A 57,671-nucleotide genomic window follows, 5' to 3' on the forward strand; every position below is an offset into this window, starting at 1 on the left:
TAAACCGCCGCCGATCAGCAGCAACGAGAGCATGCGCAGCGCACGCCACACCTGGACCTTGTTCAACTGCAGTTGCACGGGCTTCGTCGAACGCCGCCGTTGCACGGTCGCGAGGTTGGCCTTCGAGTCCGCGTCGGACGGGTCGAGCTTGATCGCCGACCGGTACGCGTGCTCGGCGGTGCCCCAGTCGCGCATCCGCAGGGCCGCGTCGCCCAGCACCTGGAACGCCCGTGCCTCGGTCGGCGCGAGCTGCGAGGCGTGCAGGGCCGAGTCGAACGCCTCGACGGCGCCGTCGGGAGAGTCGGCCAGGACCTCGGCGAGCACGACGTAACAACGCCAGTCGCCGGGCTTGCGCCGCACGGACTCCCGCGCCGCGACCGCCGCCTCCTGGTGCCGGCCGAGGTCGCTCAGGGCCAGCGCCGCGAGTCGCTGAGGCCACGCGGGCTCGCCGTCGAGCACCATCGCGCGCTTGGCCGAGTCGAGCGCCTGGTCCGCCTCACCGAGGTCGAGGTGGGCGGCGGCGAGCCGGCACCACGCCTCGGCGTGCCGGGGGTTCGCCGCCACGAGGGGCCGCAACAGGTCGATCGCCTGCCGCGGCTTCCCCGAGGCGGTGAGGTCGGCGGCACGCAGGAGCACCGCTGTCATCGGCTCGGACACGCCGCACAGTGTGACAAAGCGCCTCCGGCCCCCGAACGGGTGACCTCAGCGGGCGTCCCCGGTGCTCAGCCGGTGGGCTCCCCGAACCAGCGCCTCAGCTCCCCCTCCAGCCCTTCCTGGTCCTCGCCGGCCCACGCCACGTGCCCGTCGGGCCGGATCAGCACGGCGGGCGCGTCCAGGTCCTCGCTGACGTCGACGACGTGGTCCACCCGGTCCGCCCAGCCACCGGCGGACAGCGTCCCCGCCTGGTCGAGCAGGATGCCCCGACCGGCGTGCATCTGCGAGTACAGCCCGCCGCGCTTGAGCGCGAGGTCCCCGATCCGACGCCCGACCAGGTCGTTCTCCGACCCGAGGTCGTACCGGACCGAGACCGCGATGATCTTCTCGATCAGGTACCGGTTGACCTCCTCGAACTGCACGAGCTCGGTGAACACCCGCCGCACCGCCTGCGGACCGGGCTCGACCTTCATCAGCTCGATCTGCGCGCGGGTGTTGTTCAGCACCTCCTCGGCCACGGGGTGCCGTTCGGCCTCGTAGGTGTCCAGCAACCCGTCGGGAGCCCGGCCGCGCACCGCCGCCGCGAGCTTCCACCCGAGGTTGAACGCGTCCTGCACGCCGAGGTTGAGCCCCTGCCCACCGGTCGGCGGGTGGATGTGCGCCGCGTCGCCCGCGAGGAACACGCGGCCGGAGCGGTAGCGCTCGGCCTGCCGGGTGGCGTCGCCGAACCGGGACATCCACCGCGGCGAGTGCACGCCGAAGTCCGTCCCGGCGACCGCGACCAGCTGCCTCTTGAAGTCGTCGAACGACGGCATCACGGCGCGGTCCTCGTTCACCCCCTCCGCCGGCACGATGACGCGGTACGTCGCCGTGCCGCCCATCGGGCCGATGCCGAACCGCTTCTGGGTCTTGCGGACCTCCAGCATCAACGGCATCGCCTCCTCCCACGGGATCCCGATCTCCATCTCGCCGAGCAGCGTCTCCACCCGCGACGGCTCGCCGGGGAAGTCGATGCCGACCAGTTTGCGCACGGTGCTGCGGCCGCCGTCGCAGCCGACCAGGTACCGGGCCCGCAACGACGTGCCGTCCGCCAGTTCGACGGTCACGCCCTCGCCGTCCTGCGACAACGCCGAGACCGTGCTGCCGCGCCGGATCTCGGCACCGGCCTCGGCGGCGTGCTCGGTGAGCAGGCGGTCGATGTTCGGCTGCGGCAGGCCGAGGACGACCGGGTACTTCGTGCCGAGCTTCTCCGGCGCGGGCCTGTCGATGCCCGCGAAGAACCCGGCGAGCGGATGGGTCGTGCCCGCCTCCAGGAACCGGTCGGCGATGCCGCGCTGGTCCAGGATCTCGATGCTGCGCGCGTGCATGCCGAGCGCCCGGACGACCTTGGTCGGCTCGGGGTCCCGTTCCAGCACCACCACGCTCACGCCGTGCAGCCGCAACTCGCCAGCCAGCATCATGCCGGTCGGTCCACCGCCGGCGATGATGACGTCGATCATGGAGTCTTCCCCATTTCCCCAGGTAGATCACGTTGGCTGGGAAATGATGAAGTACACCCGGGGTCTTGTGGCAAGACCCCGGGTGCGCTATATGTTGAAGTGGGAGGAGAGCGCTGCTCTCCTTTTCCTCTTTTCGGGGGTCAGCGAAGCAGCCCCTGCGAGTTCAGGTGGGCGAAGATGATCCGGTCGACCGGGGAGATACGGTCCGCGTCGGCGGTGGTCAGCCAGGCGAGCTCCTCGATCTCGGCCGACGCCACCGGTTCCCTGTCGAACGACGCGGTGTAGCAGGTCATCCGCACGGTCACCCCCGACGAATGGCCGTGTGCCTGCGCCTCGAACGTCCCCAGGTGCTTCGCCGACGCCCCGTCGATTTCGACGGACAGCTCCTCGCGGATCTCACGCACGAGCGTCTCGACGTCGGACTCCCCCGGCTCGCGCTTGCCGCCGGGCAGGTAGTACGTGTCCTTGCCCCTCGACCGGGTGCCGAGCACCTGGCCGTCTATCAGATAGATCCAAGCCACCTTGTCGATCACACGATCGAGCCTAGGCGGAGGCGAGTTCCTTGACCACGCGGTGCGCGTCGGCGAGCGACTCGACCGCGAGCTCGCGGAACTGGTGCATCTGCGGCACCACGTCGGCCAGCGTCAGCTCGGCGTGCACGAACTCCAGGTTCTGGTCGAGGCCGACCATCGACAGCACCGCGCGCAGGTACGGCTCCTGGAAGTCGAAGCCCTCGCGGGGCGTGCCCGGCTTGTACGAGCCGCCACGGGCCGTCACGACGACGACGCGCTTGCCGCCCCACGCGAACGTGCCGTCCTCACGGGCGAAGTTGGCGGACGTCGCCACCTGGTCGATCCACGCCTTGAGCGTCGACGGGATCGAGAAGTTGTACATCGGGGCGCCGATGAGGATCACGTCGGCGGCGTCGACCTCGGCGATCAGACCTGCGGAGATGCCCTGGTCGGTGCCGTCCTTGTGCGGGATCGGCGACGCGTGCAGGTCGCGGTAGGTGTAGCCGGAGCCGGGGTTCGCGGCACGCCAGCTCTCGGCGAACGCCCCGGAGACCTCGCGGGTCACCGAACCCTCGTACCGGATGCTCGTGTCGAGGTGCAGCAGATTGGTCATACTCGGAACATACGAGTGAAGAACTTCCGAGTCAAGATGTTCCGAGGCAAGAACATCTCCTACGGGATGTAGGATGGAACACATGGAGGAGCAGCCACAACTGATCGAAGCCTGCTTGCAGAAGTGGGACATCAACTGGCTGCTGCACCGCGCCGCCCAGCGCGTCGGCTCCGCGTTCGCCGACGAGATCGTGAAGTTCGGCATCTCGTTGCGCGGTCAGCTCGTGCTGCAGGCGCTCGCGACCGAAGAGGCCCAGCGCACCCAGCTCAAGCTCGGCGCGATGCTCGGCCTCGACAAGACCACGCTGACGAGCGAGCTCGACAAGCTCGAGCGGGCCGAGCTGGTCATGCGCGTGCCCGACCCGAACGACCGGCGCGTGCGTACGCCGGTGATCACCGACAAGGGCCGTGCGCTGCAGAAGGAGGCGGGTGACGCGCTCGCCGAGGTCGAACGCGCCTTCCACTCCCGCTTCTCCCCCGAGGAGATGACGATCATCCGCAAGGCCCTGCAGGACCTCTCGCGCGGCGAGGGCCCGATGCACGGCTCCTGCATCTAGACGAGCGCGCCCAGGTCGGATTCCTTCAGCTGTTCCGGCGTCACCGTCGCCTGCGCATCCACCAGCGCCTTCAGCGCCGTGCCGTGGTCCCAGACGTTGACGTTCATCGCCGCGCGCAGCCGTCCGCCGCGCAGCCAGAACGCGATGAACTCTCGCGCCGCCACGTCGCCACGCACGACCAGTTCGTCGTCCGGGCCGGCGAGCCCGCGGTACTCCATGCCCAGGTCGTACTGGTCGGTGAAGAAGTACGGCGACTTCACGTAGGGCTCGTCCATCCCGAGCAACGACCCCGCGACGTGCGTGCCCTGGTCCTTCGCGTTCGCCCAGTGCTCGACGCGGATCCGGTCGCCGTGGCGGGGGTGGTCCTGCGCCGCCGCGATGTCACCGGCCGCGAAGACGTCGGGCGCGGACGTGCGCAGCAGCGCGTCGACCGCCACCCCACCGGAGGCCAGCTCCAGCCCGGCGGCCTCGGCCAGTTCGAGTCGTGGTGTCGCTCCCACGGCCAGCACCGTCACGTCCGGCAGCAGTTCGGTGCCGTTGTCCAGCCGCACGCCGGACGGTGAGAAGCTCGCGACGCCGGTGCCCAGCTCGAACTCCACGCCGTGCTCCTCGTGCAGGCCGCGGAACATCGCGCCCATCTCGGCGCCGAGCACGCGCACGAGCGGTTCGGCCAGCGGGTCGACGACCGTCACGCGGCAGCCGTGCGAGCGCGCGGCGGACGCGACCTCGCAGCCGATCCAGCCCGCACCGACGATCACGACGTGCCGGCCCTCGCACAACGCGGACCTCAGCGCCAGCGAGTCGTCGAGGGTGCGCAGCACATGTCCCTGTGCGCCAGGCAGAACGCGCGGGCGGGAGCCGGTCGCGAGCAGGAGCCGGTCGTAGGAACGCACTGCTCCATCCGAGTCCACGATCGTGTGATCACCGGGGCGCAGGTCCAGGACGGACACTCCGAGCAGGAGCTCGATCTCGTTGTCGGAGTAGAAGCCCGGCTCGTGCACCCACGCCGGTTCGGCGGCCTTGCCGAGCAGCACGTCCTTGGACAGCGCGGGAAGTTCGTACGGGCGGTGGCGCTCGGTGCCGAACATGGTGATCTTGCCGTCGTAGCCGCGGTCACGCAGAGCGCTCGCCGCGGAGGCACCGGCGAGACCCGTGCCGACGATCACGATGCGTTGCGGTTCCGCCATTTTCACCCCTCCAGGTGACCTACTCTCATCCCACGTGCGACGCTAACCGCAGCTCGGCGCGGTCGCCGAACGGAGAAGTCGAAACCTCCGTCATGACCAACGGTGACGCACGTCTCTACTGACGTGAGCGCCGGTGGCACCGAGCCGGCGCGCCGAGTGAGCTGGAGGAAGAAACCCGTGGGAGCCAAAGAGGAGTGGCAGGTGAGCTGCCGCGACATCGCTTCGCGCCGACGGGACATGACGGTGTTCGTCAGCCAGGGGCACATCGTGATCACCGTGCCGCCGGGAGAGGCCGCCGTGCTGACACCACTGGAGGTCGGCCGTCTCCGGGCGGCGTTGCGCGATGCCGTCGTGAGCGCGTCCAACACTGACGTGTGACCGCCGTCACACCGTTACCTACTCGCTAGTAGGTAGATGGCAGAGTGGGTCGCATGGTGACCCGCGTGCTGCTGACCCTGGTCAAAGCCGGAGTGATCCGGCCGTTGGGCCCCCGAGGGCTCTCCGGCACCGTGCGCGGGTATCTGCAGTGGGACATCACGCTGGCGTGGGGGTATCAGACGGGCGCGGGACGGCACCCGGACCGCGCGGCGATCATCGACGACGACGGCGTGCTCACGTACGCGGAGGTGGACGAGCGCACCAGCAGGCTCGCCCATGCCTTTCGCGCCAAGGAACGCGTGGGATTGCTGTGCCGCAACGGCCGGGCGTTCATCGAGACGATGACGGCGTGCACGAAGATCGGCGCGGACGCCGTGCTGCTCAACACCAGCCTGAGCAAAGGACAACTGGCCCAGGTCGCACACGACCAGAAGATCGACAGGATCGTCGCGGACCGCGAGTTCGCCGACGTGGTGCCAGACCTGCCCACGTTCTTCACCGACGAACTCGAGTCGCTGATCACCAACGGGGCCACGTCGCCACTCCCCCGCAGGCCCCCGCGCGGCCGGCTGATCATCCTCACCTCCGGCACCACCGGCACGCCGAAGGGCGCCCGCCGACCGGAACCAGCGAGCCTCGCCCCCGCCGCCGCACTGCTCTCCCGGATCCCGCTCAAGCACGGCGACGTCATCTCCATCACCTCCCCGCTCTTCCACGCCTGGGGCCTCGCCGCGTTCCAGCTCGGCCTCGTGCTCGGCGCGACCCTCGTGCTGCGCCGCAAGTTCGACCCGGCGCAGGCCCTGAAGGACGCCGACCGGTGCACCGCGATGTTCGTGGTTCCCGTGATGCTGCAACGGATGCTGGAGACCGAGCACCGGCCGAAGCTGCGGATCATCGCGTCCAGCGGCTCGGCACTCCCGCCGAAGGTCGCCGCCCGCACCCTGCGCGAGTTCGGCCCGGTGCTCTACAACCTCTACGGCTCGACGGAGGTGAGCTGGGCGAGCATCGCCACACCCGAGGAGATGCTGCGCGAACCCGGCACGGCGGGCCAGCCGCCGCTCGGCACCCGACTGGCCATTGTGGACGACCAGGGCAAGCCCGTGGCACCGGGTGAGACCGGGCGGATCTTCGTCGGCAACGAAATGCTGTTCGACGGCTACACCAACGGCACCAGCAAGGAATCTTTGAACGGCCTGATGTCGACCGGTGATCTCGGTTATCTCAAGGACGGCTTGCTGTTCGTGGCCGGCCGCGACGACGAAATGATCGTCTCAGGTGGCGAGAACGTTTACCCGCACGACGTCGAGGACCTCCTCTCGATGCTGGACGGCGTCACGGAGGTCGCGGTCCTCGGTGTTCCCGACGAGGAATGGGGCCAGCGCCTCGCCGCTTTCGTTGTCGGCGCAAAAACCCTGACGGCCGAACACATACGTGAACATGTGAAGGCGAACCTGGCGCGCTACTCCGTTCCCCGCGATGTTTTCTTCGTCAACGAGTTGCCGCGCAACGCGGCCGGCAAAGTGTTGAAACGTCAATTGCGGGAGCACTACTAGAGTCACCCTCGAAGTGAGGGGGCTTCACCATGACGGTTCCCGGCAGGACCGCGGATCCGCGGTCCAACGCCGTGCACAACCTGCGCGAGGCACGCATCGCCCTGGACGAGGGCAGGCCGGGCGAGGCGCTGGAGTACGCGGAGAAGGCCGTGGCCGCGTTCTCGTGGCTGGACGACGCCGAGGGTGTGGCCGAAGGCGTTCTGGCCCAATCGGTCGCGCTGGGCAAGCGGGGACTGTGGCCCAGCGCGCTCGACACGATCGACAAGGTGCAGGCGATCGCGGCGGCGAACCGCCACATCGGACTCCAGGCGCGGTGCAGCTTTTCCCGTGCCGTGGTGGAACTGCGCCTCGATTCGCGGGAGCGGAGCTTCAACTCGTTCGCCCGCGCGCTGGGTCTCGCGGAGCTCACCGGTGACAACGAGCTGATCGGCTCGGTGCTGTTCGAACAGGCACGGGTGATGCGGATGCAGTACCACGAGCACTGCATGATGCGCACCGAGGAGAACCGGTGCAGCCTCGACGGGGAGCCGTGCGTGCGCAAGCTCCGCCGTGCGGAAGCGTTGTGCGCTCAGGTGCGCGACCGCTGGAAGACGCTCGGCGACCCGGTGCGGATGGCGATGGTCAACGTGCTGCTGACACACGTGCGCATCGATCTGGGTGAACTTGACCGCGCGCACCGCAGCTGGCAGCGCGCTGACCAGTTGCTTGCCGGAAGGAACCGCCCGGTGGCACGGGCGGAGGCGCTGATGGCCCGGGCACGGCTCAGCGGAGCGCGGGGGCGTCACCCCGAGCAGATAGCCCAGCTCTCCCAGGCCGCCGAACTCGCGATGAGCTGTCTGGCACGGGAAGTGGCGGTGCACGCGCACCAGCACCTGAGTGAGGCGCACGAACGCACCGGCGAGTTCGAACGCGCGCTGCGTCACGCACGGATGCAGTTGGAGCAGTACCGGTTGTGGGAGCTGCAGGAGGGCCGCGACCTGTTGCGGATGCGCGAGCACGATCTCTCGTCACGACTCGTGGAACAGTTGGCGCACAGGCGTTTCGAGCCCAAGCGGGAGGACGCGGTGGTGCGCGTTCCCCGCACCGGCGAGCTGCACGAGACCGGTACCGCGGAACACACGAACACCCGGATCGCCCGCGCCTTGCGTGCGGGACTCACCAAACGCGGCATCGAGGTGCTGCGGCTCGTGGCCGCCGGGGCGAGCACGGCGATGATCGCGGAGTCGCTCGGCCTGTCCCCCAAGACCGTGCAGAACCACCTCCAGCGCATCTACACGACCCTTGACGTCAACGGCCGCGCCGGCGCCATCGTGTGGTGGATGAACCTGACCACGAGCTAGACATGCATTGGCAAACTATTGACAGGTAGTCCGAGCGGACCGGTCGGCCATCGCCCGTTCGGCCGCTTGCCGCCCACGGGGAACTGCCGGTTCCCGGGTCTTTTGCCCATGTCCACGAGGTGGAATTGGGTGATGTGATGGGTAACTGGTCTGTGTCATGCTCCGTTAACAAGGTGGCCAGTTTATGAGCGAGGGACGGTCATGGGGAGGCAACGCCGCCTGGCGCTCGGAGCACTAGTGCTTCCGCAGCGCGATGCGTGCCACGTCTCGCCACAGCAGCGGGTCGACGCCCTCGGGGTTGATGTTCTCCAGCAGTGCCGCCAGCGCCGCCCGCGCTCCGGCACCGTCCTCCGGCTCACCCTCGTCCGCCGCCCGCACGAGCAAGAGGTGGCACCGCAGCTGCTGTTCGGCGTCGAGCCGTCCGGTCGCGAGCGCGACCTCCGCGAGTGCACGCGCCCGGTCGACCTCTCCGTCCCGCAACGCCAGTTCCGCTCGCAACGCACGGGCGTGCGCGAGCAGGCCGTCCTGTCCGCGCAGGGCCGCGGCCGTCGTCTCCACCTCGTCCAGCAACGCGACCACGTCGTCGAGGTTCGCGCTCGGCGTGCGCAGCGCGATGGACGCCCCGGCCAGCCGGACGCGGCAGCCGTACTCGGGATCGCCGCCGTGCTCGCCGAGCATCCCGATGGCCTCGCGGATGCAGTGCGCGGCCTCCATCCGGTCCCCCAGGCGATCCGCGACCTTGGCGCGCACCCACCACGTGGAGATCGCGAGCCGTCCGCGGCCGAGTTCGGGCAGCCGCACGGAAAGCTGGTCCACGACCTGTTCGGCGTCGGCCAGGCGCCCGGCCGCGGTGAGCTCCGCGCACAACGCGATGAGAGCGCGCGTGTGGATGCGACGCACCCGTTCGCCGTCGCCGTTCGCCAGTTCGACGGCCTCGGTCGCCGCCTTCACGGATTCGGCCGTCCGGGCGAGGCGCCGCAACGAGGATGCGCGCAGGATCTCCACGAGCGCGTCCACCGCCGGACCGGGAGACCACGACTTGCGCAGCTTCGACGCCGCCAGCAGCAGACCCTCGTGGTCGCGCTGCCGGGTGAGCACGACCAGGCGCGTCCAGCGCACGCACCAGCCGAACATCTCCTCGTCGGTGCGCTTTCCCAGCGTTTCCAGCAGATCGACGGCCAGCACCAGGTCACCGTCGTGGTAGGCCATCAGGGCCTCGCACCACGCCAGCGCCTCGTCCTGCATGGCGGTGCGGTCCTCGTCGACGACGAGCTCGGACGGGTCGACGCCGAGCACCTCGGCGAGCCTGCGGACGACGGTGGGCGACGGCACCCGTTCGCCGGACTCGAGCCGCGACACGTAGCTCATGGAGACACCGGGGCACGCGAGGTCCTTTTGCGACAAACCGCGCTGCAGCCGGACCGCGCGCAACCGCGCACCGAACCTGGTCAACGACTTCCTGCCCTCATCCACGGCCGCCACCTAACGAAGGAGCCCCCTCAATGAAGTCGAACACTATCGCTCGAACCGTCGCGGCCGTGATCCTCAGTTTGGGGGCGCTGCTCGCGATGTCCGGTGCGGCATCGGCGGACGAGCCCGACAAGTTCACGCCGCCGTACTGCGCCCAGCCCTGACCCGCCGGCCCGGACCGGGGTGGTCCTGCCTCCCTCGCAAGCAGGACCACCCCGGTCACCGACACACCAATTGGCACACCTGACCACACCGCCAGGTGCGGGTGAGGCACCCTTGTGGGGTGACTCCGCAACTGCGCACGCCTCGTCACCAGGTGAGCCCGAAGTCCGTCCTGCTGTGGACGATGCAGGCCGCCGTCTTCTGGCTCGTGCTGTTCGTGCCCCAGCTGATCGTGTTCCTGCTGGTGAGCAACCCGCCGACGTGGGAGCTCGTGCTCATGGTCGCCACGGGTGTCGTCGGCGTCGTGCACACCGCGGTCGAACCGAGCTGGCGCTACCGCGTGCACCGCTGGGAGACCACGCCGGACGCCGTCTACACCCTCTCCGGCTGGCTGAACCAGGAGTGGCGCGTCGCGCCGGTGTCGCGCATCCAGACGATCGACACGAAACGCGGGCCGTTCCAGCAGATGCTCGGTCTCTCGACCGTCACGGTGACGACGGCGTCCGCGGCCGGCCCGGTGGAGATCGAGGGCCTGGAGCACGAGGTCGCGCAGAGGCTCGTGGTGGAACTGACGAACACCACCCAGGCCACGCCCGGTGATGCCACGTGACCACCCCGGCGGAGGTTCCGGCCGGGCTGCCCGCCGCGCCGGAGTTCACCGAGCCGCTGCAGGAGTGGCACCGCCTGCACGTGCGGATGCTGGTCGTGCGCCCGCTCAACGAGGGCGTCGCGATGCTGGTGCCGATCCTCGTGCTGCTGTTCACCGGCAACGGCGAGAAGTGGCGGCTCATCGCGTCCGGCGCGACGGTCGCGATGATCCTCGCGTTCAGCTACCTCATCTGGCGCACCACGAGGTACCGAATCACCGAAGAGAAGGTCGAGCTGCACACGGGCCTGTTGACCCGCAAGCAGCTCGCGGTGCCGCGTGATCGCATCAGGACGGTCGACCTCACCTCCAAGCCGGGCCACCGGATCTTCGGGCTCTCGGCGGTGCGGATCGGCACGGGCCAGCAGGACGTGCCGGGCACGGACGGGCTCACGCTCGACGCGGTGACGCAGCAGGAGGCCGAACGGCTGCGGTTGGTGTTGCTGCAGAAGGGAACCGCGCCCCGGGCCGTCGCTTCGGAGGGCGAGAGCGCGGAACCGGTCCCGCTGCCGGAGTCCGAGGTGATCTCGCAGCTCGACCTGAAGTGGCTGAAGTACGCGCCGCTGTCGTTGTCGGGCCTCGTCGCGATCGGTGCCGTGTTCGGCGTGCTGTCGAACTACGCCGACGACCTCGGCCTGCACCCGGTGCAGGACCTGTGGGAGTGGCTGTTCGAGAACCCGAGCCTCGCGCTCATCGCCGCGTTCCTGGTCGGGCTGGCCGTGGTCGGGCTGATCCTGTCGGTCCCGCTCTACATCCTGCAGTTCTGGAACTACCGGCTGACCCGCGAGCCGGACGGAACCCTGCGCGTGCAACGAGGTCTGCTCACCACCCGCTCGGTCTCGGTGGAGGAGCAACGGCTTCGCGGCGTCGACATCCAGGAACCGCTGCTGGTGCGCGCCGGCAAGGGCGCGAAGCTCGCCGCCGTGACGACGGGCCTGGGTTCGAAGGGTGAGAGCAACCTGCTGCTGCCTCCCGCGCCGTTGTCCGTGGCGCACCAGGTCTCGCGGGACGTGCTGAAGGTCGGCAGCGACCCGACGACGCTGAGGCTGCGCAAGCACCCGTTCGCCGCGTTGCGCCGCAGCATGTTCCGGCACACCGTCCCGTGGGTCGTGATCGCGGTGGGTCTGGCGATCTGGGCTCCGTCGTGGGCGTGGCCGATCCCGGTGGCGATCCTCCCGTTCGCCGCACTGGTCGGCTGGGACAACTACCGATCGCTGGGCAACGCGCTGGACGAGCGTTATCTGGTGACGCGCAACAACTCCCTGGTCCGCAGCACGGTCGCGTTGCAGCGCACCGGCATCATCGGGTGGCGCATCCGGCGTTCGTTCTTCCAGCGCCGAAGCGGGTTGATGACGATCGGTGCGACCACCGCGGCGGGCGCGGGCGTCTACCACGTCACGGACGTCGGCGAGTCCCACGGCCTGGCGCTCGCGGACGAGGCGGTGCCGGACCTGTTGCGCCCGTTCCTCGTGGACTCCACTGTGGACGATCAAGCCGAGCGGAACGCCTGACGGTAGGCGCTCGGCGAGACCCCGATCGAGGCGGCCAGCTGCTGCCGCAGAGCCGCGCCGGTGCCGAAGCCGGCGTGGTTCGCGACCTGGTCGATCGGCAGGTCGGTCGACTCCAGGAGGTGCCGGGCCCGGTCGACGCGCTGCTGGGTCAGCCACTGGCCCGGTGACATGCCGGTCTCCGCGCGGAACCGGCGGGTGAACGTCCGCACGCTCATCCGCACCTGCCCGGCCATCGCGGCGAGGTCGAGCGGTTCTTGGAGCCGCTCCAAGGCCCACTCGCGAGCGAGCGCGGTCGAGGTGTCCGGGTAGCTCGGCACCGGCCGGTCGACGAACTGGGACTGGCCGCCCTGCCGCCACGCCGGGACGACGCAGTAGCGGGCGACCCAGTTCGCCACCTCGCTGCCGTGGTCGGACCTGATGACGTGCAGGCACAGGTCGATGCCCGCCGCGACGCCCGCCGAGGTGAGCACGTCGCCGTCGTCGATGAACAGCACGTCCGGGTTGAGCCGCACCTCGGGGTACAGCGCGCGGAACTGGTCCGTGGTGCGCCAGTGCGTGGTGGCCGGCCTGCCGTCGAGCAGCCCGGCGGCGGCGAGCACGAACGCCCCGGTGCAGATCGACATGATCCGCCGCGCGTTCGTCGTCGTGAGCGCCTCCAGCACGGCCGGTTCGAGCCGGCCCTCGCGCGCGGGCTGGTAGTGGGTGCCCGGCACGAGCACCGTGTCGGCGTCTTGGAGCACCTCCAAGCCGTGCTCGGGCGCGATGGTGAAGCCGCCGGTCGTGGGGATCGGACGGCGGTCCGGCGAGCAGACGACGACCTCGTACCGGTCCTCCAACCGGCCGAACATGTGCGTCGAGCTGCCGATGTCGAACGCGACTGACTTCTCGAGCGCGAGAACGGCGATCCGGTGCATGGCCTGATTCTTTCACATGTTGGCCATCGGGCCACTGGTTGCAGCGTCGGCCATCACCGAACCTTGTCGGCGTGAGACTCCATTGGGCCTGGGTTGTCGCAGGCGTGTCCTTCATCGCCCTGGTGGGCGCGGCGTCGTTCCGTGCGGCGCCGGGTGCGTTGATCGAGCCGTTGCGGGCGGAGTTCGGCTGGAGCACGGCCACGATCTCGCTCGCCATCTCGATCAACCTGTTGCTGTACGGGCTGACCGCGCCGTTCGCGGCCGCGCTGATGGACAAGTTCGGCGTGCGGGTCGTGGTGACCTGGGCGTTGACGATGGTCGCGATCGGCAGCGGGCTCACGGTGTTCATGACCGCGTCCTGGCAGCTGGTCCTGCTGTGGGGTGTGGTCGTCGGACTCGGCACCGGCTCGATGGCGCTGGCGTTCGTCGCGACGATCACCGGTCGCTGGTTCGTGAAGCACCGCGGCCTGGTCACGGGTGTGCTGACGGCCGGTGGCGCGGCCGGGCAGCTGGTGTTCCTGCCGACGATCGCGTGGCTCTCCGAGAGCTACGGCTGGCGGTACGCGTCCCTGGTGATCTGCGTCGCCGCACTGGCCGTCGTGCCGCTGGCCGCGTTCTTCCTGCGCGAGTACCCGCGGGACGTGGGACTGCTGCCGCTCGGCGCCTCCGAGGACACTCCCCCGCCGCCGACCGGTGGTGCGGCTCGTCGTGCCCTGGGCGCGTTGACCGCCGCCGCGAGGACCCGGCCGTTCTGGCTGCTGGCCGGAGGGTTCGCGATCTGCGGCGCCTCGACGAACGGACTGGTGGGCACGCACTTCATCCCCGCCGCGCACGACCACGGCATGCCGACGACGACCGCGGCCGGACTGCTCGCGCTGGTCGGCGTGTTCGACATCGTGGGCACGATCGCGTCCGGCTGGCTGACCGACCGCGTGGACTCGCGGCTGCTGCTGGCGGGCTACTACGCGTTGCGCGGCCTCTCGCTGATGCTGCTGCCGCAGCTGTTCGGCGAGTCGGCGCACCCGTCGATGCTGGTGTTCATCATCTTCTACGGCCTCGACTGGGTCGCGACGGTGCCGCCCACCGTGGCGTTGTGCCGCCAGTACTTCGGCATGTCCGGCCCGGTCGTGTTCGGCTGGGTGTTCGCGTCGCACCAGCTCGGCGCGGCGATCGCGGCCTCGGCGGCCGGGCTCACCCGCGACCACCTGGGCAGCTACGACCTGGCCTGGTACGTCGCGGGCGCTCTCTGCATCGGCGCGGCCGTGCTGTCAGCGTCGCTTGCGCGAAGTCCCGAAGAGACCCCGCGTGATCTCACGCGCCAGGGCGCTGCCGGCTGACCGCAGGAACGACTTGACGGCGCTGTTGCCCAGCACCTTCTCGACCATCCCCGGTTCCTCCTTCTCCTGCCGGCGAGGAGGTTCCGGGGCCTGCTGTTCCTCCTGCGGTGGCGCGACCTTCGCCATCAGCCGCTCGTAGGCCGACTCGCGGTCGACGGTCTCCGCGTACTTGCCGTGGAGGTCGCTCTGGGAGGCCGCCTGCCTGATCGCGTCGTTGCCGATGGTGTCCATCAACGAGCGCGGCGCGCGCAGCCGGGTCCACGCGACCGGGGTCGGTGCGCCCTTCTCGCTCAGCACGGTGATGACCGCCTCGCCGATGCCGAGCGACGTGAGGGCCTTCTCCAGGTCGTAGTGCGGTGTCGTCGGGTACGTCTTCACCGTGCGCGCCAACGCCTTCTGGTCGTCGGGCGTGAACGCGCGCAGGGCGTGCTGGACGCGTGCGCCGAGCTGCGACAGCACGTCGTTCGGGATGTCGGTCGGCAGCTGCGTGCAGAAGAAGACCCCGATCCCCTTCGACCGGATGAGCTTCACGGTCTGGGTGATCTGGTCGAGGAACGCCTTGGAGGCGTTGGAGAACAGCAGATGCGCCTCGTCGAAGAAGAAGACGAGCTTGGGCTTCTCGACGTCGCCCTCCTCGGGCAACGTCTCGAACAGCTCGGCCAGCAACCACATCAGGAACGTGGAGAACAGCGCCGGGTTGCCCTGCAGCTCAGCGAGTTCGAGCAGGCTCACGACGCCCTTGCCGTCGCGCTGGCGCATCAGGTCGGCCGGGTCGAGCTCGGGTTCGCCGAAGAACCGGTCGCCGCCCTGCGCCTCCAGGTTGACCAGCGCCCGCAGGATCACGCCCGCCGTGGAGCCGGAGACACCGCCGATGCCCTTGAGGTCGGCCTTGCCCTCGTCGCTGGTGAGGTGCTGGATGACGCTGCGCAGGTCCTTGGTGTCGAGCAGCGGCAGACCTCGGCTGTCCGCCCAGTGGAAGATCAGGCCGAGCGTCGACTCCTGCGTGTCGTTCAGGCCCAGCACCTTCGACAGCAGGATCGGCCCGAAGCTCGTGACCGTTGCCCGCAAGGGCACGCCGATGCCGCCCGTGCCGATCGACAGGAACTGCACGGGGAACGCCGTGGCGGCCCAGTCGTCACCGGTGTCCTGCGCGCGGGTTTTCGTCCGATCGCTCTCGGCACCCTGTTGCGACAGGCCGGACAGGTCGCCCTTCACGTCCGCCATCAGCACCGGCACGCCGTTGTCCGACAGCTGTTCGGCGAGCAGCTGGAGGGTCTTGGTCTTGCCGGTTCCCGTTGCGCCGGCGACAAGTCCGTGGCGGTTGACCATGGACAACGGGATGCGGACGTGCGCGGACGGCTCGACGGCCCCGTCCACCAGCACGGCTCCGAGTTCGATGGCCGCACCCTCGGACGCGTACCCGGCAGCGATCTCATCTTGAGCCGTCATGCACGGGGAGCGTAACCAGGTTGCTGCACGCCGCCACTCGAAGTTGACGCTCCGCGCAGTAATGTTCGGGGCGTGATGGATCGTCTGGTGTGGATCGACTGCGAGATGACCGGACTCGACCTGGGCAAGGACGCTCTGATCGAGATCGCGGCACTGGTCACGGACGCCGAGCTCAACGTGCTCGGCGAGGGTGTGGACATCGTGATCCACGCTTCCGACGAAGTGCTCGCCTCGATGCCGGAAGTCGTCGTGCAGATGCATGCCAAGTCGGGCCTGACCGAGGAGGTGCGCGCGTCGGCGGTGTCCCTGGAGGAGGCCGAGGCCGCCGTGCTGGCCTACATCAAGGAGTGGGTGCCGGATCCCCGGACCGCTCCCCTGGCCGGCAACTCCATCGCCACCGACCGCGGCTTCATCGCGCGCGACATGCCGGCGCTCGACGCCCACCTGCACTACCGCATGGTCGACGTGTCGTCGATCAAGGAGCTGTGTCGGCGCTGGTACCCGCGCATCTACTACGCGCAGCCGGGCAAGGGCCTCGCACACCGGGCGCTCGCGGACATCGTCGAGTCGATCCGGGAGCTCGCGTACTACCGGCGCACGGCGTTCGTGCCGCAGCCCGGCCCGTCGACCGAGCAGGCCCAGGCTGTGGCCGCTGACCTGCTGAAGAACGTCGAGTAGCCCCCCGATTTCAATATCGCTGGCTACCGTTGCTATGCTTTCCAGGCCGGTCAACGACTGGCAATGGTGGGTGTAGCTCAGTCGGTAGAGCACTGGGTTGTGATCCCAGGTGTCGCGGGTTCAAGTCCCGTCACTCACCCTTTGTCGAAAGGCCCTCGCTTCAGCGGGGGCCTTTCTTCACGTTCAGGGAGTCTTCATGACCACGCTCGTCGCCAAGGATCTCGCCGCGGGTCACGGTGACCGCGTCCTGTTCTCCGACCTGAACCTCGTCGTCGCTCCCGGCGACGTCATCGGGCTCGTCGGCGTGAACGGCGCGGGCAAGTCGACGTTGCTCAAGACGCTGGCCGGGCTGATCCCCGCCGAGTCGGGCCGCGTGACGCTGAGCCCGCCGTCGGCCAACGTCGGGCACCTGGCCCAGGAGCCCGAACGTCTCGAAGGCGAGACCGTGCGCGACTTCCTGGCCCGCCGCACCGGTGTCGCGGAGGCCCAGAGGGTTCTGGACGAGGCCACCGAGGCGTTGACCGCCGGCAACGACGAGGGCTACTCGGAAGCGCTCGACCAGTGGCTCGCGCTGGGCGGTGCCGACCTCGAAGAGCGCTCACTGGAGGTCGTCGCCGACCTGGGGCTCACAGTGGGCCTCGACGCGGTGATGACCTCGCTGTCCGGTGGCCAGGCGGCACGGGCGGGCATGGCGTCGTTGCTGCTGAGCCGCTACGACATCTTCCTGCTCGACGAACCGACCAACGACCTGGACCTCGAAGGCCTGGAGCGGCTGGAGAAGTTCGTCACGGGCCTGCGCGCCGGCACCGTGCTGGTCTCGCACGACCGCGAGTTCCTGGCCCGCACGGTCACGAGCGTGCTGGAGCTCGACCTGCACCAGAACTCCGTGCGCCTGTTCGGCGGCGGCTACGAGTCGTACCTCGAAGAGCGTGCGCGGGCCCGTCAGCACGCCCGTGACGACTACGAGGAGTTCGCGGACACCAAGGCCTCGCTGGAAGCCCGTGCGCGCATGCAGCGCTCGTGGATGGAGAAGGGCGTGAAGAACGCCCGGCGCAAGGCGGGCGACAACGACAAGAACGCCCGCAAGTTCCGTGCCGACGCGACGGAGAAGCAGGCCTCGAAGGCGCGGCAGACCGACCGCATGATCGAACGGCTGGACGTCGTCGAGGAGCCCCGCAAGGAGTGGGAGCTGCGGATGGAGATCGCCGCGGCCCCGCGGTCCGGTGCCGTGGTGGCGTCGTTGCGGGGGGCCGTGGTCGAGCGCGGCGGGTTCCGGCTGGGACCGGTGGACCTGCAGATCGACTGGGCGGACCGGGTCGCGATCACCGGGGCGAACGGCGCGGGCAAGTCGACGCTGCTGGCCGCGTTGCTGGGGCGGGTCGAGCCGACGTCCGGCTACGCGACGCTGGGGTCCGGCGTCGTGGTGGGCGAGGTCGACCAGGCACGCGGGCTGTTCCTGGGTGATCTGCCGCTGGTGGACGCGTTCGAGGAGGCGGTGCCGGAGATGAACCCGGCCGACGTGCGGACGTTGCTCGCGAAGTTCGGCCTGAAGGCGGCCCACGTGATGCGGCCGGCGGCGTCGCTGTCACCGGGTGAGCGGACGCGGGCGGCGCTGGCGTTGCTGCAGGGCCGCGGGGTGAACCTGCTGGTGCTGGACGAGCCGACGAACCACCTCGACCTGGCCGCGATCGAGCAGCTGGAGTCGGCGCTCGAGAACTACCCCGGCACGTTGCTGCTGGTGACGCACGACCGGCGGATGCTGGAGGCGGTGCAGGTGAACCGTCACCTGGCCGTGTCGGGCGGCCAGGTGACGGTCTCCTAGAGCTCTATCGGTTGCCCTGGACCCACGTGGCCCACGGGACCTGCCAGTCGCCGAAGCCGTCCCACGCCTCGAGCGCCGGGCCGCCGGAGTTGGTGACGATCACGACGTCGCCCTGCTTGCTGTTGTCGAACACCCACTTGGCGTTCTCCGGCGAGAGGTTCAGGCAGCCGTGGCTCACGTTGCGCTTGCCCTGGTCGCCGATGGACCACGGTGCGCCGTGGAAGAAGATGCCGCTGTTGGACATCCGGTAGGCCCAGTCGACCGGCGTCTTGTAGCCGCCGTTCTCCAGCGCGAGGCCGTACGTCGTCGAGTCCATGATCATGTGGCTGTGCTTCTCCATCAGCACGTACGTGCCGGTGGGGGTGGCGTCGGCCGGCTTGCCCATCGAGGTCGGCATGGTGCGGACGACCTGGCCGTTGACCTTGGTGATCACCTGGTGCGTCTGGCCGTCGGCCTCGTGGATGACCTCGTCACCGACCGTCGTGGTGATCGTGCGGTCTTCCTGGCCGTAGATGCCGTTGCCGACGTGCTTGCCGTAGACCTTCACGTGCATGGTGATCTTGGTGCCCGGCTTCCAGAACTTCTCCGGACGCCAGTGCACCTCCTTCTCGTTGAACCAGTAGAAGGCGCCCTCGACCTTGGGCTCGGTGGTGATCTCCAGCATCTTCTCGGCCGCGACCTTGTCGGCCACCTTCTCGTCGAAGTAGAAGGCGAGCGGCTGGCCGACGCCGATCGTGGTGCCGTCCTGGGGGTTCGTCGACACGTAGGTGAGCGTCCGCGGCTTCACCGTGGTGAAGTTCGACTCCTTGGTCTCCGCCTTGCCGTCCGCACCGGTGGCCGTGGCGACCAGCTTGTAGGCCTTCGCGTACCCGAGCGGCTCCGTGTTGGTCCACTGCGTCGCCTCGGCGTTCAGCTTGCCCTCAACGACCTTGCCCTCGGGGTTGGTCAGCTTGACGTCGGTCAGCTTCCCGTCCGCCGCCGTCGCGATGACGGGCAGTCCCGGCATCACGTCGGCCGCACCGTTGTTCAACGCCAGCGTCAGCGTGACGGGCTTCGGCGGGGGCGGAGGAGCACTGCTCGACTCGCCACCGGCACCGGTCGCCGCGTCACCGCCGCCTGAACAGCCTGCGATCAGCATCACAGCGATTCCCGCCGTGACCACCCCTCGACCGCGCCTGCTCCACATCCCCATGGACGTACTTCCGATCTGTTTGTGTCCGCTCCCGAGACTGCCTGCACGAAGGTGTGGTGGCGTCCCCCGACTAGGTGACGACAGGGGGTGGCCCGAAGTTGCGCAAGTGGCCGGATCGTTACGTGGCCGATGCGCCCCCAAACCCGTGCTGACCAGCCGATTGGGAGCGCGCGGAGGCGCTGTGCTAACGTTCTTCACGTCGGAACGAGCAAGGCTCCGGCACACAAACAAGCGCCGCTAGCTCAGTTGGTTAGAGCAGCTGACTCTTAATCAGCGGGTCCGGGGTTCGAGTCCCTGGCGGCGTACTCCAGAGAAGCAGGTAGAGATTCGTCTCTACCTGCTTCTCTGCATTTGTCGGGCTCCTCGAGAGGCGCCAGCAGCGCGGTTACCGCAGCGGTGAGCCGGCGCTCCCCCGACTGGCTTCCTCGCAGGCCGCGGACACCACAACGAAATCCGAGAATTCAGAGTCTTTCTCCGACAAAGCGGATTCCGGTGTCGCGACCTACTCGTCCGGATTTCCGGTTCTGGCAGCGCCGCGTCCCTGTGCGTCCGGGTTCGAGCCATCGGACGCACAGGGACGTGCGTGGCGCCGTCCCGAGCCGGCTGAACCGCATCTGGCGGATCCGCGCGCTGTACATCCGTGTCCCGCGCCCGGGTCGGATCGGTGCGGGGACGGGATGCACCTGATGGTGTGACTACCTCGTGGAGGTCAGGTCGATGTCTTCCAGCGCGCGTTCCAGTTCGCGGCGGTTCTTCGCGCCGAGCTTGTTCCTGATGCGGGTGACGTGGTGTTCGACGGTCTTCGCCGAGATGAACAGGGCGTCGCCGACCTCGCGGTAGGTGAGGCCGTCGCGGACCAGCGCGGCCACCTCCTGCTCGCGGTCGCTCAGCACCTCCGCGCCGCCGTTGGCCTGACCGCTGTGACTGCCGTGGAACTGGCGGGCGATGTCGAGCAGCTGGGTCATCGCCTTGCGGTCCGTGGTGTGCATGGCCGCGTGCCCCGCCAGTCGTGCCGCGTCCGCGCGCATGCCGTGGGCGTGCAGTTCCTGGGCCGCCGACTCGACTCGTGCGTGGTTCACGTCGCCGCGGCCGGCCTGGTTCCAGCAGTGCGCGGCGGTGGCCAGTGCCCTGGCGAACGGGAGTGCGTCGGCGGCGTCGTCCAGTGCCGCCAGGTGTTGCCGGGTTGCCGGGTGGTCGCCGAGCAGGAGTGCGGCGTGGAAGGCGTTCCAGCGCGGGAGCACCGACCACAGTGGAGGGTCGCCCAGGTTGTGCAGCAGCGTCCACGCTTCGGCCAGGTGCGTCTCCACCCGGTGGAACTGGCCGATTCTCGCCGCGGCGACGGCGATCTCGGTCAACGGGATCAGCGTGTAGAGGTCGACCGGGTGCACGACGAGCGCCTGCTGGGCCGGTTCCCACGCCGACCGCAGGGCGCGGAGGTCGCCGGCGCGGCGGGTGATGCCCAGCTCCAGTGCCGCGGCGAACAAGGCTTCCCGGGGTTCTCTGGGGCGGGCTGGGCGTTGTGCCGCTTCGACGTCGCCGCCGAAGAGTTCGACGCAGGCGAGCAACAGCCGGTGCCTGTCCGCGTGCAGCCCTCTGCCGTCGTCGACCTGCACGGCCTTGGTGAGCAACGACTTCGCCACCGTCAGCTCACCGGCGTGGACGCAGATCAGCGCGGCGAGCGCGGTGGGGCTGTCCGGCTGTACCGACGCCCTGGAGCCGGCCTGGTTCACCCCGGCCGTGGCCACCGCGGCGGCCACGGCGGCCATCGGGGGTCCGGTGACGGTCTCGAGCACCACGTCCGCCAGCCGGTGCCCGAGCGTGTCGGTCAGGGACCTGGCGGGCTGTGACCGCGTGCCGAACTGCAGGGTGCGGGCCTCCTGCAGCCGTCCGGCACCGAGCAGGCCCGTCACGGCGTAGCCCAGCGCCAGGCCGTTGTCCGAGCGCTGGAGCAGCTCACCGCCGCGGCCCACCTGTCCGCGCAGGGTCAGCACGGTGGCGGCGAGCAGCAACGCGTCCGCGTCGGCGTGTTCGAGGTCCACCACCTCCACCGCGCCGTCGAGGTCACCGCTGAGAGCACGGGCGCGTGCCAGGAGTGCGGGTGCACCGGCGGCGGTGAAGAGCCTGGCCGCCAGGGCGGGATCGTCGTCGATCACCTCGTGGCCCGCCGCGGTGAACACGTCCGCGAGTCCGGGGTCCACCACGCCGAGGTCCAGCAACGGCCGTGCGTAGCCGTGCACCGGTTGTGCGCGTGCGGCCTGGGTGAGAGCGAGTTTGCGCAGCAGGTCGGCGCGTTGTTCCGCCGGTGCGAGCACCTTGATCGCGTCGGCGGCGACGGGCAGTGGTGCTCCGTCGATCTGGAGCAGTCCCGCCGACCTGAGAGCCTCGATGGACTCCGACACCGCGGGGAGGTCCAGGGTGAGCACCGTCGCGAGCAGTCCCACGTCGAAGGGGGCGCCGAGGGCACGGGCCAGCAGCAGGTCGCTCGCGGCGACGGACAGGCCGTCGAAGTGACGGGCGAACGCGCTGCGCGGCTCCGGCGACAGTTCGTCCAGCACGAACCCAGGGGTGCCACCGGTTCGCTCGTGCAGGCGTTCCGCGAAATCCTCGCTCACCTCGGCGTCCAGCAGGTGCGCGGCGAGGGAACGGACGTGGCCGCGCGTCAGCGGCCGGAGGTGCACCCGGACCACGGCACCGGGCAGTTCGCTGACCAACCGGCCCAGTGCGCGGTTGTCCGGCCACGGCCGGTGGGCGAGGACGAGTCGCCCACCGGCACCTACGTCGGCCAGCAGGCGATCGACCTCGTCGTCCCCGAGCGCGTGCCCGTCGTCGACGACGATCGGCTGGCCGAACGTGCGCAGCAACGTGGTCTTGCCGCACCCGGCCGGGCCGACCAGCACGACGTGGTCCGCGCCGCGCGCGCGTTCGAGCGTCCGGGCGGTCCCGCTGTCGAGCAACAAGGGCGTGTCCGACATCGGGGACATGAGCGCGTGAACCTCCTGGTGGCCGACCTCTACCGCAGTACTTCGGTGCGTCACCCGTTCAGGTTTGGTCACGGCCCCGAGATCGGGAGACACCCCTATTCCCCTACGCGCAGTGGTGCCGATCCCCGATCGGTCCCCGGTGGACAGAACCAGGCATGTCACCCGATGTGGTGATAGGCCTGCTCTTCGTAGCTTTGAGTGGCACAAGCACAACGACGCACCCTGGAGTTCGACGTGACCCTGCCGCAGACGCTGCACGACTTCACCCTCAACCTGCTCAGCGACCCCGACGCCCGGTCGGCCTTCCAGATCGACCCGCAGGGCTCGCTCGACGCGGCCGGCCTCGGTGACGTGCACCCGGCGGACATCCAGGAGCTGCTGCCGCTCGTGCTCGACTTCGCGCCGGTCACCTCGCTCGGCGACTTCGGCTCGACGATCTCCGGCCTGGACCTCGACCAGCAGCTCGACCTGATGAGCACGCTGCAGAACACCGCCGGCCAGCAGATCGACGACAACACGGTCCTCGGCGCCGTCTCGGGCCTCACCGCCGCCGTGCACGGCGTCACCACCGGCTTCGACGTGCTCAGCGACCCGTCCAGCGCGCTGGACGTCGTCGGCGGGACCGAGATCACCGACGTCACCAAGACCGTCACCGACCTCGACGTGACCGAGACCGTCGGCGACATCAGCAACGGCACCGACGTGCTCGGCAGCACGCACGTCACGGACGTCATCGGCGACGTCACCAGCACCCTGCACACCGGTGACCTGGGCGTGCACGACGTGCTCAGCGGCGACGTCACCTCGGCCATCGGCAACGTGACGGGCAACGACCTGTCGCTGCACGAGGTCGGCAACGTCGGTGACGTCGTGTCCCACGTGGGCAACGTCGGCGACCTGACCGGTGTCGGCCACGTCGGCGACATCGGCAAGATCGGCGACATCTCCGGCGAGCTGGGTGACGTCAACGTCGGCGGCGTGCTGAACGACCTCGACCTGAGCCTCTGACCTGACGCTCGCGAAAGGCCACCCCGACCGCGCTCCGGGGTGGCCTTTCGGCGTTCCTCGGGTGAGACGCGATCACCTGGGGCAATCCGTTCATCCGACGGCTTCGAAGTCACCACGTGAAACCGGGACCGATGCGTGCGATCAACCCGCACCTGCTGACCGGTGCACACGCACTCGGCGCGCTGTCCAACGCCGAGCGGGACTCGTTCGAGGCGCACCTGGACAGGTGCCGCAACTGCGCGGACGAGCTCATCGGCCTGCGGGAGACCGCGGCCAGGCTCGGTGCTGCCGTCGACCGCGTGTTCCCGCTCGCGTTGCGGCCACGGGTCCTGGACGCGGCCCGGCACGTGCGGCAGGCGCCGCCGAACTCGGAGATCACGACGGATCTCTCCCGACGCCAGGGCTTCCGGCGTGCGGCGGCCCTCGTCGCGGCCGCCTGCGTGACCGCCGCGGTGGTGGCCGGAGTCCACGGCGCGCTGACGACGCCGGCGATCACCCCCGTGGCCGTCTCCCCGCACACCCGGATCGGTGATCTGCTGGCGGCGCCGGACCTGCGGCTCGTCACGGGAACGGATCCGGCGGGCACCGCGGCGATGTCCCCGGGCCGCGACGAGATGCTGCTGCTGGCCGGCGGCCTGCGGACGCTGCCGCGCGACCAGGTCTACCAGCTGTGGCTGGTGGACGACGACGGCCCGCGACCGGCGGGAACCGGGCGTCCGGCGAACGAGGTGACGTCGTTGCTCGTGCACGGGATCGAGGGAGTCCGCGAAGCCATCCTCACCGTCGAGCCCGCGGGTGGATCACCGAGCCCGACGAGTGCGCCGGTCCTCACCATCGCCCTTCGCTGAGATGGACGCAATCCGGTTCGTGCCGCACGCCGAATCCAGGGCGTGACCGATCACATCCTCGTCGTCGGATATGGCGATGCCGGGCGCTGCGCCGTGAACTCGGTGCTGGCGACGCAGCCGGACGCACGACTGACCGTGCTCGACACCGACTACCTCGCCGTCGCCGAGGCGGCGGCCAACGGCGCCGCCGCGGTCGTCGGCGACGGGAGGGACAGGTGCGCGCTCGACGCGGCCGCCGCCGACGCCGCCGATCGGGTCATCATCGCGGTCTCGGACGACCTGAACGCGTTCCTGATCACGAGAGCGGTGCGCCCGCTCAACCCCGACACGGTGATCGTGGTCATCATCCGCGAAGCCGGGAATCACGCGATCTTCGAGAGCGACGGGACCATGACGGTCCACTTGCGGTGCACAGACGGCCGAGAGACGTGAAAACTCCGGGAACCGCCTGCACAAGCGCGGTTCCCGGAGTCGCGGTACTGCTGACCTGGAGATGTCAGGCGGGCAGCAGGACCGAGTCGATGAGGTAGACGGTGGCGTTGGCGGTCTTCACGCCACCACAGATCACGTTGGCGTCGTTGACCTTGATCGCGTTGCCCGAGCCGGTCACCTTCACGACACCGGTCTGCACGGTCTTCTGGTCACCGGCGATCTTGTCCGGCGTGATCTGGCCGGGAACGACGTGGTACGTCAGGATCTTCGTCAGCAGCGCGTCGTCGGTCTTGAGCTTCTCGATCGTCGCCGCGTCGATCTTCGCGAACGCGGAGTCCACCGGCGCGAAGACCGTGAACTCGGCACCGTTCAGCGTCGAGACCAGGTTCACCTTCGGGTTCAGCTTGCCCGACACCGCGCTGACGAGCGTCGTGAGCAGCGGGTTGTTGCTCGCGGCAACAGCCACCGGGTCAGCGGCCATGCCCGACACCGAACCCGAGCCGGACGGAACCTGCTTGGCGTAGTCGGCACAACCGGGGCCGACGAGGTTCGCGGCCGGGTCGGCCATCGCGGCGGACGAGGTCGTGGTCGTGGTCGGGGCGGCGGCACTGGAGGAGGTGCCGCTGCTGGCCATGTCGCCCGAACCGCACGCCGCGCCGAACAGGGCGAGCGAGGCGGCGCCGAGGGCCAGGACGGTGTTGCGGACGGTCTGGTTCATGACGAGACATCTCCAAGAGGTGTTCGGGGCAGTTGCTACTGGTGATTCGCCGCCCCTCGGGAAGCGGATGGGTGCGGTTATCGGTTTGTTACCAACGGATTCGCGCGTCACGCGTGACCAGCGAAAACACTCCCAAATCGCGCGAAAGTCCACAATGGATGGTCAGCGGGTGCGCAATCCGAGTCGCCCACGGGCCCGAACACCTGTCATGGAACAAGGAGACATCGCCCCCGACTTCACCCTGCCCGACGACAACGGCGAAGCCCGCACGTTGTCCGGCTTCCTGGCCTCCGGCCCGGTCGTGCTGTTCTTCTACCCGGCCGCGATGACAGGCGGCTGCACCGCCGAGAGCTGCTACTTCCGCGACCTGGCAGCGGAGTTCGACGAGGTCGGCGCGCACCGGGTCGGGATCAGCCCCGACGGCGTGAGCAAGCAACGCACGTTCTCGGCCACCCACGGCTTCGACTACCCGCTGCTGTCCGATGTGGACGGAACCGTGGCGAAGCAGTTCGGTGTCTGGCGGCGCTTCAGCCCCCTGCACGCGAAGCGGCGCACCTTCGTCATCGACACGAACCGCGAGGTCCTCGCCGTGGTCAAGAGCGAGCTGAAGTTCACCGTCCACGCCGACCAGGCGCTCGAGGTGCTGCGAGCGCGCGTCTAGACGGCGATGCCGGCCCCGCGAGGTGCGGGGCCGGCGTCGATCAGCCGGCGACCGAGGTGAAGACCATCGAGTGCCAGCCGGTGGCACCGTCCGGGATGGGAGCGGCGCGCTCGTTGGTCTGCGTGTACCCCTTGCGGTCGGTGGCACGGCACTCCACGGTGTGGTTGCCCTCCTTCAGGTCCAGCTCGATGCGCCACATCCGCCAGGTGTCGACGTTGACCTCGGCGGTCAGCATCGTCTCCTGCCACGGCCCGCCGTCGACGCGGACCTCGACGCGGTCGATGCCCGTGTGCTGAGCCCACGCGATGCCCGCCGCCACGAACTTCCCCGCCGGTACCCGTTCGAACGACTTCGGCCTGTCCACCCGGGACATCACCTTGACCGGGGCCTTCTTGCCCCAGCCGCGCTGCGCCCAGTACGGGTCGAACGCGTCGAACGTCGTGAGCTCCATGTCCACCAGCCACTTCGTGGCGGAGACGTAGCCGTAGAGCCCGGGAACGACCATGCGGACCGGGAAACCGCGCTCCAGCGGCAACGGCTCGCCGTTCATCCCGATGGCCAGCATGGCGTTCGAGCCGGGAGCCATGATCGACTCGACCGGCGTGCCGCACGTCCAGCCGTCCACGCTGCGCGTCGCGAGCTGGTCGGCGCCGGGACGCACCCCCGCGTCCCGCAACAGGTCCGCCAGGTCGACGCCGATGAAGTTCGACGTGGAGATGTACGGGCCGCCGACCTCGTTGGACACGCACACCAGCGTGATGGTCTTCTCCAGCAACGGACGCCGCAGCAGGTCGTCGTAGGTCAGCACCATCTCGTTGTCCACCATGCCGTGCACGCGCATCCGCCAGTCCTCCGCCCGCAACCGCGGGACGGAGAGCGCGGTGTCGACCCGGTAGAACTTCTCGTTCGGCGTCAGGAACGTCGGCGTGCCCTCGCGGGCGAAGTCGGCGTTGAACGGGATCTCCGGCGCCTTCTTCCCGGGCCGCAACGTGATCCCCCGCCGCGAGGCCTCGACGTCCACCCGGCCGGCCAGGAACTGACCGCCCACGGCCGCAACTCCCGCGCCGGCCGCGATCGCCGCGGTCGACAGCAGGAACCTGCGCCGTCCTGGCACCTCGGCGGGCGCCTGGGACCACAGCCAGCGGAACGCCAGGACACCGACCGCGAGACTGACCAGCGGGGCGATCACGGCCCACCCCGTCGTGGTGGGTCTGGCCAGCACCGCGGCCACCCCGAGCAGGCCGAGCACACCGGCGAGCGCCATGCCGGGCCACGGGCTGCGGCGCGACAGCAGACCCGCCACCACGCCGAGCACCGCGAGCGCGACCGCCATGCCGCCGAGCAGCACCAGCTTGTCGTTCTCGCCGAACGTGCGGATCGCGAAGTCCTTGACCGGATGGGGCGTCAGGTCGATCGCGGTGTTGCCGACCGCGAGGAACGGCGACGCCAGCGGACTCACGAGACCCGCGACGAGGTGTCCTGCCGCCAACGCCGCAGCGACCGACACCAGGCCGATGAGGACGGATCGTGTTGCCTTCACACGTGTGGTTCGAAACGAACCCCACATCGGATTGGCACCAGACCCATTCGGGGTTTTCCACACGACCAGAGCAGTGCTCCAGATCACATCTGTTCACCCCAAGCGTCGTAACTGGCCGAATCAGCCCGCGACGCACAGTGACTGGCGCTACGGTGGCCCGATGCTCACGGCGTGGGGGCTGACCAAGGCCTACGAGGGTCGGACGGTCGTTGATCAGGTGGGCTTCGAGCTCCAACCGGGCACCGTGACGGCCTTCCTCGGGCCCAACGGGGCCGGCAAGTCGACGACCCTGCGGATGATCACCGGACTCACCAGACCCGACCGCGGTCAGGCGACGGTGGCGGGCCGGCCGTTCACCGCGTGGCCCAACCCGGCCCATGTGGCCGGGGTGCTGCTCGACGCCGCGGCCGTCCACCCGGGCCGCAGCGGGCGCGGGCACCTGCGCATGGCCGCGACGCTGGCCGGGGTGCCCGCTCGCAGGGCGGACGAGGTGCTCGAGGTGCTGGGGCTCGCCGACGCGGCCACCCGCAAGATCGGCAAGTACAGCCTCGGCATGCGCCAGCGCCTGGGCATCGCCCACGCCCTGCTCACCAACCCGCCGCTGCTCGTGCTGGACGAGCCCATCAACGGGCTCGACCCCGAGGGCATCCGTGCGGTGCGCACCCTGTTGCGGGGCCACGCCTCCCGCGGCGGCACCGTGCTGCTGTCCAGCCACGTGCTGTCCGAAGTGGACCAGACCGCCGACCGCGTGCTGGTGATCGGCAACGGCCGCATCGTCGCGGACGGCCCGCTGGCGAGCCTGACCACGTCGTCACGTTCGCTGGTGCGCGCCAAGGACATGAACCGCCTGGCCGGCGCGCTGCAGCGGGGCGGCGTCGCGATCCAGCCAGCGCCGGACGGGTACATCGCCGCCCACGCGCCGGTCGAGCGGGTCTCGGACGTCACGTTCGCCGCGGGCATCCCGTTGCTGGGTCTGCGCGAGGAGCAGATGAGCCTCGAGGACCTGTTCTTCCGTCTCACGAGTGGAGGCAGGGCATGATCCCCGGCCACGTCGCCCCGCCGGTGGTCGCGCCCGCCGGTGGTCCCTGGGCGGCGCGTGCCGCCGAGCGCTCACCGTTCTGGCGGCTGGTCGCGGTCGAGCTGCGCAAGCTCGTCGGTACCCGCTCGGACAAGCTCGTCCTGGTCTTCGCCCCGGTCTTCCTGATCGGCCTGATGGTGCTGTTCACGCTCCCGCAGACGAACCTCGCGAGCGCGGGCAAGCAGATCGGGCCGCTGCTGATCGTGGTCCAGCTCGGTCTGCTGCTCGTGTTCGCGACCGTGATCAAGCTGGTCGCGGGAGAGTGGCAGTACAAGAGCGTGCAGCCGACGTTGCTGGTGCAGCCCTCCCGCGTGCGCTACTTCCTGGCGCAGGGCACGGTTCTCGCGATCGTGTGGCTCGCGTGCTCGCTGTTCACGTTCGTCCTGTACCCGTTGCTCATCAGGACCGCCGCGAACGGGAACAGCCACAACTACCTGCTCGGCATGCGCCTGGGCTGGGTGCTCGGCGTTGCCATGCTGGCCACCGCCCTGGTCCTGCTCACCGCGTTGATCGTCTCGCTGCTCGTGCCGAACACGGGTGGCGCGCTGACGGTGTTCTTCATCGTGGTGCCGATCCTGATGCTCGCGAGGATGGCGTTGCCGGAGGTGTTCGGCCTGATCTACCCGCTGGAAGCCGCCTGGCACCTGGCGGGGCTCGGCACGGGCTGGGTGCAGACCGCGTGCTCGCTGGCACTCTGGCTGGCGCTGCTCGCTTTCTCGCTCTTCCGCTTGCAGCGCCGCGACGCGGGCTAACGCGCCCGGCTGCCGCCGTTCTCGTCGATCAGCGGCAGCAGCTTCTCCGCCGCGGCCTTCGCCGGAGGGCAGAACTCCCGCATCGCCCGATCGATCGGCTGGTCGACGTCCTGGCTCGTCAACGCGATGCTTTCCTCGAGGTCCATCGAGGCGTCCACCTCGAAGGGCAGCTCGGACCCGGTGTCCACGGTGACCGTGCAGTTCTGGTTCACCTCGCCACTGATCACCGTGGTCGCGTAGTAGCGGCCGAGCAGGACGGACCGCTGGAAGTGGTGCCCGGCGCCACGATCGCCGTTCCACACGTCCACGAAGTGCTTCGCGTTCGACTTCCGCCCGGCACCCGGCCCCAGCAGCGCGATCGTCATCCTGCCCCACTCGAAGTCCGCGAGGCAGCCGCCGCCGTTGCCCGAGATCGGCTTCTTCGCCGAGCCGATCAGCTCCCGCAGGTTCGGCGGCAACGTCTCGCACGTGTTGTCGAAGACCGGCGGACGGTTCAGGTTGAAGTCGAGGTTGTCGTAGGCGATCGCCTGCGGGTCCAGCGCCGGTCCCGGCGAGCCCAGCGGCGGCTCCGGCGGTGAGGTGCAGGCCGTGAGGGCCGAGACGGCGGCCAGGACGGCGGTGAAGCGGATCGCGCGCGTGCCCATGTGGCCAAGTTCAGCACATCCGCGATCTTCTGACGGCCGTTTGGACGATTCGCCCGCCCGCACGACCGGGTGACATCGGTACCGTCGGGGAAGCCGGACATCTGGGGGCGGGCATGACCGAGCTGTACGACGAGATCGGCACCGGGTACTCGCTGGGACGACGGACGGATCCGCGCTGGATGGCCGAGATCCTCGCCGCGCTCGGCACTGCGGGATCCATCGCCGACGTGGGCGCGGGCACCGGTTCGTACGAGCCGCCGGGCCGGACGGTGCTGGCACTCGAACCGTCCAGCGAGATGATCCGGCAGCGACCGCCCGGCGCGAGTCCCGCCGTGCGCGCCGTCGCCGAAGCCCTGCCGTTGCGCGACAACGCCGTCGAGGCCGCGCTGGCCGTGCTCACCGTCCACCACTGGACGGACTGGCGGGCGGGGCTCGCCGAACTCCGCCGGATCGCGCCGCGCCGGGTCGTGCTGGCCTACGACACGCGCCGGCACAGCGAGTTCTGGTTCGTCCGCGAGTACGTGCCCGAGATCGCGGAGCTGGAACGCACCCGGCCGTCCGCGGACGACATCGCGCACGAGCTCGGCGCGGACCGCGTCACCGTCCTGCCGCTGCCGTGGGACTTCACCGACGGGGTGTTCCCGGCCCACTGGCGGCGCCCGGCCGCCTACCTCGACCCCGGTGTCCGCCGCGCGTGCTCCGCGCTCGCCCAGACCGCTCCGGCCTCCGTCGAGCGGGGCATCGGGCGGCTGCGGGAGGACCTGCGCAGCGGCCGGTGGCACGACACCCACCGCGACCTGCTCGAACTCGACGAGTGGGACGCCGGGTTCCGGCTCGTCGTGTCGGGCTAGGACCAGTCGGGCGACCGTCCCAGCGTCGCCAGGATCCGGCGCAGCGGGTCGGAGTCGTGCTCTTCCAGAGCGGGTTTGAACGGCGCACCGGGCTGCAGCCTGCCGTCGCCGTCCGGGACCGCCAGCGCGATCCGCAACGCTGGTCCGGCGACCTCGGCGGCCAGGTGGTAGCCGAGGCCGAGCGAACGCGCGACGTCCCAGCCGTGCACCACGTAGTCGATCAGGTGGAACCCGACCGCCTGGACCGCGGGGAAGCTCGCGCGGAACTCCGGCAGCTCGAACTCCCGTTGCGACACCTCGGGTTCCGCGAACGCGGCCAGGACGTCCTCCGCCGCCTCGGCGTACTCGACCGGTCCGGCCGGCCGGACCTCCCAGGCCGCGAGTTCTCCTCCCCTGCCCCGTGCCGCGGCGGCGAAGCCGTGGTGCTGGGCGGTCATGTGGGCGAGCAGGCCGGCGAGCGTCCACTCGGCACAGGGCGTGCGCCTGCCCAGGTCGTCGCCGGACACCCGGGACACGATCTCGACGCTGGTCAGCACCACTTCCCGGTGGAGAGCCAGCAGGTGATTGATATGCACGTGCTTACGATAAGCAGGCACATATGATTGCCGCAAGGTCGGTATCATCCAGTTCGTGGATGGCCGGCGACGTGACCTCGCGGCGATGATCGCGCCGTTGCAACGAGCGCTGGTCGCCGCCGAGCAGCCGGTGCTGCGCGCCCACGGCCTGAGCATGTGGGGTTACGTCGTGCTGGACGCGCTCGAAGGCCAGCCGGTGCGCACCCAGGCCGCGCTCGCGGAGTTCATCGGCGCGGACAAGAGCCGCATCATCGGCGTGCTGGACGAACTGGAGAGCGACGGGCTGCTGGAGCGCACCCGCGACCCGGCGGACCGGCGCGCGCGGCTCGTCGCCATCACCGAGGAGGGCCGCCGCCGCCACGGCGCGGTCCAGGCCGAGATCCAGCGCGGCGAGGAACGCCTGCTCTCCCGGCTGACCCCGGCCGACCGCGAGGCGTTGCTGCGCTCGCTGACCCTGCTCGTCGACGAGTTGCCGAAGCCCGGCTGAGGGAGACACAGTGCCCGACCTGCACGCGCTCTACCGTGATCTGCACCAGCACCCCGAGCTGTCGCTGCAGGAGTTCCGCACGGCCGGTGTGCTCGCGGACGCGTTGCGGCCGTTGGGATACGAGGTCACGACCGAGGTCGGTGGCACGGGCGTGGTGGGTGTGCTGCGCAACGGCGACGGGCCGGTCGTGATGCTGCGGGCGGACATCGACGCGTTGCCCGTGGAGGAGACGACGGGGCTGCCGTACGCGTCCACTGCCCGTGCGACCAATTCGGACGGTGAGGACGTGCCGGTGTCGCACGCGTGCGGGCACGACATGCACGCCACGTGCCTGATCGGCGCGGCCGAACGTTTGTCGGAAACGCGCGAGGAGTGGTCCGGCACGCTGCTCGTGGTGTTCCAGCCCGCCGAGGAACTGGGTCTCGGCGCCCGGAACATGGTCGCCGACGGGTTGTTCGAACGGTTCGGCAAGCCGGAAGTCGTGCTGGCGCAACACGTCAGCCCGTTGCCCGCCGGGATGATCGCGTACGGCAGCGGCCCGCTGATGGCGGCCTCGGACTCGGTCCACATCACGCTGTTCGGGCGCGGCGGCCACGGTTCGGCGCCGGAGATCGCGGTCGACCCGGTACTGATGGCCGCGCATACCGTCGTGCGGCTGCAAGGCATCGTCGCGCGCGAGATCGCGCCGTCCGAACGTGCCGTCGTCACGGTCGGACGCTTGCAGGCGGGTACGAAGGAGAACGTCATCCCGGAGACGGCCGAGATCGGCGTCAACATCCGGACGTTCAGCGATCACATCCGCGGCATCGTCCGTGCCGCCGTCGAACGGATCGCGCGCGCCGAGGCCACCGCGTCCGGGGCGCCGCGCGAGCCCGAGTTCGACTGGTACGACGGCACGCCGGTGCTCGTGTCCGACCCGGACGCGACCACGAGGACGGTGGCCGCGTTCGCCGAGCACTTCGGCACCGGCAACCTGATCCCCGGCGCGGTCGTGAACGCCAGCGAGGACGTCGGCGTGTTCGGCACGTCCGCGGGCGTGCCGACCGTGTTCTGGTTCCTGGGCGGCACCGACTTCAGCACCCGCGACCCCGGCAGGCCCGTCGCGATGAACCACTCCCCCGAGTTCGCGCCGGACGTCGAGCCGACGCTGTCCACCGGGGTCGACGCGCTGGTCGTGGCCGCGCGGGCGTGGCTCGGGTAGCCGCGATCCTGTTGTGCACAACGGCAGACGGCTCAGGTGGCCGCGATCCCGTCGTACATGACGCGGCGCAGCGCCTCGCTCTGCGCCGCCTGGGCTTCCGGCATGCGCAGCGATGAGATGGCGGTGCCGAGGATCATGCCGTTGATCGCCCTGGCCGTGTTGTCGACGTCGAGGTCGGCGCGCAGGTAGCCCAGTTCGACGCCGTGCGAGAGGTACGCGGACGTGAGGCCGGCGGCCAGGTCGAACAGGTCGAGGATCCGCTCCGCCATGGCGCGGTCGATGCCGGGCGCCTCGAACAGCAGCAGGCGGGGCACTCGGGGGTCCTCGCCGAAGATGCGGCCGAGCGACTCGCCGATGCGCGCGGACTGCTCGCGGTACTCGGCGAGCGTCGAGACCGCGTCCGGGGCGTTCTCCGCCGTGAGCGCGCCGGTGATGCGGCCGACCAGGTCGTCGACGACGTGGTCGACGATGTCCCGCTTGTTCTGGAAGTAGCGGTAGAACGTGCCGTGCCCGATGCCGAGCCGCGCGGCCACGTCGGCGATCCCGGTGGCGTGGTAACCGCGTTCGGCGAAGCAGTCGAAGGCCGCGTCGATGATCTCGCGGCGCAGTTCCTGCTTCCTGCGCTCGGCGCGGCTGACGGGTTCGGCGCTGGACGTCATGCGCCCGAGTCTATGACCTGCGGAGTCTTGCGATCACCAGCGGAACTGACATACGGTTCCGAAACTGACACGCGATTCCGTTCGAGTGCGGAGGCCTGGATGCGGTACGACGCGGTGATCGTCGGAGCGGGGTTCGGGGGCATGGGCGCGGCGATCGAGCTCAAGCGGCTCGGGTTGCGAAACCTGCTGGTGCTGGAGCGGGAGGACGACCTCGGCGGCACCTGGCACGTCAACCGCTATCCGGGGCTCGCCGTCGACATCCCGTCCTCGACCTACTCGTACTCGTTCGAGCCGAACCCGCACTGGTCACGGCTGTTCGCGCCGGGTGCGGAGCTCAAGCGGTACGCCGAGCACGTGGCCGTGAAGTACGGGCTGCGGCCGTTGATGCGCTTCGGCGTGACGGTCGACGGCGCTCGCTGGCGGGGTGACCACTGGGAGGTCTCCGCCGGCGAGGAGACCTTCACCGCGCGGTACCTCGTGACCGCCACGGGGTTCCTGTCGATGCCGAGGACGCCGGACGTCGAGGGCATCGAGTCGTTCCGGGGCAGGGTGGTGCACACCGCCGCCTGGGGACCCGTCGACCTCGCCGGTCAGCGGGTGGCGATCATCGGCACCGGCGCGACCGCGGTGCAGCTGATCCCCGAGCTGGCACGGGACGCCGCCGCGCTGACCGTCTTCCAGCGCACGCCGATCTGGGTCAGCCCGAAACCCGACCACCCGGTTCCGGTGGCGGTGCGGAAGCTGTTCGCGCGGCTGCCTTTCGTGCAACGGGCCGTGCGGTGGATCGGCAGCTCGATCCTGGAGCTGATGATGATCTCCGGAGTGGTGCGCTACAAGCAGTTGCGGGTGGTGAACCGGCTGGCCGAGTGGTGGTGCCGGCTGCACCTGCGCCGGCAGGTCCGCGACCCCGGGCTGCGGCGCGCGCTCACCCCGGACTACTCGTTCGGCTGCAAGCGCCCGACCTTCTCCAACGACTACTTCCGCACGTTCACGCGGCCCCACGTGCGGTTGGAGACCTCCACGATCGACCGGATCGACGAGAGCGGGATCGTCACGGCCTCCGGTCGCACCGAGATCGACGTCCTGGTGCTGGCGACGGGGTTCGACCTGTGGGACACCAACTTCCCGGCGTTCGAGGTGATCGGGCGGGACGGCAAGGACCTGGGCGCGTGGTGGCGGCAGAACCGGTTCCAGGCCTACGAGGGCGTGACGGTGCCGGGGTTCCCGAACTACCTGTCGCTCAACAGTCCCTACTCCTACAGCGGGTTGTCGTACTTCACGACGATCGAGTGCCAGATGACGCACATGCGGCGGTTGTTCACGGCGATGCGCTCACGTGGGTCGTCGGTCTTCGAGGTGACGCAGCGGGCCAACGACGAGTTCCTGCACCGGATGCGTTCCAAGGTCGTGCGGAACTCCGTGTTCTCCCTTGGCCAGTGCGGCACCTCGCACAGCTACTACTTCAACCAGCACGGCGAGGCCACGTTGCTACGGCCGACCTCGACGGTGAGCGCACGCCGTGCCGCGCGCAGCTTTCCGTTGTCGGACTACGACTTCTCGCCGGCCTCGCCGCAGACGTCGTTCGTGACCGACGACACGACGGCGACCGGGAGCTGACCGGCTTACCCTGAGCGCCTCGACGAAGAGGTGCTCATGAACAAGCAGGCATACGCGGCCGCCGCCGTCGTGGACTCGATCGCAGCGACCGTGCGCGGCTCCAGGTCCGTGCGCCCAGTCACGAAAACCGCGCTGATGCCGGTGCTCGCCGCAGCCAGCCCACCGCAGGCCGCCGGCATGGCGATCGGCCTGGCCGGCTCGTGGGCAGGCGACGTAGCCCTGCTCGGCGACTCGGACACAGCATTCCGAACAGGACTCTTCAGCTTCCTGGTGGCCCACCTCGGCTACACCACGGCCCTGGCCCGCCGCTCCACACCGGGCTCCCGAAAAGCCGTGATCCCCATCGTCGCCGCCTCGGCCGCGGGCGCCGCCGTGTTCGCCAAGGCAGCGGGCCCGCTGGGCAAGCCGGTGGGCCTCTACGCCCTCACCCTGGGCACGATGGTCGCCGCCGCCTCGACCACCCGCGGCCCCGGCGCACGCCGGGTTCTCGGTGGCGCGGCCCTGTTCGCGGTCTCGGACGCCCTCCTCGGCGCCAGCCGTTTCGTCCTTCGAGGACGCGCGGCGCGGGTCGCCTCGGCAGGCGTCATGCCGACCTACGCGGCGGCCCAGTGGCTCCTGCACACGGGGTTCAAGACGTCGAACGGGTGACCCCCGGGAAAACCCGTTGGTACCCCCGTGCTAACGTTCTTCACGTCGGAACGAGCAAGGCTCCGACACGGGTCAAGCGCCGCTAGCTCAGTTGGTTAGAGCAGCTGACTCTTAATCAGCGGGTCCGGGGTTCGAGTCCCTGGCGGCGTACTCCAGAGAAGCAGGTAGAGATTCGTCTCTACCTGCTTCTCTGCTTTTCGGGCGCTCATCCGAGATCTCCCTTTCGTGGTTCTGGATCATGGTTTACGAGCCCGAGACATCCCTTAGCGGTCGCTCATCCCCAACCACCAGCGAGCGCACGCGTCTCGGGAAGGACTCACAAACCCGCTCCAACCCAGTGCTCACCCACCGGTGGCTGCTGCCCGCAATCGTGGCGCATCTGACCAGCGACCAGGCATCGGCCTCGCGTAGATCAACACCGCACCTATAGCCACCAAGGCGGCAACGCCTGCTGGTGATCCGCCACACCAACCGAGCACATCGATCAAGACGGTACCCCGCTGCCCGCCGCCCTTCGGGACGAAGGATGTCCCTGGTGTCCGGTTCATCGCGGTTTCCCGAGTCGGTGAATCATCAAGCATAGGCGTAGCAGGGGACCGACTAGGCCCGCACAGCCGCGACCGTTTGACTGCCGTCCGCGGGCATGATCGATCATCTAATCGATGTAGGCGTCGTTCGCCGGGCCTTCGATCAGGTTCGCGATACGAACGTCGGCGCGCCCTGCCAAGGCATGTCCCTGCCGAGCGCGTACCCGGATCCTTCGGCTGCCGCGTACTTGAGCAACAACGAGCTCATGGACAGTTCGGTGTGGAGCTGGTGCCCGAGCACCTCAGGATCGGCCATGACCGTCCCCCAGGCGTCCGGGTTTTCCGGGTCGAGCGGCATCCAGCCGCACGTCCAGCCGTCGGCCGTCTCACCCCAGGCGAGCATGCCGCTCGGCTCGGGAAACACCGGGACGCAGATTTGCGGTAGACGCATCGGGTTGCTCGTGGCCTTCCGGAACGTCCGCTCGACCAGACTCGGCAGCTCCTCCGGGGGCAGGATCGTGATATCGCAGAACGTTCCGGGTCCGTAGATCTCCATGAACGCTCGGTAGTCCGCGGGCAGCGGCAGGCCGAGCAACTCCTGGACCGCCGCCCAGTCGATGGACCGACGCAGAGCCGGCGGCGGCACGAGTTCCGCCAGCTCGGCGGTCGCGTCGTAGGGCCGCTCGTCGGTCAGCCCCGGGGTGAGCCAGGCCGGAGTGGGCGCGGAGAGCGCCGGGTCCGGCCCTTCGGGTGTCGGCTGGAAAAATGGATCGCCACCGAGATCGATGTCGTACGGATCGCCGTCGAAGCGATCGGATACCACGTCGTCGAGAAACGCGCTTACCGGGCCGTCATGTGCCGCCCAGTGTTCGAACTCCGGGTGCGCCACCACGATCGGCCACTTGCTCGGGTCGTCTCCGTCGGTGAGCCAGAACAACAGACCTGCACGATGCGAAACACCCCACGGCAGCAAGCCACCGGGCTCGGGAAATATCGGGTACGGGAACCGATCCGGCTCATCGTCGCGCCATTCGCGCATGTCCTGCAGACGCTGGACGTAGTAGCCGAGGTACTCGGCCGTTGGTGAGCCCACCGCGCCAGGCCGGATGAGCCGGATGAAGCCTTGAAAACGGCCGTCGGGGAAGATCTCCACCAGCGCCTTGTAGTCGTCGGGCAACGTCAACCCCAGCGACGACTCGACAGCCGACCAGTCGACGTGGTTGACGGCCATACCATCGATACCGAGACGCGCGGCCAGGTCCCCGACGCTGCCCATGAGACGCACTCCTTCTCACGTGGTTCCCCAGCCAACCTACGGGAGGCCGGGACAAGCAGCCAGGTGTGNNNNCACCTGGCTCCAGCTATCTGTTGATGACCGTTCGGTTGATCACACCACTCGAGCTGTATGCGTAGATGTGCACTGCTGCCGGTATGCCCATGTCAGGACCGGTGTGTTGGGTGTAGATCGGGGTCACCGCGTAGTACACCCTTTCCCCTCGCCTGACGCGCCGGGCGACCTCGTCCTCGATGCTGCGCATCTCCCTCTGGTTGGCGTAGGGGTACAGCGGCACGAAGTTCTCCGGCTTGGTGTTGCTGCCGCCGAACATCCGCGCGATGAGGTGGCCGCGGTCCATCCCGTCCTTGAACCCAGGCGGTGTGAACCTCGCGCTCTCATCCCGTTCCCGCACCTGGCCTACGAGGCACGCCTCGGCGCCCGTCGCGCGATCGTGGCGGTCCAGGTTCTGGTAGATGACATAGCTGACGGTGCCAGCGGTCGCGGCCGAGCAGTCCCGTGCGCCTCGGGCGTAGTCGATGCTGCGTTCCTGCGTCTGCGGCTCTGCGCCGGACTGGGTGAGCGTCGTGAGCAGGACTCCGAGCAACCCGAGCCTGCTCAAGCCGCCCGAAGGCCTGGTGGACGGCGGGGCGACAGGCGTCGGATGCTGTGTCGCCGGAAGGGTTCTCGGCTGCTGGTAGGCCAGTACCCCCAGCGACGCGAGCTGCTGCGGGCTGTACTTCCCGCTGATGTGACCGCCCTCGGAGGGATCGATGCCGCAGTCACCGAGGTACCCGAGGCAGTAGCCGGGCTCGTCCTCAGGACGGTGACCGTCGAGCTCGACACCAGTGATCGGGTTGCCGCCGACGAACGCGTAACGGTTGCTGGTGAACGGATCGTTGCCCAGTTCCATATCGGACAGAGCGCCGTTGTACATGTCCCTGGTGAGGAACCGGTTGAGGTTCGGGCTGTAGTCGCGGAAGCCCATGTCGTAGGAGTTCGAGGACGGATCCCAGCGCTTGCCGTTGTAGCGGTAGAAGTTGTACGGCGTCTTTCCGGGCTGCTGTGCGTCCGGCTTGTCGATGCCGGTGAAGGCCTCCTTGTCGTCACCACCGTAGGCGGTGTAGCCGTACGTCGCCTTCGTGTCGCCGTTGTCCTTGGTGAGGGTTTCGACGTCGGTGTGCGGGTTGTAGCCGTAGTAGGAGTCCTCAGCCACCTCGGGGCCAGCGCCGTCGGTGTCCTTCTTGATCTGCGACAGTCGCTGCCCGAAGGCGTCGTACGAGTACGTGCGCTGCAGCTGTCCGGCGATCTCCTCCGCGACCACCTTCTCGCTCAGCCCGAGGTAGGCGAAGTCGGTGGTCTTGCCGTCCTCGGTCTTCGACGCCGTGCGGTCCAGCGGATCGTAGGCGTAGGACGTGGTCTTCATCCCGCCGGACGGCTGCTTCTTGCTGTGCTTGGTAGTCCGGTCGAACCCGTCGTAGCCGTATGACTCGATGATCTGGTTCGCCGCCGTCACCGTGTCGAGCCTGCCGAAAGGGTCATACTTGTAGGACGAGGTCACGCCCTGGGCCGACGCCGACAGCAACCTGTTGCGGTCGTAGCCGAACGTCGTCGTCGTGCCGTCGAGCGTCTGCGTGACGACGTTGCCGTTGGCGTCGTGGACGTAGTTCTCGGTCTCCAGCACCGCGCCCGCGGCCGACTTCTTCGTCTGGTTCCGCAACCGTTCCAACGGGTCGTAGGTGTATTCGCGCACCTCATCGAGGTAGGCCGACGCGTTGTCCGCGTTCTGGATCTTCGAGGCGTCCTTGGCCCGGTGGCCGTTGGGGCTGTAGTCGATCAGGTGCTGAGCGACCAGTGCGCCACCGGACTTCGACTCGACCTGCGACGCGAGCGCGCCGTCGAAGTGGTAGCCGTAGACCACCTTGTTGCCGTTGGGCTTGACTTCCTCCTTGATCTGACCGCGATCGGTATAGCTGTAGGTGGTCATCTTCGCGGCGCCGCCGGTCTCGGTGTTCTTCACCCACTCGACCAGGTCTCGCGGGTCGTAGGAGAACTCGGCGGTCTGCTTGTCGTGCTCCCTGGTCTTGGTAGCGCCGTTTTCGTTGTAGGAGAACCTTGTCGTCGCCTTGACTGCGTTCGCCAGCTGCTCCTCGATCTTGGTGAGCTGGTTGAGCCCGTTGTAGGTCAACGCGTACGCATCGAACTTCGCTCCGGGTGAGGAGTCCGTCAACGAGGTGAGGTTCCCGTTGGCGTCGTACCCGTGGGTGAATGTCTTGTCCTCGTCGTCGGGATCCGAGCTGTTGTTGCGCACCAGCTTCACGGCGTCCGCGAGCACCGTGCCGTTGGCCTGATCGGTCAACGTGATCTTTGCATCGTGCCCCGTGGTGAACGCGAAGCTGCCGATGCTGAACCACTCGCCGCCGCGCTGGGTCTGGTCCACCGCGACGGTGGTGGTAGTCGTTCCCGTCTCGACCTTGTAGGGCGCGTCCGTAGCCACTCCATCGACGTTCGAGGGGTACTTGACGAAGACCTCGTAGCTACCGTCCTGCGGGATGACGGGTTTCCAGGTGAACGTGGTCGCACCGGTGCCGCGCGCCGTGCTGCGGTAGTCGTAGCCCTGGAACCCCTTGCCGCCGCTCGTGGCGGTCGGCCAGTTGCCCGTGAGCTCGATGAAACCGGTGTCACTGTTGTCGGTCAGCACGACGTGGAGCCCGACCGGCACACCCTTGTCCGACCGTGACTTCAGTTTGCCGTCGGGAAAGAAGTCCCACGTCATGGTCCGGCCTGACGAGCCGCCGGCGCTGGTGAGTGTGCGGGATGCCTGGTGGCCGAGTGGGCTGTAGTCGTAGGACGTGGCGATGTCCCACGGGTCGGTCGAGCTGCGGACCCAGCCGTTGTCGAAGTAGTTGTACCTCGTGGTGTTGCGGATCGTCTGGCCCTGAGACGGCGGCGCGCTGACCTCCTTGATCCTGCCGACCGAGTCGTAGGTGTAGGTCATCTTTTCGGGCGTCTTGTACTGCGCGTCGTCCTTGTCGAACGGCGTTAGCTTCTCGATGGGACGGTTCAGCTTGTCGTGCACCGTTTGCTGGACGAAGTCGTCCGCGTCGTCGGTGGTTTCGACGCCGCGCGGTGTGATGACGCGGGTCTGGTTTCCAGCCTCGTCATACTCGAACTTGGTCACACGGGTGACGCCGGCCTTGTGCGGGACGTGCGCCTCGGTCACCTTCGCCCGCGCGTCGTACACGAGTGTCGTGGTGTGGTTCTCCTTGTCGCGCTTGGAGGTGACGTTGCCGTCCTTGTCAAAGCCGATGTGTTCGACCTTGCCTGTCGCGTCGACCGTGTCGACCTTGCGGTGGTTGAGGTCGTAGGCGAACTTCGTGGTGTAGTCGTTCTGGTCGGCCGTGGCGTTCTTCCTCGGGTCGACCACGGTGATCAGGTTGCCGACCCGGTCGTAGCTGTAGTCGATCCTCTTGTTGTCGGCGTTGGTGGTCGACTTGAGCTGGTAGATCTCGTCGTAGTCGTACTTCGTGACGTAGTCGTCGGCGATAGCCGGTGTGAGGGTTCCCAACGGCTCGGTCTCGGACTTGAGGTTGCCGAGCTTGTCGTAGGTGAAGATCGTCTTGCGTTCCGGCCCGGTCGGAGTGTCTTTCGGCGCGGTCGTCTCGAACGGCCGGTCGTTCTTGTCGTAGACGGCCGTGGACACCGAACCATTCGGCGAGGTCGCCTGGGTCACGTTGTCGTTGACGTCGTACACGGGGGCTGGTGTGACAATGAAGTGGCCGGCGGCCTGGTCCTTCGGAACCTTCATCTCCAGCGGACGACCGAAGGTGTCGTAACCGATGGTGGTCGTCTTACCGAGGGCGTCAGTCGTCGAGAGGACGTTGCCACGCACGTCGTAGGCGGAGTTCGTCTCGTTGTTGTACGGATCCCTGGTCTTCTTCGGATAGCCGGTCGGGTCGAAGTCCAGGAACACGGTGGTGTTCTCGTTGGCGTCCGTGGAGGTCTGCAGCTGACCGAACTGGTCGTAGGCGTAGACCGTCTTGTAGTCGTCCGGCGACGGAGTCGGTACGCCCTTCGGGTCGGTGATCGACGTCAGATTTCCCTTGGCGTCATAGCCGAACGCCCATGTGTGCCCCTCCGGCGACGTCTTCGAGCTGAGGTCGGCGACGTAGCCGTTCAAGGACGTCTGGTAGTTCAACCTCGTCGCGGGCCAGTTGTTGGCCACGGACTCCGCGTCCCGTTTCGAGGTCGGGTAACCAGTTTTCGGATCGTAGGTCCACGTCGAGACCGCGCTGTTGTCCTCGGTCAGCTTGATGACGTTGTTGTCCGCGTCCCAATCCATCTGTGTGGACTGGTTCTTCGCGTTGGTGGTTTTGACCGGACGGCCGAAACCATCCGTGCGGTACTTCGTCTGGCGGTTCTCCGCGTCAGTGACCGTTGTCTCGATCTCGGAGCCCGAGTGACCGTCCGGGTCGGTGTAGGCGAGGTTCGTGGCGAAGTCGAGTCGGTCGGTGATCGTCTTCGCCCGCCACTTGCTGGTCAGCAGTGGGGCGTCGTAGTAGGCGAGGTCCGTTTCGTGGGTGCGCGGGTCGGTGACCTTGACCAGCTTGACGTTGTTGATGCCCAGGCCGACGTCGTAGTCGAACTTGAACGTCTTCGGTTGGGGCGATCCCGCGCCGTCCACAAAGGATCTGAGCAGGCCCAGGGTGTTGTAGTTGAACTGGATCGTGCGGCCCGAGATGTCGCGTACCGACTGGAGCTTGTCGACGAGCTTCAGATTGTGCGTCTCGCCCCAGCGCCAGTAGTCCAGCGTGAGCGTCTGACGACCGGCCGGGTCGGTGACGTAGGCGAGGTACTTGCACGGCTTGTTGAGGCCGATGGACCAGCGTTCGGTGTAGGTGAAGCGCTGCTCGTTACCGTTGCGGTCTTTGATCGCGGTCAGGTAGCCATCGGTGTCGAACAGGAACTCGGTGCGGTCGGGGCGGGTCATCTTCCACCGCCGCGACTTCTCCGCCTCACCGTCGCGCTGCAGGTACAAGTGAACGCCTGCGGGGCTGTCGTAGGTCCACTTCGCCGGGTCAAGGCTGTTGTTCTTGTTCAGCTCGAACTTGTGCGATGTGCCGTCGCCGTCGGGCAGTGTCACCGTCAACGGGTGGCCCGGCAGCAGAAGCGGGGTCATCTCGAGGTTGGCGCCCAGCCTGACCAGACCGCTGGCAGCGAGTGACCAGCCCTGGCCGACCGCGGTCGACGAGGTGTCCATGCTGTTGTAGGTCATGCGCATGAACGTGTTCAGGCCGCGGCCTGGGTTGCTGAACGCGTCATAGGACCAGACCGCGTTGCCCGCGAACTGGTTCACCAACAGGTTCGAACCCGCGCCCGTCGCCTTGCCGGAGTAGGAGTAAAACTTCTCCAGGCCGAGCTGGTTGGACGTGGGGTGCTCGACGGTCACGTTCTGCTGCAGCACCGGGATTCCGCCTGTGTCGGACAGCCAAGTGTTGTTGGTCTTGTCGCGCAGGTCCCACTTCAGGATGAACTGCTCGCGCAGGTTGGCGATGTCCGCGATCACCGGCGCCCTGACCTTCGCCTGCAGAGTCACGGTTTCGCCTGGCTTGACGTCGTGCGGCAGCGCCGTCTCCCGGCGGTTGTCCGGGGTCGTGATGTCGGTGAGGTCGGGCCTGTTCCAGCGGTAGGACAGAACCTGGTCGGTGGCCTTCCACGTGGATGTCGTGGTGTTGGTGACCGTGACCGGGATCGTGTACTCATCGCTTGGGATCATCCGGATCGCCGGGGTGTCCGGGGCGTAGTAAGTCATCATCGCGGTTGGCTGCGTGTAGGTGACCGTCAGCTTCGGTCGCAGGTGCGGTTCGGCCGCCTCATCGGACAGGAACAGCACGCGCTGAGTGGCGTTCTCGTCGCGCAGCTTGATCTGGTAGCCATGGTTGGTGGCTACGTTGCCGATCCACCCCTGGGCGGTCGCGGTGACGTCCCAGATGTGCCGGTTCGGGTCGTTGGTGATGCCGGTGACATGGTCGGTTGCCGCGGCGAAGTCGCCGCCGGGCGTGGTCCACCCGCTGTTCCACGTGGTGTGGTTCTCCACGAAGGACTTCGTCAGTGGGTGGGCGTCGAACGTGCCGCCGGCGCCGGAGGAGTAGAAGCCCCACAGGGTCATCTCGGCGTTCGTGATGCGCGCGTCCGCTGGAATCTGCGACAGGTCGCGGAACTTCACGACCGCGCGCGTCTTGCCGTAAGTCTGCGAACCGGTGCCGGCCATCAGCCACGGCTGGCCGCCCAGCATGTCCAGATTCGTGGTGTTCTGCGTCGACGAAAGCGTTGCGTCGTCCGCACCGCCACGCAGCACCTGAGTGACGAACCCCGCCTTGGGCAGGCGCACCAGCTGCGTCGGGCCCGGAATCACTGTGCCGTCACGGGTTTTCACCGCGACCATGTAGTAGTAGGCGCTGCCGAACGGGTCCGGCGAGTCCGCGGGGGTCGGCCGGGCAGTCGTGTCGGCGAACGATGTGGCGCTGGGCTCCAGTGGCGCGACCAGGGTCGACTCGCCGGGCGTGAACGCCTGGAACACCGTGCGGTGCACCTGGTACTCGACCAGGTCGTCGCCGGGATCATTCGGGTTCGGGTCCTCGTAGGCGCCCCAGTTCAGCTCCGCCCCCGTCGCGGTGATCTTCGTCGGGGCCTGCAGGTCCGCGCTCGGGCGACCGTAGGTGAGGATCAGTTTCGGGGTGTTCTGGGTCTCGCCGTTGTAGGCGAACTCCGCGGCGTGGTAGATCGCGCCGCCCTTGCCGAGCCCTTCATCCCTGGCCTTGACCATCAGGCCGTGGTTCGGCGACGAGCCGGACACCCACTGCTGCGCAATGTTGCGGACATCCCACTCGTGCCAAACGTTCGCGGTCTGCGCCTGCTTCGTCGCCGTCGACAGCGCTTCCTCGGCGAATGCGCCGTTGGCCGAGTTCCACGTCGCGGTGTCTTCGTTCCAGCCCTGCGTGACCCGCCGCACTTCGTGCACGTTGTTGTTGGCAGCGGTGTGCAGCTCGGAGTCGTAGTACAGCCGCAGTTTCGCGCTCTCCAACGCCGTGCCCGCCGGGACGACGGACGTGTCGAACTTGATCAGCGTGCGGGCCGTACCGAGATGGTCTGTGCCCACCGACAGCTGGTAGCTGCTGCCGTCGTTGCGGTCCGGGGTGTCCGACCAGATCTGCACGTCCTGCCCGGTCGTCGGGGTGGGTTGCAGCTTGATCGTCGGGTCGATCGTGACCGGGTAGCGCCGCTCCTTCGCGCCAAGCCAAGCCTGGTCCGCCTTCACCGTGACGGTGATCCTGCCGCCCTCTTGGGAGACGGTCTGGGTGACCTTGTCGCTCCACGCCCTGCCGTGCGGCGACTTGCGGTCCGGCAAGCTGTCGAACATGAACGGCCTGGGCATCGTGAACACCGGCGGCGCGTCCGGGTTCTCGAAGAACCCGATCACACCGCCAGGCAGCTCTCGTGCCGTCACACCGGCAAGGTCCAAGGTGAACCTGTAGGTCGCGTCCTTGGGCGCCTTGGCCAGGACGATCTTCTCCTTCAGCGCCTCGCTCGTGACCTCGTACACCAGGTCCGCGCCGTCCAACGCCTTGGCGTAGGTGACCTTGTCCCTCTCCACCTTCGGCGTGACACCGGTCGGGGGCTTGTCGATGCCCATCGCGATCCGCCTGCCACCCACCTCGAACCGGGCCAGCTTGTCGCTCCTGTCACCGAACAGGCTGGTGAAAGCGTTGGTGTCATTGACAAAGCGGTACCCGTCGCGCGGCCTCTCCCGCACTGTCCGGTCGGCGTCCGGCCGCGAAGAGACCTCGACCTCGAGCTGGCCGTTGGACATCTGGAACACACGCTGCGACGGGGTACGCTTCTCGGTCAGCTCACGAACCCGCTTCGGCGGCTCAGGCTTCGGCTGCTGTTGCTGCGGCAGCGGTCTCGGCGCTGCCTCAGCCTCAGGGCGCAACCAGTCCACGATCGTTTGCCAGATCCCCAGGTCTGGCAGCTTGCCTGGGCCGTTGATCGGCGATCCCGCCGGGAGGCCGGCCACCGCCAACGCTGTCAGCGACAACACGATCAGAAGTTTCTTGGGCAGCCTGAACCCACGTGACGACCGCACGGCACCCCCCGGTGCAAAGACGCCGGGAGCCACCACCCCCACGGTGATCGGTCAACCACCCAGCGTCACCCCAAAGGGACGCTAGCTAACGAGCAACTCACACCCTAGAACCAAACGGCGCAATCACTACCGCCATCCTTCGCCGCACACGGCGGCGTATCTAGTGGCTCGGTAGCGGGAGACTCCTTCTCCTCGATACCGGAGAAACCTCACGTCGAACCATGGAGCGACACGGAAACCAGACCAGGCTAGCGAGCAGGTCGCCAGCTCCGGCGAGCGTTTACGGCTGTGTCGGCGGCCAGTGAAATGACCTGGCGCTGATTGCGTCTGCGCCGTGAGGCGCTGTTGATTCGAGTGGAGGTGGAAGACCTTCATCACTTGCCTGTCGCAGCAGGTGGGTGGAGCTGAGGGCAGCCTGATCCGGGTGGTGCCGGGGATGGCGGGAGCAGCCCTGACCAAGCCGGGACGTGTCAGCACTGCCAGATGGTGCGGGTCCGGCGAGCGGGACGGAAAGGATACGCGAGGAACCGGCGTTGTTACGTGTCAACGGCGCGCGAATTGTGGATCTGGCACGGTTTCAGTGATGGCCCTCCGTAGTTGATCATGTTGTGTGTTGATCACCGAGTTGCTCGGTGTCGTGTTCCCTCAGTTGCTCGATGTGCGGATCGAGAACGTGTTCACCGCTGGCAGGTCGGTGCGGATCCAGGCGAGCACTCAGGATCAGGACGTCGCGTGTCCGGCCTGCGGGTTCGTGGCGCGCCGGGTGCATAGTCGCTATGAGCGTCGGCTGTCGGACCTGATGGTCGGTGGCCGTGAGACGCTGGTTCACCTGCGGGTGCGGCGCTTGTTCTGTGGCAATCAGGACTGCTCACGTGCGACGTTCGTCGAGCAGGTTGCCGGGCTGACCACCAAGTACGGTCGGCGCAGCATCGGCTGGGTGGCGTGCTGCGCCATATCGCGCTGGCGCTCGGCGGCAGGGCCGGCGCGCGCCTGGCCGCTCACCTCGCCACCCACGTGAACCGGATGACTCTGTTACGGCTGGTGCGGGAACTGCCGAATCCACGGACCAGCGCACCGAAGGTGCTGGGCGTGGACGACTTCGCGCTACGACGCGGGCACGTGTACGGCACGGTGCTGGTCGACATTGAATCCGGGCGCCCGATCGACGTGCTCGGCGATCGCACCGCCGAGACATCCCTGGAAGTTAGGCGGCTCGCTCAGGGCGGTGCGCCCAAGCGGTGGCTTCGTCGTAGGTGGTGCGGGCAGCGAGGCAGCCGTGAAGGACCCCGACAAGACGGTTGGCGACGTGTCTCAAAGCGCGTTGTGTGGCACGCCTCGAGCACGTTGCCGGTCGTAGTACGCCCGCGCGCCTGGTGAACCGCGCAGGGCGCACATGGCCTGGTCCCAACTGGTCATCGGTCACCTCATCGGAGTGCGCGGGCGAACCTCGTCGCCCGGCGAGCGGAGGATCAGCTGGTCAGCTGCCGCATTTCTCGTAGGCGCTAGGCGGCGAACCCATGCCGCACAGGTAACGCGTGCCGTCCGGGGTTTCCAGGGTCGGCCGGCCCGCAGTCCGCAGAAATGCCAGGGTGTACAGCCCGTCCCCAACCTTCCTGATGCGAAACGAGTCCTGGTCCTTGCCTGCGTAACTGGGGATCTCCATACCGGGAGGGAGTGGAGTGCCGTCCAGGTCGGAGTACGAGAACGACTGGTAGAAGCCGATCAGGCCGTCCGCGGCGAGCACGAACCTCAGTTCGGCGGACTCCCGGCACATTGGGCCGTTGATGTCGCGGCACGGCCCAAGGTTCGAGACCACTTTCCCGGTCGAGTCGCTGCGCACCGTGACGGTTGTGCCGTGGAACCCCCACTCCCCGACGTAGTCCTCCAGACGAGCCTGCGGACCTGCTTGTGCCGGAGATGCCGCCTTCATGAATCCGCGCACGATCTGAGTCGCGGCGAGCACGTCACGAGATTCGGTCGTCCCGGCGTCCGGCCCGCCGCACGAGGTGTAACTCGGAGCATCCAAAGGGCTCGCAACGCAAGCGAACGACAGCACGGAGTCCACTCCAGCTAGAGTGCCACCGAGGTGGGGTTTCGTGTTCAGGAACCGCACGTGGAGAGTTCGGTCATCCGGTTGCCACACCATGCGTTGGCCGTTTACGTTCATCGGGACGACACCGGGCCGGGCGCTGAGGTCGCGGAATACGTCGACACCGTCCCGAACCGCGGGCATGAGGACGATACGCAAGACGTCGGCGGGCTTGGCGTTCGAGCCGGTCAACTCGCAGCCCGCTTGTCGGGGCGGTGTCGGGAGCAACGGCGCTGCGGCCACTACTGCTTCGGCTACGCCGGTCAGTCGCTTCGACGCCGCCTTGATGTCCACCGCCGCGCAGAGGCTCTCAAGTGCGACAGGTTGAGCGGACTGCTCCGCGGGCTGAATGCTCGATGACTGGCTCGAAGTCGACGCCGGTGTCGGCGCCGGGGCTGCGCTGTCAGCGTCGCCGCAGCCGGCGGTGACAGCGAGCAGAACCAGAATCAAGCCGCACATCCGAAAACCCATGGTCGTTACTCCTGATCCCGCTCAGCCGCCGAACGTCTTGGGGTCGACGGCGACGAACTTCCCGTCTCTGCCAGCGACTCCACCCGCGTAAATTGCGCGGTAGACGCTGAAGTCCGTCGTCGCAGACACGGCGAAAGGCTTGCCGTTGTAGTCGACGGACTTGACCAGTTCCGGCCGGCCACCCCCAGGGTTAAGCACCAGGTCGAAACGGAAGGTGCAGTAGCTCTTCCTGGTCGACACGTCGAGGAGCAGCGTTGCAACCTCACCCGGTACCAGCTGGATGGTCTGTGCGGCCGTCCCGGTGAAATACCCCTGTCCGTCCGGAGCGTCCAGTGCGACGGGGTAGTCGGCGTCGAGATCGAAGAACATGGCGATGCTGCCGGTGGGGCCTGCCGTCGGGGAGTACAGCAGCGTGCCCGACAACGGGTCACGACACTCCTTCACGATCCGGACGTCGGTGATGTTCAACGTCTCCCTGCTGGTGGCGCGCAACCCGATCTGCAGCTTGACAGAGTTCGGATACACGCCGTCGTGCGCGAGCGCCCAGTCTTCGTACGCCTTGCCATTCCCGTTCGTAGCGCTCAACTCCGCCATCTCGTCGGCGGATAGCGCCAACGGGTCCGGAAAAACGAAGTGATGGTGGGGCTCGCTGGCTTTCATGTAGGCGACCGACTCCACCGCGATGGGAGCCTCCGCCGTGGAAATCTGGGCGGAGGACTCCTGGGTCGACGGACTGCCGGCAGTGGTGGAGGAACGAAGAACCAATGCCACGACCACAACGACGACAATTGCCAGGATGCTCGCGCCGAGCAATGCGAAAGTGCGCCGGTCCAGGTGGCCGACATGCACCTGGTCGATGGAATCGCTTTGCACCACCGCGCCCTGGACCGAGCCGGTGGCGGAGTTGGACGTATTCGGCGAGAGTCCGTCTGGTCGTTCGGCCGTCACCGTTGCCTTATCCGCACGTTCCGCGTCGGCGTTACACGGCCGGATTCGCCCTGCCGCAAGAATCTGAGCCTCGCATCGCTTTTCCAGGCGATCAAGTAATACCGCCCCACCGCACGCGTCCGTGCAATAGAACGGAGTTGTGGATCAGTACCGCAACACGATCGGCGGCGCCGTGCGCACGGCCTGGCAGATCGGCCACACCGACACGGTGATGATCTACGCGCCGCTTCCCGTTCCCGTCAACACGGTGCCCGCGCGGTCAGAGAGGTTCGTCGGCAGACAGGACGTCCTCGCGGCGCTGGACCGAGAACTGGTTCCCGGCAGCGCTCCCTCTGTGTGCATGGTGTCCTGGGCCGCCTGGCGTCGGGAAGACCGAGCTGGCGAGCGTCGTCGGCCGAGCGTTTCCCGGTGGTGTCCTGCGCCTCGACCTCCAGGGGTACGCGCAGGAGCCGATCACTCCGGAGGCCACGCTGTCGACCATGCTGACCGCTCTGAGAGTCGGTGCCCGGCGCCTGCCGGACAACGGCGGCGGCCGCAAGGTGCCCTGCCGGGGGACAGCTCGCTGACCTCGATCCGAGCTGATTGTGCTCCACAACGGAAATTCCTCCGCTCGTCAAAGTCCTGACAACAAGCAGAGGCTGAGGGCCGAAGCCATATCACGCGGGCACCGCGCCGGCGAAGGACCTCGGATGAAGATCATCTAGGCGTCCAACTACTAGCTCGGTCAGCTCAGCACGAAGAGCAATAACAAGCTCCCGAGCACGATCCATGCTGATCTTCAGCTCGACGCGAATTGCGTCTACCGAGATCGGTCGCTTGTGCTGCGTCCAATACAGAGCATCCGCCCGGCGTGCGCGGTCAAGATCGGCAGCATTCGCATCGATCTCGACCACCTTGCGCTCGCAACCCTCTTCCCTCGCGGCGGCGGGCTCGTCCGACTGCGGACATCCAGTCTTGGACATTGCCTGCAGGAGGCCAGGCCCCACCTCTGCCCAGCCGATCAGCAGGACCGGCCCGACCGCGTCGAACGCCGCCTTGCCGTGCTCACCCGACAACAACGGGTCTGCCACGTTCAGCGCCAACGTGACCGCGCTGGCGAAGAGCGTGAACCGCCGCAACGGCCGCAGCAGTTCGACGTCCGCGCCATGCAACGCAGGTGCCTCGTCGCCAGTAGGAGACCCAAGATCGAGAGGTTAACGGCGGGAGCCACAAGCGGAGCCACCCACACCGGCACGCCAGGCCGCAGGGCGAGGTTGAGGACGTTGCCGAATCCAAAGAGGAACGTGAGCCCGACAACCGTCGCCGTGATCACCGAGACGGCCCGCTCGACGTCGCGCAGCAGGCCCGATGGCGAGCCCGAGCCGGGCCCGAGGTCCCTGGCCTGCAGTGATACGGGACGACACATCTCGTTAGGCCCAACTCCCGGATTGCGGACCTGACGTGCGGAAACGACACTCACCAACATCACCCGACACCACTGCAGGGGTCCACCCGAGGACTCTTGATCAGCGGGTCCGGGGTTCGAGTCCCTGGCGGCGTACTCCAGAGAAGCAGGTAGAGATTCGTCTCCACCTGCTTCTCTGCTTTTCACCACCTGCCGGACGTGACGATCGCCTTCAGCTGCTCGAGGGTCAGTGGCGGCTGCGGCGAGAGGAACCGGCCGCCCGGCGTGCCGATCACAGCGCCCCCGGGGTCCTCCTGGTTGCCGACGTGCAGGCGGACCATCGTCCCGTCGGGACGCTTGACGCATGCCATGTACGACACCGCGCCGGGCGCCAGCCGCGCGGTCTCGGTCGCCAGCTCGGAGCCGTCGGGCAGGGTGCTGACGACGCAGTCCACCGGGTGCGAGTTCCTGCACCACGTGCCGGGACCGCCGGAGTCGCCGCCGGGGTGGATCCTCAGGTTGAAGCTCCCGGTGATGCCCGCCGAGGTCAGGGTCCCGCCGACGAGCGCGTGGGTGGTGGCGTCCGGTTCGACTCGCTGTGGGATCACGACCATCCCCGTTTGACCTGGGTTCTTCGACGGGGCCGGGGGTCCCAGGACGTGCTCCTGGGTCACGTCGATCGTCGCGGTGTCGCCGAGCACCTCCCTGAACCGGGCGATCAGGTCTTCCGACGAGTGGGGGACCGGACTGCGCGCCGTGGTCGTGGACAGTGCGGTGGGCGGTGGACCGGCGGGAGCGCCGGGGTCTGCCGGTACCAGCCACATCGCGCCCGCGAACAGGCCCGCCACCGCGACGACGGTGGCCGCGACGGGGACCAGGCGCACGGCTCGGCGCGGCCGCACCACCGGGGCCGTGGCTGCGGCGTCGGCGCGCCTTTCCAGCTCGGCGAAGGCGTCGTGGAGGGTGCGCAGGTCGCTCATGAGGTCTCCTGGAAGTCGGGGGCGGTGGCGGTGAGGTCGATGCGCAGGACCTGGAGTGCGCGGTGGATCTGGCTGCGCACTGTCGGTTCCCGACACCCCAACTGCGTGGCGATCTCCCGGTCGGACAGGCCCGCGTAGTAGCGCAGGACCACGGCCGCGCGCTGCTTCCTGGGCAGGCCGGCGAGGCGGCTGATCATCGCGTCCCGCTCGGCCCGCTCGTCCGCGCCGTCGGGGACCGCCCTCGGCTCGACCTCGGCACGTGGGGACGTGCGGGTCAGCATCCTGCGCCAGGACAGGTACTCGTTGACGACCATCCGCCGCACGTAGGCGTTCGGCTCGTCCATTACCGAGATCCGGTCCCAGCGCTCGAACGCGCGGCCCAGCACGTCGCTCACCAGGTCCTCGGCCAGCCACGTCCGGCAGGTCAGGACCATGGCGAACCGCATCAGCGCGGGACGCTGCCTCGCCACGTACTCAGCAAACTCCACCGGCAACTCCCGATCGTCGGCTCGACCTCGATTTCGCACCCCTAATGGAGAAGTGACCCCCGACGTTGCATCCGGGACAGCAGAAAAGCAGGCCGGCTCGAAAGCCGACCTGCTTCTCCGGGTGAGCGACGGGTGTCAGCCGCGGTGCCACTTCTGGTTGGCGCCGCCGACGCAGTCCCACATGTGCAGGACGGCGTCGTTGTTCGGGTTCCACTCCGCGATGTCCACGCACTTGTTCGCCTGCGGGTTCACGAGGTCGCCCGACCCGTTCAGCACGAACTGCTGCGCCGCGTTGCCGGAGCAGGTCGCGAGCTGCACGGCCGCGCCGTTCGCCGTCGAGCCCCACGCCACATCGACGCACTTGTTGTTCTCCGTGCGCAGCGTGCCGCCGACGAACTCGAACCTCTGGTTCGTGCCGCCCGTGCAGTTCCACACGATGAGGCGCTGGCCGTCGGCGAAGTTCCAGTTCGGCACGTCGATGCACTTGCCGTGCCAGTCGCTGACGATGCTGCCCGCGGCGGGCGGCGGGGTGGAGCCGCCGGTGAACGGGGTGAGGATGATGCCGGCCGAGCGCGGGTCGCCGTCGTGCACCAGCGACTCCTGGGCCTGCACGTCGTCGAACGCGAACCCGTACGCCTTGCCGTCCACCATGTTCTGGTGCACGAGCCGCGAGTAGTGGTTGGTGATCGCGCCCTGGTAGAAGTCGGCGGGGCCGCCTCCCGGCTGGACGTCGATGCGGCCGAGCGTGGAGCGGTGCAGGGCCGCGCACAGGGTGCGGGCGATCGGGCCCACCACCTGGTCGTTCGGTGCGTGCAGTGCTCCGTCGCAGCCCCAGACGTTCGAGGTGGACGGCTTCGCGAACGACGCCACCTGCTGGCCGGCGGTGTTCGTGAAGTTCATGTTGTTGCCGGACGTGCGGCCGAAGTACTTCACGTCCGGACGGTCACCGAACGGCTGCACCGTCAGCGTCTTGCCCGTGTACGCGTTCCAGGCCTGGGTGATGTACGGGTCCAGGTAGTTGCGGTCGAAGTTGCCGACGTCGGCGGCCTTGCCCGGCGCCAGCACGCGCAGGACGGTGCCGTCCCCACGCGACATGATCGACCCGCCCCAGCCCGACTGGTTGCGGATGCCGTTGATGACGGCGTCGCGGCCACCGGACTTGAGCTCGCCGGTCTTCTTCGTGGCACCGCTCGCGCCCGTCACGGTGACCGCGTGCGGGACGGCGAACATGTCCACCTGCGAGCTGTTGAGCCACAGACCGGCGTCGTTGTAGGTGAACTCGCTCCAGTCGAACAGGATGCCGCTGTTCGGGTCGCCGCCCGCCCACGGCGCCGGTTGCACCAGGCCGTCGGGGGTCAGGAAGAACTTGAGCTTCTCGCCGAACGACATGTAGACGCGGCCGGAGATGAACCGGGGCACCCGCAGCGAGGCGGTGCCGCCGGGACCGGGGCCCGCGATCGACACGTCCGGTGCGGGCGTGGGCGGGTTGCCTCCCGGCGACCACGGCGTGAAGGCGCCCGCCTGGTTGACGTAGCCGAGGCGGCCGTTGCGGATGTCCGTGCCCAGGACGTACAGGTGCACCGCCTCGGACCGGCCGCTGTTGTTGGTCACGTTGAGAGGCAGCAGGTCGGGGCCGATCGCCTGTGCCGGCGGCAGCGCGAGGGCCGTCGACGCGGTCACCGCCAGCGCGGCGAGCGCGCTCCACCACTTTGTTCGAGTGCGCATGGGACTCCTTGTGCAGGGGTGCTCCGCGAGCAGGCCTCCGACCGGCTTCAGGGCGGTCGGTGGCCTCCGTTCCGAGAACTGGTCCAGACCGGTTATGAGAGCGCTTCCATGGTTGTTCGCAGGTGTCCGCCCTGTCAATACCGAACCGGAACAAAACGAAGAAGCAGGCCGAGACGAATCTCGGCCTGCTCCGTGTCTGTCCACAATGGAATCGGGCGAAAACCGGACCGATCGGGCCCGAACGTCAGCGGCGCGCCGCCCACCACCGCCGGCCCGCCTCGGGCAGCGAGGAAATCGGGTCGTAGTAAGGGAAGTGCTGGTCCTGGTCCGGTGACTCGGTGTCCAGCAGGGTCCGGTAGTTCTTGGTCCAGCTGGAAATACCGCGTTCCCGGTCGTAGGCGACGGCCTGGTCGACCCAGCGCTTCCCCACGTACGGCACGTCGCACACGATCCGCGGCGTCGCGTAACCGGGCAGGTAACCCATGATCGCGTGCTGCAGGTCCTGCGCCTCCGCCACCGACACCCGCCAGTGCTCGGCGGCGGGGATCATGTCGCACATGTAGAAGTAGTACGGCAGGATGCCCGCCTCGCCCTGCAACGCGAAGCAGAGGTCCAGCAGGTCTTCGGCCGTGGCGTTGACACCGCGCATCAGCACGCCCTGGTTGCGCACGTCGCGCACACCGGCGTCGAGCATCGCCCTGGTCGCCTCGGCCACCAGCGGCGTCACCGACTGCACGTGGTTGACGTGGGTGTGGACGGCGAGGTTGACGCCCCGGCGGGCAGCGGCCTGGGCGACCTTCGCCATGCCCTCGACGACGGCCGGTTGCAACCAGTGCTGCGGCAGGCCGGCCAGCGCCTTCGAGGCCAGCCGGATGTCGCGCACGGAGGAGATCGCCAGCAGCCGCATCAGGAACGCTTCCAGCTGGCGCCACGGCACGTTCGCCACGTCGCCGCCGGAGACCACGACGTCACGGACGCCGGGCGTGCGTTGCAGGTAGTCGAGCATGGCGTCCTGGCGGTCGACCGGCTTGAGCAGCAGGCGTTGTTTGTCCACCTGCGGGGTCGAGGTGCCGACGAGGTCCATGCGGGTGCAGTGCCCGCAGTACTGCGGGCAGGTCGACACCAGTTCGGCGAGGACCTTGGTCGGGTAGCGGTGGGTCAGGCCTTCGACGACCCACATCTCCGCCTCGTGCAACGAGTCCCGGCTCGAGTGCGGGTGCGAGGGCCACACCGGGTCGCGGTCGGACGCGACCGGGAGCATGTAGCGGCGGATCGGGTCGGCCAGGAACGCCTCCGTGAAGCCGGAGGTCACCGAAGGCGCCATCGTGTTGAGCATCTGCGGTGGCAGCAGCATCGACATGGTCGCGAACTTCGCCTGGTCCTCGGCGAGGTCGTCGTAGAACGCCTCGGACAGCAGGCCACCGGCCAGCGCGTGCAGCTGCCGGGCGTTCTTCACGCAGTGCGCGCGTTGCCACTGGGGGTCGCGCCACTGCTCCTCGGTGACGTCGGCCCAGCCCGGGAAACGGCGCCAGTCCGGCTCCACCAGTTCCCTGCGCGAGTACTCGTAGGGCTGCTCCAGCGCACCCCGCACCACCGCCGTCGTCACACCGACACCCCCAGGAAGCCAGGCCGGACCACCGAGTCACCCGAACCATCCACACGGGACAGTCCGTCGAGGACGGACCGGTACGCCGCGCTGTGCGTCGAGAGCAAGCGGCCCAACGGTTGCGGCACCGCGCGCACCGCGGGCAGCACCGCCTCGACCCGCTCCACCCACGACGCCCGCACGGCAGGATCGGCGTGATCCACCGTGCCGACCTCGCCGCGGCACGACGGCGAACCGCAGACGCAGTCCATCGACCACGACTCCGGATCACCGTTGAACGTGCCGTAGTCGCACGTCACCTCGGCGCCCGCCGGGATGTCCACGACCGCGACGCCGAAGTCCAGGCCGAAGTCCAGGACCGACGGCGTGCACGAGTGGTTCATCAGATACGCACCCGCGCACGGCACCAGCATCCGGGCGTCGGAGAGCAGGTGACCCCAGGTGTCGAGCCGGTCCACGACGTCCGGGGGCAGCAGGCCGAGCTGGTCCGGCGTGTAGGTCGGGCACTGCGGGCAGGGGAACCACACCACGGTGCCCGCCGGAACGGGGGCGGTGGCCCGGAGGCCGAGGCCGTGGGTGGTGCCCCCGTCCGGCGCGACGGAACCGAGCAGCATCAGGTCAGGTCCAGCACGTCGACCAGGCGCTTCTCCAGCGTCGCGACCTCGTCGTGGTCGCGGCCCAGCACCAGGAACCGCCACTTGCGGTCCAGCCGCCGGGTGTCCGCGGTCAGGATCACGCCCACGCCGTCCGCGTAGGCGATGCCCGCCTCGCGCAACGCCTCCGCGGCTTCGGTGAACGACAGGTCGCTCTGCCCGACCCGGCCGTCCGCGAGCCAGGTGACCTGCTCGTCCCCGTGCAGCCGGCGGATCAGGAACTCCAGGTACGTCGTGCCCGTGCGGCGGACGTTCGTCTCCGTCACGTACAGCTCGTCGCCCGCGGTGATCGCGTCCAGGTCGAACGGTCCCCGGTAGCCGGCCTCGTGCAGCTTCCGGCCCCACGTCAGACCGTGTTCGCCGAGCGCGTCCAGGTGCGCGCCCCACTCGCGGGGCGGCGTGAGCTGGCCGCTGAAGCTGCCGTTCGGGGTGATCATCTGGCCGGTGTGCACCAGCTCCGGACCGTCGGCGTGCGACCACATCTCGACCGTCAGGATCGACTGGACCTGCATGAACTCCTCGACGAGCCACCCGTCGGGCTGCGCGGTGAGACCCGCCAGGTGGGCGTCCAGAGCGACAGCCGCGTCCTGGTCCGCTTCGAGGAACAGCAGGGCGAACCCGTTGGAGCTGCGGTTCAGCTTGACCACCGCGCCCTTGCCCCGGCTCTGCAGGTCCGCCACGGCGGCGTCGAGCGACGCGCGGTCCGGGCAGAACGTGCCGGGGACGACCGGGATGCCCAGCTCCACGGCCAGGTCGCGGAAGCCCGACTTGGTGTTGAGCCGGTACGCGGTCTCCACGGCGGACTCGGTCACCTCGTCGTAGCCCTCGAGCGGCACGCCCAGCTCGGCGAACAGCTCGAGCGTCGGCCGGTCGAACGCGAACGGCAGCACCTGGACGCCGGGCCGTGCCGCCAGTGCGTCGCGCAACCGGTCGACGAGACCGAGCTCGCGGATCCGGGTGGCGAGAGGCCGTAGCGGTCCCGAGTCGACGGTGATCACCTCGACGTCACCGACGTTCATGCCCAGCAGTTCGTGGGCGTACTCCCAGAACCCGGCGGGCGGCTCCGACGGCAGCACCATCAGGTCGCCGGGCTCGGCCAGCCAGATCTTGCGCGGCGCGACCTCGACCAGCGCGCGGGCGTGGCGCTCGTCGGGCACCGCCACCATCAGCTCGTTGACGAAGTTGCCGAAGATGCAGCGCGGCTGCCT

The 57,671-nt window shown here is 68.5% G+C and carries 49 protein-coding genes, 3 tRNA genes and 1 pseudogene (3 of these 53 running past the window's edge); 25 read left to right on the plus strand and 28 right to left on the minus strand.

What is annotated here, in order from left to right; genetic code table 11:
• The 4 genes from IEY88_RS30960 to IEY88_RS30975 form a co-directional block, all read right to left on the minus strand.
• Positions 1-657, minus strand: partial view of a tetratricopeptide repeat protein gene (locus tag IEY88_RS30960; RefSeq protein WP_189158424.1) — the 5' portion only. 294 nt of this gene lie to the left of the window's left edge; only the first 657 of its 951 coding nucleotides appear in the window; its start codon is at positions 655-657; the stop codon falls past the left edge of the window.
• Positions 658-722: 65 nt separating this feature from the next.
• Entirely contained in the window at positions 723-2,153 is a 1,431-nt protein-coding gene (gene rox, locus IEY88_RS30965) for a rifampin monooxygenase (RefSeq protein ID WP_189158425.1), read from the minus strand.
• 140 nt (positions 2,154-2,293) lie between these two features.
• Entirely contained in the window at positions 2,294-2,686 is a 393-nt protein-coding gene (locus IEY88_RS30970; RefSeq protein WP_189158426.1) for an NUDIX hydrolase, read from the minus strand.
• A 10-nt stretch (positions 2,687-2,696) separates the two neighbouring features.
• Complete coding sequence (locus IEY88_RS30975) at positions 2,697-3,278, minus strand: FMN-dependent NADH-azoreductase (RefSeq protein WP_189158427.1); 582 nt, start codon at positions 3,276-3,278, stop codon at positions 2,697-2,699.
• A gap of 82 nt (positions 3,279-3,360) precedes the next feature.
• Between IEY88_RS30975 and IEY88_RS30980 the strand changes: the two genes are divergently transcribed.
• Entirely contained in the window at positions 3,361-3,834 is a 474-nt protein-coding gene (locus IEY88_RS30980; protein WP_189158428.1) for a MarR family winged helix-turn-helix transcriptional regulator, read from the plus strand.
• On the opposite strand, the gene IEY88_RS30985 is transcribed toward IEY88_RS30980, so the two are convergent.
• A complete protein-coding gene (locus tag IEY88_RS30985) occupies positions 3,831-5,021 on the minus strand; it encodes an NAD(P)/FAD-dependent oxidoreductase (RefSeq protein WP_189158429.1) in 1,191 nt (396 codons plus the stop codon). The genes IEY88_RS30980 and IEY88_RS30985 overlap by 4 nt on opposite strands.
• Before the next feature lie 177 nt (positions 5,022-5,198).
• Between IEY88_RS30985 and IEY88_RS30990 the strand changes: the two genes are divergently transcribed.
• From IEY88_RS30990 to IEY88_RS31000, 3 genes are read left to right on the plus strand one after another with little or no spacing between them, the layout of a single operon-like run.
• Entirely contained in the window at positions 5,199-5,399 is a 201-nt protein-coding gene (locus tag IEY88_RS30990) for a hypothetical protein (protein ID WP_189158430.1), read from the plus strand.
• Positions 5,400-5,452: 53 nt separating this feature from the next.
• Entirely contained in the window at positions 5,453-6,952 is a 1,500-nt protein-coding gene (locus tag IEY88_RS30995) for an AMP-binding protein (protein ID WP_189158431.1), read from the plus strand.
• A 29-nt stretch (positions 6,953-6,981) separates the two neighbouring features.
• Positions 6,982-8,292 carry a helix-turn-helix domain-containing protein gene (locus IEY88_RS31000; RefSeq protein ID WP_189158432.1) on the plus strand — a complete coding sequence of 437 codons (1,311 nt, stop codon included), beginning with the start codon at positions 6,982-6,984 and terminating at the stop codon, positions 8,290-8,292.
• 234 nt (positions 8,293-8,526) lie between these two features.
• On the opposite strand, the gene IEY88_RS31005 is transcribed toward IEY88_RS31000, so the two are convergent.
• The gene (locus IEY88_RS31005) at positions 8,527-9,765 is read right to left on the minus strand and encodes a helix-turn-helix domain-containing protein (RefSeq protein WP_189158433.1); all 1,239 of its coding nucleotides are present in this window, start codon (positions 9,763-9,765) and stop codon (positions 8,527-8,529) included.
• Between the two features lie 29 nt (positions 9,766-9,794).
• On the opposite strand from IEY88_RS31005, the gene IEY88_RS45165 reads away from it, so the two are divergent.
• The 3 genes from IEY88_RS45165 (at position 9,795) to IEY88_RS31015 (ending at position 12,081) form a co-directional block, all read left to right on the plus strand.
• Positions 9,795-9,926 (plus strand): hypothetical protein, encoded by a 132-nt coding sequence (locus IEY88_RS45165; RefSeq protein ID WP_268241271.1) that lies wholly within the window; start codon positions 9,795-9,797, stop codon positions 9,924-9,926.
• A 119-nt stretch (positions 9,927-10,045) separates the two neighbouring features.
• Positions 10,046-10,534 carry a PH domain-containing protein gene (locus tag IEY88_RS31010; RefSeq protein WP_373294221.1) on the plus strand — a complete coding sequence of 163 codons (489 nt, stop codon included), beginning with the start codon at positions 10,046-10,048 and terminating at the stop codon, positions 10,532-10,534.
• Positions 10,531-12,081, plus strand: a complete 1,551-nt coding sequence (locus IEY88_RS31015; protein WP_229693943.1) for a PH domain-containing protein — start codon at positions 10,531-10,533, stop codon at positions 12,079-12,081. The genes IEY88_RS31010 and IEY88_RS31015 overlap by 4 nt, the downstream gene beginning before the upstream one ends.
• Here IEY88_RS31015 and IEY88_RS31020 read toward each other — a convergent pair.
• Positions 12,060-12,995: a GlxA family transcriptional regulator gene (locus IEY88_RS31020; protein WP_189158434.1), complete on the minus strand. Its 936-nt coding sequence runs from the start codon at positions 12,993-12,995 to the stop codon at positions 12,060-12,062. The two genes, IEY88_RS31015 and IEY88_RS31020, sit on opposite strands and share 22 nt — an antisense overlap.
• A gap of 71 nt (positions 12,996-13,066) precedes the next feature.
• Between IEY88_RS31020 and IEY88_RS31025 the strand changes: the two genes are divergently transcribed.
• A complete protein-coding gene (locus tag IEY88_RS31025; protein WP_229693944.1) occupies positions 13,067-14,332 on the plus strand; it encodes an MFS transporter in 1,266 nt (421 codons plus the stop codon).
• On the opposite strand, the gene IEY88_RS31030 is transcribed toward IEY88_RS31025, so the two are convergent.
• On the minus strand, positions 14,264-15,781 hold the full coding sequence (locus IEY88_RS31030; RefSeq protein WP_189158436.1) for a helicase HerA-like domain-containing protein: 1,518 nt from the start codon (positions 15,779-15,781) through the stop codon (positions 14,264-14,266). The genes IEY88_RS31025 and IEY88_RS31030 overlap by 69 nt on opposite strands.
• A 72-nt stretch (positions 15,782-15,853) precedes the next feature.
• Here IEY88_RS31030 and orn point away from each other — a divergent pair, with 72 nt between their 5' ends.
• The 3 genes from orn (at position 15,854) to IEY88_RS31045 (ending at position 18,281) form a co-directional block, all read left to right on the plus strand.
• Complete coding sequence (orn, locus tag IEY88_RS31035) at positions 15,854-16,459, plus strand: oligoribonuclease (RefSeq protein ID WP_189158437.1); 606 nt, start codon at positions 15,854-15,856, stop codon at positions 16,457-16,459.
• 66 nt (positions 16,460-16,525) lie between these two features.
• Positions 16,526-16,598, plus strand: a tRNA-His gene (locus tag IEY88_RS31040).
• A gap of 57 nt (positions 16,599-16,655) precedes the next feature.
• Entirely contained in the window at positions 16,656-18,281 is a 1,626-nt protein-coding gene (locus tag IEY88_RS31045; protein ID WP_189158438.1) for an ABC-F family ATP-binding cassette domain-containing protein, read from the plus strand.
• Positions 18,282-18,285: 4 nt separating this feature from the next.
• Here the strand turns inward: IEY88_RS31045 and IEY88_RS31050 are convergent, their stop codons facing one another.
• A complete protein-coding gene (locus tag IEY88_RS31050) occupies positions 18,286-19,419 on the minus strand; it encodes a L,D-transpeptidase (protein ID WP_229693945.1) in 1,134 nt (377 codons plus the stop codon).
• Positions 19,420-19,704: 285 nt separating this feature from the next.
• Here IEY88_RS31050 and IEY88_RS31055 point away from each other — a divergent pair.
• Positions 19,705-19,778: transfer RNA gene (locus IEY88_RS31055), tRNA-Lys, on the plus strand.
• 390 nt (positions 19,779-20,168) lie between these two features.
• Here IEY88_RS31055 and IEY88_RS31060 read toward each other — a convergent pair.
• On the minus strand, positions 20,169-22,445 hold the full coding sequence (locus tag IEY88_RS31060; RefSeq protein WP_189158440.1) for a helix-turn-helix domain-containing protein: 2,277 nt from the start codon (positions 22,443-22,445) through the stop codon (positions 20,169-20,171).
• Positions 22,446-22,688: 243 nt separating this feature from the next.
• On the opposite strand from IEY88_RS31060, the gene IEY88_RS31065 reads away from it, so the two are divergent.
• The 3 genes from IEY88_RS31065 (at position 22,689) to IEY88_RS31075 (ending at position 24,742) form a co-directional block, all read left to right on the plus strand.
• Positions 22,689-23,462, plus strand: coding sequence for an IniB N-terminal domain-containing protein (locus IEY88_RS31065; RefSeq protein WP_189158441.1), 774 nt, complete (start codon positions 22,689-22,691; stop codon positions 23,460-23,462).
• Between the two features lie 116 nt (positions 23,463-23,578).
• Positions 23,579-24,310, plus strand: a complete 732-nt coding sequence (locus IEY88_RS31070; RefSeq protein ID WP_189158442.1) for an anti-sigma factor — start codon at positions 23,579-23,581, stop codon at positions 24,308-24,310.
• Between the two features lie 42 nt (positions 24,311-24,352).
• Positions 24,353-24,742, plus strand: coding sequence for an NAD-binding protein (locus IEY88_RS31075; RefSeq protein ID WP_189158443.1), 390 nt, complete (start codon positions 24,353-24,355; stop codon positions 24,740-24,742).
• A gap of 64 nt (positions 24,743-24,806) precedes the next feature.
• Here IEY88_RS31075 and IEY88_RS31080 read toward each other — a convergent pair whose 3' ends face one another.
• Positions 24,807-25,460, minus strand: a complete 654-nt coding sequence (locus tag IEY88_RS31080; RefSeq protein WP_189158444.1) for a fasciclin domain-containing protein — start codon at positions 25,458-25,460, stop codon at positions 24,807-24,809.
• Between the two features lie 208 nt (positions 25,461-25,668).
• Here IEY88_RS31080 and IEY88_RS31085 point away from each other — a divergent pair, with 208 nt between their 5' ends.
• Positions 25,669-26,121 (plus strand): peroxiredoxin, encoded by a 453-nt coding sequence (locus IEY88_RS31085; RefSeq protein ID WP_189158445.1) that lies wholly within the window; start codon positions 25,669-25,671, stop codon positions 26,119-26,121.
• Positions 26,122-26,161: 40 nt separating this feature from the next.
• Here IEY88_RS31085 and IEY88_RS31090 read toward each other — a convergent pair whose 3' ends face one another.
• A complete protein-coding gene (locus IEY88_RS31090; RefSeq protein WP_189158446.1) occupies positions 26,162-27,688 on the minus strand; it encodes a molybdopterin-dependent oxidoreductase in 1,527 nt (508 codons plus the stop codon).
• Between the two features lie 133 nt (positions 27,689-27,821).
• Here IEY88_RS31090 and IEY88_RS31095 point away from each other — a divergent pair, with 133 nt between their 5' ends.
• Positions 27,822-28,700, plus strand: coding sequence for an ATP-binding cassette domain-containing protein (locus IEY88_RS31095; protein ID WP_189158447.1), 879 nt, complete (start codon positions 27,822-27,824; stop codon positions 28,698-28,700).
• Positions 28,697-29,491, plus strand: coding sequence for a hypothetical protein (locus IEY88_RS31100; RefSeq protein ID WP_189158448.1), 795 nt, complete (start codon positions 28,697-28,699; stop codon positions 29,489-29,491). Before IEY88_RS31095 ends, IEY88_RS31100 begins: the two co-directional genes overlap by 4 nt.
• Here the strand turns inward: IEY88_RS31100 and IEY88_RS31105 are convergent.
• Complete coding sequence (locus tag IEY88_RS31105; RefSeq protein ID WP_189158449.1) at positions 29,488-30,135, minus strand: hypothetical protein; 648 nt, start codon at positions 30,133-30,135, stop codon at positions 29,488-29,490. The genes IEY88_RS31100 and IEY88_RS31105 overlap by 4 nt on opposite strands.
• 113 nt (positions 30,136-30,248) lie before the next feature.
• Here IEY88_RS31105 and IEY88_RS31110 point away from each other — a divergent pair, with 113 nt between their 5' ends.
• The gene (locus tag IEY88_RS31110; protein ID WP_189158450.1) at positions 30,249-30,986 is read left to right on the plus strand and encodes a class I SAM-dependent methyltransferase; all 738 of its coding nucleotides are present in this window, start codon (positions 30,249-30,251) and stop codon (positions 30,984-30,986) included.
• On the opposite strand, the gene IEY88_RS31115 is transcribed toward IEY88_RS31110, so the two are convergent.
• A complete protein-coding gene (locus tag IEY88_RS31115) occupies positions 30,983-31,561 on the minus strand; it encodes a TIGR03086 family metal-binding protein (protein WP_229693946.1) in 579 nt (192 codons plus the stop codon). The genes IEY88_RS31110 and IEY88_RS31115 overlap by 4 nt on opposite strands.
• A 55-nt stretch (positions 31,562-31,616) precedes the next feature.
• Between IEY88_RS31115 and IEY88_RS31120 the strand changes: the two genes are divergently transcribed.
• Both IEY88_RS31120 and IEY88_RS31125 read left to right on the plus strand, forming a co-directional pair.
• Entirely contained in the window at positions 31,617-32,048 is a 432-nt protein-coding gene (locus IEY88_RS31120) for a MarR family winged helix-turn-helix transcriptional regulator (protein WP_308426023.1), read from the plus strand.
• 10 nt (positions 32,049-32,058) lie between these two features.
• Positions 32,059-33,249 carry an amidohydrolase gene (locus tag IEY88_RS31125; RefSeq protein ID WP_189158452.1) on the plus strand — a complete coding sequence of 397 codons (1,191 nt, stop codon included), beginning with the start codon at positions 32,059-32,061 and terminating at the stop codon, positions 33,247-33,249.
• 32 nt (positions 33,250-33,281) lie between these two features.
• On the opposite strand, the gene IEY88_RS31130 is transcribed toward IEY88_RS31125, so the two are convergent.
• On the minus strand, positions 33,282-33,908 hold the full coding sequence (locus IEY88_RS31130) for a TetR/AcrR family transcriptional regulator (protein WP_189158453.1): 627 nt from the start codon (positions 33,906-33,908) through the stop codon (positions 33,282-33,284).
• 99 nt (positions 33,909-34,007) lie between these two features.
• Here IEY88_RS31130 and IEY88_RS31135 point away from each other — a divergent pair, with 99 nt between their 5' ends.
• From IEY88_RS31135 to IEY88_RS31145, 3 genes are all read left to right on the plus strand, one after another.
• Positions 34,008-35,525, plus strand: coding sequence for a flavin-containing monooxygenase (locus IEY88_RS31135; protein WP_189158454.1), 1,518 nt, complete (start codon positions 34,008-34,010; stop codon positions 35,523-35,525).
• A gap of 36 nt (positions 35,526-35,561) precedes the next feature.
• Positions 35,562-36,173, plus strand: coding sequence for a lysoplasmalogenase (locus IEY88_RS31140; RefSeq protein ID WP_189158455.1), 612 nt, complete (start codon positions 35,562-35,564; stop codon positions 36,171-36,173).
• A gap of 76 nt (positions 36,174-36,249) precedes the next feature.
• Positions 36,250-36,323, plus strand: a tRNA-Lys gene (locus IEY88_RS31145).
• A 540-nt stretch (positions 36,324-36,863) separates the two neighbouring features.
• Here the strand turns inward: IEY88_RS31145 and IEY88_RS31150 are convergent.
• Positions 36,864-37,976, minus strand: a complete 1,113-nt coding sequence (locus IEY88_RS31150; RefSeq protein WP_189158456.1) for an SMI1/KNR4 family protein — start codon at positions 37,974-37,976, stop codon at positions 36,864-36,866.
• Between the two features lie 85 nt (positions 37,977-38,061).
• Positions 38,062-46,074 carry a DNRLRE domain-containing protein gene (locus IEY88_RS31155; protein ID WP_229693947.1) on the minus strand — a complete coding sequence of 2,671 codons (8,013 nt, stop codon included), beginning with the start codon at positions 46,072-46,074 and terminating at the stop codon, positions 38,062-38,064.
• 658 nt (positions 46,075-46,732) lie between these two features.
• Here IEY88_RS31155 and IEY88_RS31160 point away from each other — a divergent pair.
• A complete protein-coding gene (locus tag IEY88_RS31160) occupies positions 46,733-47,137 on the plus strand; it encodes a transposase family protein (RefSeq protein WP_189158458.1) in 405 nt (134 codons plus the stop codon).
• Positions 47,138-47,323: 186 nt separating this feature from the next.
• Here IEY88_RS31160 and IEY88_RS44520 read toward each other — a convergent pair.
• Positions 47,324-47,517: pseudogene (locus tag IEY88_RS44520) on the minus strand (IS110 family transposase); the annotation flags it as partial.
• A 79-nt stretch (positions 47,518-47,596) separates the two neighbouring features.
• Positions 47,597-48,658 carry a hypothetical protein gene (locus tag IEY88_RS31170; protein ID WP_189158460.1) on the minus strand — a complete coding sequence of 354 codons (1,062 nt, stop codon included), beginning with the start codon at positions 48,656-48,658 and terminating at the stop codon, positions 47,597-47,599.
• 42 nt (positions 48,659-48,700) lie between these two features.
• Positions 48,701-49,627 (minus strand): hypothetical protein, encoded by a 927-nt coding sequence (locus tag IEY88_RS31175; RefSeq protein ID WP_189158461.1) that lies wholly within the window; start codon positions 49,625-49,627, stop codon positions 48,701-48,703.
• A gap of 656 nt (positions 49,628-50,283) precedes the next feature.
• On the minus strand, positions 50,284-50,778 hold the full coding sequence (locus IEY88_RS31180) for a hypothetical protein (protein ID WP_189158462.1): 495 nt from the start codon (positions 50,776-50,778) through the stop codon (positions 50,284-50,286).
• Between the two features lie 436 nt (positions 50,779-51,214).
• Positions 51,215-51,991 carry a hypothetical protein gene (locus IEY88_RS31185; RefSeq protein ID WP_189158463.1) on the minus strand — a complete coding sequence of 259 codons (777 nt, stop codon included), beginning with the start codon at positions 51,989-51,991 and terminating at the stop codon, positions 51,215-51,217.
• On the minus strand, positions 51,988-52,485 hold the full coding sequence (locus IEY88_RS31190) for a SigE family RNA polymerase sigma factor (RefSeq protein WP_189158464.1): 498 nt from the start codon (positions 52,483-52,485) through the stop codon (positions 51,988-51,990). The genes IEY88_RS31185 and IEY88_RS31190 overlap by 4 nt, the downstream gene beginning before the upstream one ends.
• Before the next feature lie 129 nt (positions 52,486-52,614).
• Positions 52,615-54,204: a glycoside hydrolase family 64 protein gene (locus IEY88_RS31195; protein ID WP_189158465.1), complete on the minus strand. Its 1,590-nt coding sequence runs from the start codon at positions 54,202-54,204 to the stop codon at positions 52,615-52,617.
• Between the two features lie 244 nt (positions 54,205-54,448).
• Positions 54,449-55,810 (minus strand): KamA family radical SAM protein, encoded by a 1,362-nt coding sequence (locus tag IEY88_RS31200; RefSeq protein WP_189158466.1) that lies wholly within the window; start codon positions 55,808-55,810, stop codon positions 54,449-54,451.
• Positions 55,807-56,424 (minus strand): SET domain-containing protein-lysine N-methyltransferase, encoded by a 618-nt coding sequence (locus IEY88_RS31205; protein ID WP_189158467.1) that lies wholly within the window; start codon positions 56,422-56,424, stop codon positions 55,807-55,809. The genes IEY88_RS31200 and IEY88_RS31205 overlap by 4 nt, the downstream gene beginning before the upstream one ends.
• Positions 56,424-57,671: the 3' portion of a preATP grasp domain-containing protein gene (locus IEY88_RS31210; RefSeq protein ID WP_189158468.1), read on the minus strand. Its footprint extends 6 nt past the window's final position; 1,248 of the gene's 1,254 nt are visible here — the last part of the coding sequence; its start codon lies off the right edge, out of view; it ends in the stop codon at positions 56,424-56,426. Before IEY88_RS31210 ends, IEY88_RS31205 begins: the two co-directional genes overlap by 1 nt.
• Positions 57,670-57,671, minus strand: a 2-nt sliver of a protein-coding gene (locus IEY88_RS31215) for a class I SAM-dependent methyltransferase (RefSeq protein ID WP_189158469.1). 733 nt of this gene lie beyond the right edge of the window; just 2 of its 735 coding nucleotides fall inside the window; its start codon lies off the right edge, out of view; the stop codon is cut by the window's right edge — 2 of its three bases fall inside, at positions 57,670-57,671. Before IEY88_RS31215 ends, IEY88_RS31210 begins: the two co-directional genes overlap by 8 nt.

It is taken from the genome of Lentzea pudingi (genome assembly GCF_014646255.1).
Lineage (GTDB): Bacteria > Actinomycetota > Actinomycetes > Mycobacteriales > Pseudonocardiaceae > Lentzea > Lentzea pudingi.

Coding starts and splice junctions, on each gene's coding strand:
- IEY88_RS31140 (WP_189158455.1), top strand. CDS start 35,562: ATGAACAAGCAGGCATACGCGGCCGCCGCCGTCGTGGACTCGATCGCA.
- IEY88_RS31060 (WP_189158440.1), bottom strand. CDS start 22,445: ATGTCGGACACGCCCTTGTTGCTCGACAGCGGGACCGCCCGGACGCTC.
- IEY88_RS31080 (WP_189158444.1), bottom strand. CDS start 25,460: ATGAACCAGACCGTCCGCAACACCGTCCTGGCCCTCGGCGCCGCCTCG.
- IEY88_RS30975 (WP_189158427.1), bottom strand. CDS start 3,278: ATGACCAATCTGCTGCACCTCGACACGAGCATCCGGTACGAGGGTTCG.
- IEY88_RS31105 (WP_189158449.1), bottom strand. CDS start 30,135: ATGGGCACGCGCGCGATCCGCTTCACCGCCGTCCTGGCCGCCGTCTCG.
- IEY88_RS31085 (WP_189158445.1), top strand. CDS start 25,669: ATGGAACAAGGAGACATCGCCCCCGACTTCACCCTGCCCGACGACAAC.
- IEY88_RS31045 (WP_189158438.1), top strand. CDS start 16,656: ATGACCACGCTCGTCGCCAAGGATCTCGCCGCGGGTCACGGTGACCGC.
- IEY88_RS31110 (WP_189158450.1), top strand. CDS start 30,249: ATGACCGAGCTGTACGACGAGATCGGCACCGGGTACTCGCTGGGACGA.
- IEY88_RS30995 (WP_189158431.1), top strand. CDS start 5,453: ATGGTGACCCGCGTGCTGCTGACCCTGGTCAAAGCCGGAGTGATCCGG.
- IEY88_RS31090 (WP_189158446.1), bottom strand. CDS start 27,688: ATGTGGGGTTCGTTTCGAACCACACGTGTGAAGGCAACACGATCCGTC.
- IEY88_RS30985 (WP_189158429.1), bottom strand. CDS start 5,021: ATGGCGGAACCGCAACGCATCGTGATCGTCGGCACGGGTCTCGCCGGT.
- IEY88_RS31050 (WP_229693945.1), bottom strand. CDS start 19,419: ATGCTGATCGCAGGCTGTTCAGGCGGCGGTGACGCGGCGACCGGTGCC.
- IEY88_RS31195 (WP_189158465.1), bottom strand. CDS start 54,204: ATGCGCACTCGAACAAAGTGGTGGAGCGCGCTCGCCGCGCTGGCGGTG.
- IEY88_RS31020 (WP_189158434.1), bottom strand. CDS start 12,995: ATGCACCGGATCGCCGTTCTCGCGCTCGAGAAGTCAGTCGCGTTCGAC.
- IEY88_RS31100 (WP_189158448.1), top strand. CDS start 28,697: ATGATCCCCGGCCACGTCGCCCCGCCGGTGGTCGCGCCCGCCGGTGGT.
- IEY88_RS31030 (WP_189158436.1), bottom strand. CDS start 15,781: ATGACGGCTCAAGATGAGATCGCTGCCGGGTACGCGTCCGAGGGTGCG.
- rox (WP_189158425.1), bottom strand. CDS start 2,153: ATGATCGACGTCATCATCGCCGGCGGTGGACCGACCGGCATGATGCTG.
- IEY88_RS31130 (WP_189158453.1), bottom strand. CDS start 33,908: ATGACGTCCAGCGCCGAACCCGTCAGCCGCGCCGAGCGCAGGAAGCAG.
- IEY88_RS31150 (WP_189158456.1), bottom strand. CDS start 37,976: ATGGGCAGCGTCGGGGACCTGGCCGCGCGTCTCGGTATCGATGGTATG.
- IEY88_RS31135 (WP_189158454.1), top strand. CDS start 34,008: ATGCGGTACGACGCGGTGATCGTCGGAGCGGGGTTCGGGGGCATGGGC.
- IEY88_RS31185 (WP_189158463.1), bottom strand. CDS start 51,991: ATGAGCGACCTGCGCACCCTCCACGACGCCTTCGCCGAGCTGGAAAGG.
- IEY88_RS31205 (WP_189158467.1), bottom strand. CDS start 56,424: ATGCTGCTCGGTTCCGTCGCGCCGGACGGGGGCACCACCCACGGCCTC.
- IEY88_RS31095 (WP_189158447.1), top strand. CDS start 27,822: ATGCTCACGGCGTGGGGGCTGACCAAGGCCTACGAGGGTCGGACGGTC.
- IEY88_RS31000 (WP_189158432.1), top strand. CDS start 6,982: ATGACGGTTCCCGGCAGGACCGCGGATCCGCGGTCCAACGCCGTGCAC.
- IEY88_RS30980 (WP_189158428.1), top strand. CDS start 3,361: ATGGAGGAGCAGCCACAACTGATCGAAGCCTGCTTGCAGAAGTGGGAC.
- IEY88_RS45165 (WP_268241271.1), top strand. CDS start 9,795: ATGAAGTCGAACACTATCGCTCGAACCGTCGCGGCCGTGATCCTCAGT.